The organism is Actinopolymorpha alba DSM 45243 (assembly GCF_000373925.1).
GTDB classification, from domain to species: Bacteria; Actinomycetota; Actinomycetes; order Propionibacteriales; family Actinopolymorphaceae; genus Actinopolymorpha; species Actinopolymorpha alba.
This window is the reverse complement of the sequence record NZ_KB892793.1, coordinates 1-41,207: the sequence shown is the minus strand read 5'-3', so window position 1 is coordinate 41,207 and position 41,207 is coordinate 1. Positions and strand designations below refer to the sequence as shown.

The window sequence follows — 41,207 nt, the reverse complement described above, 5'->3', positions numbered from 1 at the left end:
CAGGGTGGGTGTCGGCACAGCGGGTGCGACCACGACCACCACCTTGCGGGCTGCCCGTGTGAGGACTGCAAACCTGCCACCTACCCCCACCCGTTGGACCGGCCCGCACGTCAGGCCCGCAATAACGGAGCAACTGGTGAGGGCGACGCGGCCATGGGAGGCGGCGAACCCGGACGCGGTCCGGGTGGCGACGCTGACCGGGAACCAATCCCAGAGCAGGAGATCCCGGCCGCGTTCCGGTCCTGGAGAGCGGCGATCAAGGCGAAACTCCAGCTGAACGCGCCGATCACGACCCTGTTCGAGCTTGCGGAGCGGCCAGCGGAGCTTGGCGGGTTCGGACCCGTGCTCACCGAAGTAGCGCGGCGACTCATCGCGAACCATCTCGACAACCCCGACGCCATGTTCGCCATCGGTATCACCCACCCCGTCACCGGACAGCTGCTGAGCCTGCATCCGCTGTCCAAACGCTTCTTACGCGGACTTCCGGCAGAGTTCGTGCAGTCACTCAACCAACGCTGCACCTGGATGCTCTGTAGACGCCCAGCCATCAACTGCGACCTCGACCATACGAAGCCATACTCCGAGGGTGGTGAGACCTCCGTCGAAAACGTGGCACCACTGTGCCGACGCCACCACCGCGTGAAAACCGAAGGCGACTGGAAAGTCGAACAGACCAGCCCAGGCCACCTTCGATATACCGATCCGCACGGGCGGGAGTACCAGGTCGCCCCACCACGCCTCACCGATCCGGTAGAACCAGACGATCCGGACCCGCGGCCGTTCTAGCTGGACCCGGGAAGATACGAGACAAGCAAACAAGACAGCAGGCTCGAGAGCCCTTGAAAACAAGGGGTCTTGAGCCTGCCGGCATTATGGGCTGCGGTCGTAGCAGTGGGGTCCGTGCCAGGCCAGGGCGGCGCGGAGTTCACGTACCTCGCGGGAACGCCGGCGCCGCCAGCGTTCGTGCGCGACCGGGAAGAGCCGGAGACCCCCGTGATACGACCGGAAGGGGAGGACACGAAACGTCGTCACCGGCGTGGCACCGGCGGCCAACCAGATCACCAGCCAGGGCCGGGAACTGTCGTCGACCAACCGCGTCCGCGCGACGGCGGTCCACGGCACCTGCCATTGGTCGCGCCCCTTGACCACGGTGAGGCCGTACGCGTTGACCTCCAGCGTGAGGCGGGGGCGGAGGGAACGTAACAGCTGGGCGCTTCCGGTGACGACAAGCATGATGAACGTCGCGAGCGCCGCGGCCCGCACCATCGGGCGGGCGCCGGATTCCTCGGCGGCCACCGCGGCCGCCACCAGTGCGCCGGTCATGCTCAGAAGTCCCCACAGGAACGCCGCAGACGGGGAGTTACCGAATCGGACTCCGCCACCACCCGCCGTCACACCACCCGCCGTCACACCACCCGCCATCGGACCGTTGGGTGGTGGTGGGACCGGTGCGGCGGTCATCGCGGTGTAGACGCGGGTCGACGGCGGGGACGCTGTCATGCCCGGCGGCGCGTCGACCGGCACAGGACCGCTCGACGGTGACGAGTTGTGCGTGGACCCGCCGCCCTGAGCTGGGCTGCTCTGAGCTGGCCCGTCCTGAGCCGGCCCATTCGGAGCTGGCCCGTCCTGAGCGGTCATGCGTTCATGCAGTTCAGTGTGGTAGCGACTGACGAGCGTCTGGACGGGCGCGGGCAGCCAGTCAGGAGGCGCGGGCGAGCTGGCCTCGGCGATCCCGAACTCTCTCAGCAGGACCACAGGAGTGGGCCGCTGCCCCGGATCGCGGTCGAGACAGGCAATGATCGACTCACGCAACTCGGCGGGTACGCCGTCCAACTTCGGCTCGCCGTACATCGCGCGGTACATCAGCGCTGAGGTCTGGCCGTCTCCGAACGGCCCGCACCCGGTCGCGGCATAGACGAGAACGGCGCCCAGCGCGAACACGTCGCTGGCCGGGCCGACATGATCGCCAGTGATCTGCTCGGGGGAGAGGAAGCCGGGCGTTCCGAGGAACACGCCGGTCGCGGTGAGTTTCACGCGTTCGAGGGCCTGGGAGATCCCGAAGTCGATGAGGCGCGGGCCGTCGGCTCCAAGGAGTACGTTCGACGGCTTGATGTCGCGGTGCACCAGCCCGACGTGGTGGATCGCGGCGAGCGCCTCGGTCAGCCCAGCCGCCAGGCGGCGTACCGCAGCCTCGGGCAGCGGCCCGTGCTCGACCACCGCCTGGGCCAGGGTCGGCCCCGCGACGTACTCCGTCGCGAGCCAGGGCTCCGCGGCATCCGGCTCGGCGTCGACGACGGCGGCCGTCCAGAAGCCACCGACCCGCCGAGCCATCTCGACCTCGCGGCGGAAGCGTTCGCGAAACTCCGGATCGTCGGCGAGCTCGGGTCGGGCGACCTTCACCGCGACCGGCCGGCCGCCGGGCGAGGTGCCGAGATAGACGGTGCCCATCGCGCCAGTCCCGAGCCTGCTGTGTACGGCGTACACGCCAATCCGCCGCGGATCGCCCCCCTGTAGTGGCTGCACCGATCTCCTCTTCCTACCACCGCGCCAGGACCCGGGATTTCGGGCCGGCCTGGCCGCCGGGCCGGATGGCGGCCCCGCATTACCAGAAAGACACTAGTGCCGACGTCCTGGTTGCCCCGGTACGTTGCAGGAGACGTCGCCCAGCCCGACGGCTCAGCCGTACGGGAAGGGAGTTCAGGATGTCACCGACCTCGACGTCCAGAACGTACGCCACTGAAGGCGCCGCGCCGTTCCGTGACCACCCGGCGACGGTGACTACGGACCCCAGACCGCGGCCGCCGTCAAGAGGTTCCAGGCGGTGGCGCCTCTTACTGGTCTCGGCGGCTGTTGGCGACGATCGCGGCCACTGGCGGCAGCACCGCCGCGACGGCCGACATTGCCACCGCCGCCGGGACAGAGAAACGGCTCACCACGAGCCAGGCGAGGACGAACAGTCCGACGCAGACGCCCATGATGGTCAGATACAGGCCCTGGCGTCCCATCGTGGCCCGTCCGTTTCAGCCCGTCAGCTCAACCGGCTCGCGCCGTCTGCCGCAGGTAGCGATCGCACCAGTCCGCGGCGTGCAGGGCCACCTGTTCGAGGGTGCCTGGTTCCTCGAACAGATGCGTCGCTCCGGGCACGACCCGCAGCTCGTGCGGCGCGGAGAGCTGTTCCGCGGCCTGCTGGTTGAGGCGTAACACGTGGTGGTCAGCGCCTCCGACGATGAGAAGGGTGGGCGCGCGGACCCTGCGCAATGCCGTACCCGCGAGATCCGGGCGGCCACCCCGCGACACCACGGCCCGGACGCTCTCAGGACGCTCAGCCGCCGCGACCAGCGCACTCGCCGCTCCCGTGCTGGCGCCAAAGATCCCAAGTGGTAGGTCGCGGGTGCTTTCCCACTCTCTCAGCTGGTCCGCCGTGCTGATCAGGCGACGACTCAGCAGGCCGATGTCAAACCGCAGCTCGGCCGTGCGGTAGTCGCGTTCCTCCTCCTCGGCGGTCAGGAGATCCAGCAGCACGGTCGCGAACCCGCCGTCCTGCAGGGCCTTGGCGACCGCGCGGTTGCGGGGACTGTGGCGGGAGCTGCCCGAACCATGCGCGAAGAGCACGACGCCGTACGCCGGCTGGGGTACGACGAGATCACCGAGGAGGCGGACACCCTCGGCGGGAGCGCCTACCTCGACCGCGACCGGAACGCTCATGCGCGTCCTCGCTTCGCTGCGGGCGCGCACGAGGCACTCGAGGCGCTGTGTTGGATGATTCGCTCACTGCGCTCGCTCATGGCCATCACCCCGCTCGTTCCTTCGTACCTCACGTCGGCGCCGGCAATCCAGGGGGACAATGCCTTCCAATGCTCACAATCCCTGTCATACTCGCGCGCCGCACTCGCACCCCCGCCTGGCGATGGGGGGCTGATGGGCGTCGACTCCGTTGACCAACCACGACGAAGGTTCCTGATCGGCCGGACGACATCGTGCTGACCCCGGCCGCTACCGCTGATCCGGGCGCCGCGACTCGCCCACCCGGGGCCGGTGGTTCGTCCGCCCGGATTGCGGACTGACAACGGGTAGGATCACGCCGATGATTCGCATCCGTGGCGACGAGGACGCCGGCTACTTTGCCATGGTCACGTGCGACGAATGCCAGGCATGCATCGTGTTCCACCCCCACGATCATGGTCTCTGGGTGGGGTCGCAGCGGCAGGTACGCATCTACCTGACGGACCACGAGGGCTGGGTCTGGGACCATAGTTCTGGCGCGTTCTACTGCCCCGCGCACTTCCGCTGAACCGGCGCGGTCGCGTCAGGAGGGCTGCCCGGTTGGGTGACAACGATCCGGTCGAGGCCGTCGAGCACGAGCTCACGGTCCTGCTACGCCGTGCCCGCGCGACCTCGGGCTCCATCGCCCGGGAGGTCCATCCCGACATCGGCGCCGCGGCGTACGGCATCCTGACCCTGCTCCAGCAGACTGACGGCACGCGGATGACCGACGTCGCGTCGTACTTCGGCGTCGGCAAGCCGACGATCAGCCGCCAGGTGGGGTTACTTGAGCGTCTCGGCCTGGTCGAGCGTGCGGAGGACGCGGAGGACCGGCGTTCCGTCACCCTGCGGCTTACCGAGGAGGGCACGGCCCGGCTGAGTGCGGCGCAGGAGGCCCGGCGCGCGCAGTTCCGCGCGTTGCTCGACTCCTGGCCGCGCCGGGATCTGGAGGCCCTGGGCCGCCTGCTCCACCGGTTCAACGCCCTGCAGTTCTAGCAGGCAGGTGGGCCGACCTCTGATCGGGACTTCGGCGTCTTCAGGTCCGCTCGCGATATGAGACAAGTCGCCTGAGCCTGCCGGCTTGTCAAAACCGCGGCGCCGTCAAAGTTGATCAACGGTCCCGAATTCCGGCATCCACGCGGGGAGTGCCCGATCTGTGGACCGTTGATCAACTTCACCAAGCGGCCATTTGGGATTGTGAAGACGCTCTTGCCGAGGCGTGGTCATGAACCAGGCTGTCGACCAGTCCGGCCTGTGTGACAAACCCGCGACGCGCTCGAAAAAGATCGTGGTCTGGGCCGAGAGTTATTCACTGTGCGAGATCGCCTACCGAGGTTGCGATGACTTGGCGGAGAAGTGTCGGCATAGAAGCCGAGACACCTCCGCCAAGTCGGCTCCGCTACCTTCACGATGCCGCGACCTGTCCGGTGCCAGGGTTTTTGCAAAAGCCTCCTGCTGACCGCTCGGGCCTCGCCGCTGTCCCGCATCGCGTGCACCCGATGCGCCCAGATCTTGAGATAGCCGCCGCCGGCGATCGTCTCGCGCGCGAGGTGAACCCCCGCCGCCGTCCTGACAGGCCTATCGCGGAGACGACGCGGCCACCCGTTGCCCTGCGCCTCGGAGTGCTCGGCGCAGCGCGAATCCGGCCGCACAGTTGGTTGCTTAGGGCACCTAACCGAGATATGGTTGCCCAGGGCAACGATGGGCGGTGGGTTATGAACCGTGCTCAGCTCGAGGACCTGCTTCGGGCGATCAACGACGTCGTCCTTATTCGCAAGGACATCTCGCGGTTGGCGACCACGACCTGCCATGTCGCGGCCCTGGGTGTCCTGTCCGTCCTGAGCCGATCGGACGACATGCGGGTCGGCCAGCTCGCCGAGACCCTGCAGGTCGACATGTCGGTGGCCAGCCGGCAGCTGGCCCAGCTGGAGGCGCAGGGCTATGTCGGGCGCCGGCCGGATCCCGACGACGGGCGCGCGCACCTCGTGTTCCTCACCGAGGCGGGGCGGCATGAGCTCGACAACGTACGCGGCCACGTCGTACGCCACTTCGAAACCGCGCTGAGGGAGTGGACCGACGACGACCTCACCGTGCTCACCAAACAGCTTGACCGGCTCCGCGCCGATCTCGACCAGGCCCGTCGCGCCCGGCACACCCACGCCGGGCCGTCCGACCGAGGTCCGCACCGAACAGGAGTGAACGCCCTCTCATGACCACGCAGTCCGCGGTGGAAGATCCATCAGAAGTGGCAAGACCGGCAGAGGCGATGACGCACCGGCAGGTGCTGGAGGCGTTGTCCGGACTGCTGCTCGGCATGTTCGTCACCATCCTGTCGTCGACCGTCGTCTCGACCGCCCTGCCAAGGATCGTGAGCGAACTCGGCGGCTCCCAGTCCGCGTTCACCTGGGTCGTCACCGCGTCCCTGCTGTCGATGACGGTGAGTACGCCGATCTGGGGAAAGTTCGCCGACCTGTTCAGCCGCAAGCTGCTCGTGCAGGTGGCCCTCATCGTGTTCGTTGTCGGCTCGGCCCTGGCCGGACTCTCCCAGAGCACCGGGCCGCTGATCGCGTTCCGGGTGTTGCAGGGACTCGGCGCGGGCGGTCTCACCGCTCTCTCGCAGGTCATCCTCGCCGACATCATCAGTCCGCGTGAGCGAGGCCGCTACATGGGTTTCCTCGGCGCGGTCATGGCCGTCGGCACGGTCGCCGGCCCGTTCCTCGGCGGTGTGCTCACCGACTCCTCACTCGGATGGCGGTCGACGTTCTACGTGGGTGTGCCGTTCGCGGTGGTCGCGCTCGTGGTCCTGCAGAAGACGCTCCACCTGCCCCGCGTCCGGCGGAAGGTGAGCATCGACTACCTCGGTGCGCTCCTGCTGAGCGCGGGGGTCGCCGACCTGATGATCTGGGTGACGCTGGCCGGAAATCAGTTCGACTGGGCGTCCCGCACCACCGCGGTGATGGTGGGCGGGGGCGTCGTCCTGCTGATCCTCGCGGTCGTGGTGGAGGCCAGGGCCAAGGAACCGATCCTGCCGCTGTGGTTGTTCCGCAACCGCACCTTCGTCTTCGCGATCATCGCCAGCGTCGCGGTGGGTATCGCGATGTTCGGTACCTCGGTGTTCCTCAGCCAGTACATGCAGATCGCGCGCGGAAAGTCGCCCACCGAAACCGGCCTGATCAGCATCCCGATGGCCATCGGCAGCCTCCTCTCCGCCACCGTGGTCGGGCAGATCATCACCCGGACCGGCAGGTGGAAGCGGTGGATGGTGCTCGGCGGGCTGCTGCTCATCGCCGGGGCCGGGCTGATGGGGACGATCGACTACCAGACCAGTTTCATCCGGATCGGAGCCTTCCTCCTGCTGCTCGGCCTAGGCGTCGGCATGTGCATGCAGAACCTCGTCCTCGCCGTCCAGAACACCATCTCCATCAAGGAGATGGGCGCGGCCAGCTCCGCCGTCGCGTTCTTCCGCAGCATGGGTGGCGCGGTCGGCGTGTCCGTACTCGGTGCCGTCCTCGCCAGCCAGGTGGCGTCGTCCATCAGTGACGGTCTGGCGCGGCTCGGGATCAAGGCCCCGACCGGAAGCGACACCGTGCCCGAGGTGTCGAAGCTCCCGCCACCGGTCCGAACCGTCGTCGAGGCGGCGTACGGGCAGGGCGTCGCGGACATCTTCCTCGTCGCCACGCCGGTAGCTGTCGTCGCGTTGCTCGCCATCCTGTGCATCAAGGAGATCCCGCTCGGCACCAAGACCGGTATCGAGCAGCAGCTGGAGATGGCGAAGGCGGAGGTGCAGAGCCCGGCCGAGGACGTCGCCGTTGAGCCGGTTGTAGGCAACGGTAGGCCCAGGCCGACCAAGCTCACCCCGGACGAGAACCCCACCGTCGCCCTCGTCGGCGCCGCGCCCAACGGTCATCGGGTCCAGAGCGGAGCCCACCGGTTGGAAAGGGCGGTCGAGGCGGCGCTGCCCGCCATCGAAGGCGCGTCGGCGGCGCCGCTGGGGTACGGCGGAGGCGGTCCGGGCGCTCCGAGCGGCCGGCGGATCGGGGGTACGGTCCGGCGGCCCGACGGCAGTCCGGTCGGGAGCGCGGCGCTCACCCTCATCAACCTCGGCGGCCACCAGGTCGGCCGGACGTCCACAGACCGGGACGGTGCTTACGCGCTCACCGCTGACGCGGACGGGGCGTACGTGCTCATCACCTCGGCCGCTTCCTACCAGCCACAAGCCGCGACCGTCGTCATCAGCGACGAACCCGTCACCGTCGACGTCGTACTCACCGGTGTCAGCGGCCTGGTGGGCGAGGTGCGAGCAGCGGCCACGCACCTCCCGGTGGCCGGAGCGGTCGCGGTGCTGGCCGACTCCCGCGGTGAGGTCATCGCGTCCCAGGCCAGCAGCGCTGACGGGACCTATCGGTTCGACGACGTGGTGGCCAGCACCTACACACTCGCGGTACGCGCACAGGGCTTCCAGCCGGTGGCGCTGTCGGTGGCCGTGGCGGGGACCGGCGAGACCCGCCAGGATGTCGAACTCGTGGCCAAGGCGACCGTACGAGGAACGACGCGGACCCGTGACGGCGAGCCCGTCCCGGACGCCCGGGTCACCCTTCTCGACCTGGAAGGCAACGTCGTCCGCATGTCCTACACCGACCACGAGGGCGGGTACGCCTTCGCGGACCTGGACGCGGGGGACTACACGGTCGTCGCGACTGGTTACCCCGCCGTCGCCCGGGGGCTCAGCCTCTCCGGCGGAGAGGTGACCGCACACGACGTCGAGCTGTCCCACCCGGACATGTGAGCGGACGAGATATGCAGGAGCACGACCGGCGCGAGGGCGCCCTCACCGCCGACATCCGTACGACCGACCGCTGGCCGATCCCGCACGCGGTCGTCACGATCACCGATCTCCAGGGCAGACAGGTGACCCGCGCCGAGGCGAACGGCGACGGTCACGTCACCACCGATCCGCTGCCCCACGGCTCCTACACCGTGATCATCACCGCGGCCGGGCACACCCCGGCGGCGCGCGCGGCCACCATCACGCCGAGCGGGGCAGCGCTTGGGGTGGTCAGCCTGCCGCGGGTCAGTGGGACGCCGTTGCCACCGGCCGGCACCTGGGTGATCGACCCGGTGCACTCCAGCGTGGAGGCGACGGCGCGGCATCTTGGCATCGCCAGTGTCAAGGGGCGCTTCACGGAGTTCGGTGGGCGGATCCAGATTGCCAGACCGATCGAGGAATCCTCGGTACACGCGACCATCGCGGCGGAGAGTATCGAGACCGGCAACAAGATGCGGGACGACCACCTGCGTACCCCGGACTTCCTCGACGTCGTACGCCATCCCACGATCGAGTACCACGGCAACCGGTTGACGGCGACCGGCGACGACGCGTGGGCGCTTTCCGGCGAGCTCACCATGAACGGCGTGCGCCGCCCGGTCCGGCTGGACCTGCGGTACAGCGGAACGGGTGACGATCAGTTCGGCGGTGTCCGGGCCGGATTCCACGCGACGACCGAGCTGCGCCGGGAGGACTTCGCCATCAGCTACCACCAGCTGGTCCGCCTCGGTGTGGCCGCGGTCGGTGCCACCATCCGGGTCGAGCTCAACATCGAGGCCGTGCGGGGCGAGGAACTCCCTCAGCTGTGATCGGGAGCCGCGCCGGCAGTGCCCCGCGTACCCCGCCTGTCCAGTCCGCAACTGGTCACCCGCGGGGCGCGGTGACGGCCGTGGTGATCTGCCGTACGGAAGGACCTTCCCGATAGCGTCCCTACATCGATGAAGGACCGGCGTCGACGGCGGCGGCATCGATGGCGATCGCAGCAACGCAATCCGCAGGGAAGGTGTAGGGCGTGACTGGCTTTTCGGGCCTCGTGAACGGGCTGAGCGACCTGGTGAATCTCTCCAGCGCGGTGAGCCGTTCGATCAGTGCAGAGAACGTCACCGGCGAGAAGGGGCGCGGCGGTGCGGCGACCGAAGGTACGGGAGCGGGTGCAGCCCGCGACCTCGGCCTGGGATGGAAGGTCTCGCCGTCCATCCGTGTCGAGGCCGGTGAGACCGCGACCCTCGCGGGCATCGAGGGGTCTGGAGCCATCCAGCACATCTGGCTCACGACGCACGTGTCCAACTGGCGCCGGCTGCTCCTGCGCTTCTACTGGGACGACGACCCGCGCCCGGCGGTCGAGGTGCCGGTCGGTGACTTCTTCGGTCAGGGCTGGGGGAAGTTCGCCCAGCTGAGCTCGGTGCCGGTGGCTGTCAACCCGAACGGCGGCTTCAACTGCTACTGGGCGATGCCGTTCCGGCGGTCGGCCCGGATCACGCTGGAGAACCTCGCCGATGATGCGGTCATCGTCTACTACCAGGTCGACTACACACTGACCGAACTCGGCGAGGAGGTGGCGTACTTCCACTCCCAGTGGCGGCGGAGCAACCCGCTTCCGTCGGCGGAGGTGCACACGATCCTCGACGGTGTGGAAGGCGCCGGGCACTACGTCGGGACCTACCTCGCCTGGGGCGTCAACAGCACCGGCTGGTGGGGCGAGGGCGAGGTGAAGTTCTACCTCGACGGGGACAAGGAGTTCCCGACCATCTGTGGCACCGGTACGGAGGACTACTTCGGCGGCGCCTGGAACTTCGACGTACCCGGCCAGGGCTACACCGCCTTCTCGACGCCGTACCTCGGGCTGCACCAGATCATCCGGCCGGACGGGTTGTACGACAGCCAGCAGAGGTTCGGGATGTACCGCTGGCACGTGCAGGACCCGATCCGTTTCGCCTCCGACCTCAAGGTGACGGTGCAGGCGCTGGGTTGGCGCTCGGGTGGACGCTACCTCCCGCTGCAGGACGACATCGCCTCGACGGCGTTCTGGTACGGCCGCGAGACGTCCTACAACCGCCCGGCCACTCCGGACGCCGACGCCCTCGAAATCTGCTGAGTGGTCCTGCTCCTCTTCCAGGATTGTGGAGACTGCGAGGTGCTATAAGCCCCCGCAGTTCCCACGCTCTTTGTCATGCGGCGGTTTGCCGCGAACTCGATCCGCAACTCGGGCATGCCTTCACCTGGCCGCGCCAGCCGCGCTGGCGAAGGACGCGAGCTACCTGAGCGGCGACGGCGCAACTGTCCGCGAAGGTGTCGCTCCAGCCGTAGCGGAGGGTCCAGTACCCCGTTTCGGTGGAGTAGTTGTCGCGGCGTCGGTCGCGGAACGCGCCAGCGTCCACGTGACCGAGGCGGCCGTCGAGTTCGACGATCAGCCCGAACGCTTCGTACCGTACGTCGATCCACTTGCTGCCGGTGCTCGCGTACCGATGCCGTTGCCGATTGCCTTCGGGTAGGCCGTGGGCGCGCTCGACGAGGCGAAGGTATGCGAGTTCGAGTGGCGTTTCGGCACCCTGGGAGACGTCGACGAGCATCGCCTCGACCGGGCCGCGCCACCTGAACCTCGTGCGAGCGGCGAGAGAAGCACTGAGTCGCGGTGGTGTGGTTCGCCTGCGCTGGCAGGCGCGGGTGATCCAGCCGACCACGGATTCCAGCTGATCCGCCTCGTCCGCGAGGTCCAGGACAGTCTCCTCGACCCGCGTGCGGGACGGCTGCCGCGCCGGGTGTACCGCTTGGCCAAGGCGCCGGGAGCGACGAATCCGGAGGCCTGGGTGGCTTCGGACTCGGCGGGTGACCGGCACCGTGATGTGCACTGGCGTGCCCACATCCACCGGACTGTCTAACAATCCCCAGACTTCGGCCGCCGTCGCGTGACTGACGGCAGCGCCTTCTCCGGCGTAGAGCAGCGCCGCCCAGAGCTCGGTCGATCGCCGCAGTTGCCCGTCGTACGTCACGTAGACCCGTGGGAGCACCAGGCGCCAGCGACCAGCGTCGACCCTGGCCCTGACCTGGTCCTTGGAGAGTCCGGCCGCGTATGCCTGGTCCAGGGCGACGGCGCCGGCCTGCCTCTGAATCTGAGGACGAAGCGATTCCGGGAGCTGCTTGGACATCCCGGGACAGTGCCACGTCACGCGCCCGACGAGGCGGCGAGCCTGTGGACAGTCCTTGGCCTGTGGATGGCGCGACACAAACCGGGATCGTGGAGACTGCGAGGTGCTATAAGCCCCCGCAGTTTCCACGCTCTATGTCACCGCAGGGCCAGTGCCGACGTAGCTCAGGCGCGGCTGACCTCCACGGCGTTCACGTCCGCGCGCTCGGCGGCGGCGAGGGCCGCGGTGAAGTCCTCGGTCTCCTGCAGGTGCTCGTCCATCAGGGCGCCGGCGGCGCGGCGCGCCCGGCGGCGTACGGCGTTCATGATCTTGGTGTGGAACTCGATCGCGCGCTCGGCGAGCTCGGAGTTTTCCTCGACGGTACGCCGGCGGACGCTCCGCAGCGCCCCGTCGACAGAGTGAAAGAGCGTCAGCGCGAACGTGTTTCCGGCCGCGCGGAGCAGGGCGTCATGGAAGTCGACGTCGGCCGAGCTGAAGGCGTCGAGGTCCTGCCCGGCCCAGGCTTCCTTCATGGTCTCGACGGCCGCGGCCATGCGTTCGAGGTCGGCGTTGCTACGCCGCACGGCGGCCAGCTCGGCGATCCCGCGCTCGACGATGCGGCGCAGCTCGGTGAGCTCATGCGCGAGTTCGTACCCCGGCTCGAGCAGGGCCCGGGCGTTGAGCACGGTGCTGTCGAACGGCGCCCAGGTCGTGGGCGGGTTGACGAAGGTGCCGCGGCCCTGCTGGACCCGGAGCACCCCGCGCTGGCGGAGGTCCTTGATCGCTTCGCGGAGGGTCAGCCGGCTGACTCCGGCGCGTTCGGCGAGGACGGGTTCGGGAGGGAGCCGGCTGTCAGGTGGGTAGACACCCGCGACGATCTCCTCCAGCAGGCGTTCGGCCAGTTGGTCGGCCAGGCCGGACCGGCTGACCGCCGTGAGGTGGTCCGGTGTGAGCCGCGGACCGATGGCCCGCGTCTTCTGGTCGGTCATGTCCGCCAGCGCCTTCCCCAGTGTGGCCACCTCCGGACTGTCCGGTGGCCTAAACGAGAGCCCAAGACTATGGCAAGCGAGTGTGAACGGTCTGGCGGTGACCAGAAAGCGAGTACGATCGCCGCATCGAAACATCAGATGTCTTGGAGGGTGGCGTACCCATGGGCGCTCCGGCTCTTGCCGACCTGACGCTGCGGTTGCACGCGGATGACAACGTCGTGATCGCGATGCGCGACCTCGACCCCGGCACCTACGCGCTGCCGGCCGGCGGGACGCTGGACCTGACCGACGCGGTCCCGAGCGGGCACAAGGTCGCCGTCGCCCCCGTCGCCGAGGGGGAGCCGGTCCGCAAGTACGGCCAGGTCATCGGGTTCGCCAGCGAGTCCATCGCGCCGGGGCGGCACGTGCACACCCACAACACGGCGTTCCAGATGTTCGAGCGGGCGTACGACTTCGGCGTCGACGTACGCCCGACCGAGTTCGTCCCGGAGACCGCGCGGGCGACGTTCCAGGGCATCATCCGGCCCGAGGGCCGCCCCGCGACCCGCAACTACATCGGCATCCTCACCACCGTGAACTGCTCGGCGACGGCGGCCAAGCTGATCGCCGAACGGTTCAAGTACGACGGCCTCGAGGAGTTCCCGAACGTCGACGGCGTCGTCTCGCTCACCCACGACACCGGCTGCGGGATGGCGGGCCCCGGCAGCGAGGGATTCGAGGTGCTGCGCAGGACGCTCACGGGGTACGCCAACCACCCGAACTTCGCCGGCTTCCTCGTCCTCGGCCTCGGCTGCGAGGTCAACCAGGTCGCGTCCCTCGTCGAGCACTGGCAGATCCCAGCCCACAAGATCACCGTGCCGATGACGATCCAGGAACTCGGCGGCACCCGCAAGACGGTCGCCGAGGGCATCGCCCGGATCAAGGAGATGCTGCCGGACGTCAACAACGTCACCCGCCAGACCGTCTCCGCGAGCGAACTCATCCTCGCCATGGAGTGCGGCGGCTCCGACGGGTATTCCGGCATCACCGCCAACCCCGCACTCGGCGCCGCGGCCGACCTGCTCGTCGCGCACGGTGGCGCGGCGGTCTTCGGTGAGACCCCGGAGATCTACGGTGCCGAGCACCTGCTCGCGCGGCGCGCGGTGAGCCAGAAGGTAGGGGAGAAGCTGATCGAGCGGATCCGCTGGTGGGAGGACTACACCGCCAAGCACGGCGGCTCGATGGACAACAACCCCTCGCCCGGCAACAAGGCCGGCGGCCTCACCACGATCCTGGAGAAGTCGCTGGGCGCCGCGGCCAAGGGCGGCACGACCAACCTCGCCGACGTGGTGGAGTTCGCCCAGGAGATCACCGCCAAGGGCCTGGTCTTCATGGACACACCCGGCTACGACCCGGTGAACGCGACGGGCATGGTGGCCGGCGGGTCGCAGGTGCTGTGCTTCACGACGGGTCGCGGGTCGGCGTTCGGGTGCAAGCCGACGCCCTCGATCAAGCTCGCGACCAACACGCCCATGTACGAACGCATGACCGACGACATGGACCTCAACTGCGGTGTGGTCGCCGACGGCGGCGCCAGCGTCGCGGAGGTCGGACGGCAGATCTTCGACGAGGTGCTCGCGGTCGCGTCGGGCAAGCAGACCAAGAGCGAGGAACTCGGCTACGGCGACGAGGAGTTCGTGCCGTGGCAGCTCGGTGCGGTGATGTGAGTCGGAGCACGGTGAGCTGAGCCCGCGCGGGGAGGTTTCGGGATGACCGAGATGATCGAGCGACCTGGCCTGGGGCCCTTCGAGCGGGTCCGCGGGATGGCGCCGCGGGCGCCGTTCCCGAGACTCCTGCCGGTCCGCCAGAGGTATGACGTACCCACCGAGTCCGACGTGGCGGCGGCGACCCGGCGGGAGCTGGCCCCGCTCCAGGCCAGGATCCGGCCAGGGATGAGCGTCGCGGTGACCGCGGGCAGCCGTGGCATCCACGACCTCGCGATCGTCGTACGAGCGGCCTGTGACTGGCTGCGGGACGCGGGCGCCGCGCCGTTCGTCGTACCCGCGATGGGCTCGCACGGTGGCGCCACCGCGGAGGGGCAGCTGGCCGTTCTGGCGTCGTACGGCATCACCGAGGAGTCGATGGGCGTCCCGGTGCGGGCGACGATGGACACCGTGGTGCTCGGCCGGGTGGCCGACGGTCCGCAGGTCCACCTTGACGCCAACGCCGCGCAGGCCGACGGGATCCTGCTGGTCAACCGGATCAAGCCGCACACCGACTTCCACGGTGAGGTGGAGAGCGGCCTGGCCAAGATCGCCGCGATCGGGCTGGGAAAGCAGCGCGGGGCGGAAGGGATCCACCTGTACGGATCGGCCGGGCTCGCCCGCTGGATTCCGGCGGTGGCGCGGCACATCGTGGACACCGGCCGGGTCCTGGGTGGCCTCGGCATCGTGGAGAACGCCCACGAGCGCACCGCCCGGGTCGCGTTCGTGGAGCCGGACGGTATCGCCGGACCAGCCGAGACCGCCCTGCTCGCCGAGGCTGGCCGGCTGCTCGGGCGGCTGCCGTTCGACGACCTCGACGTCCTGGTGGTCGACGAGCTCGGCAAGGACAAGTCGGGCTCCGGCTTGGACACCAACGTCATCGGCCGGATGTGGATCCCCGGCGTACCCGAACCCCCGCGTCCCCAGATCACCACCATCACCGTGCACGCGATCAGCAAGGCGTCGTACGGCAACGCGGTCGGCGTGGGCCTGGCCGACTTCGTGCCGTTCCGCGTCCTGGAGGACATCGACCTGCACGCGGTGTACGTCAACGCGATGACGTCAGGCATCGGGGGTGTACGCCGGGCCAAGCTGCCGATCGCGCTGCCGACGGACCGGGACGCGGTGGCCGCCGCCATCCTCATGTGCGGGCGCCCCGACCTCGAGAACGTCCGGCTGGTCCGCGTCCACGACACCCTCGACACGGTTCACCTGCTGGTGGCGGAGAGCCTGCGGGCCGAGGTGGAGGCACAGCCGCAGCTGGAGATCATTGACGAGCCGGCGCCGTTCGCCTGTACCCCGGAGGGTGCACTGCCCGCCTGGCCGGACGCCCTCTGACTCTCCCGGCCGGCGCGCAGATCGGGCCCTCAGCGCGCGATGAGTTTCTGCGCACTTTGTCCTAAGTGCGATGTGCTGCGGTGTTCACTCAGGATTTGCCTCGCCCGTGAACCAGTCTGCTGGACCTTTCGTGTCTGGGAGCAGAAGGTTGACCCCGAACCCGCGACGGAAAAGGCAGCACATGCAGACATTCGAGCCACCCACCCCGAACGCCGCGCCCATTGAGAACGCCGTGTCCGAGAACGCCGCGTCCGCGCTGACCCGCCGGCGCGTGCTCGGATGCCTCGCCCTGGCCGGCGCCGCCGTACCCATCCTCGTCGCCTGCGGCGGAGGTGACGACACCACCAGCACCTCCGGCGACGACAGCGCCGCGACGCCGACAGAGCAGGAGTCCACGCCGGCGAAGGAGACTCCGAGCGCGGAGGAGACCACGCCGGAGTCCACCGCGGCAGCGGCCGTGCTCGCCAAGACCTCCGACATCCCGGTGGCGGGTGGCAAGGTCTTCCCCGACCAGAAGGTGGTCGTGACGCAGCCGGAGGCCGGGACGTTCAAGGCGTTCAGTGCGGTGTGTACGCACAAGGGAAACCTGGTCCGGAACGTGCAGAGCGGCACGATCATCTGCCCCTTCCACCAGAGCAGGTTCAGCGCCACCGACGGCAGTGTGCAGTCGGGGCCGGCCACGCGGCCGCTTCCCGCCGCGCAGATCAAGGTCGACGGCGACTCGATCACCCTCGCCTGAAGTCCAGCCGACGCCGCGGACACGTCTCTGAAGCGGGCGGAGTTGATCAATGGTGCGCGATTCGGACACCCGCCGCGGACCAGTGCCGGAATCGAGACCGTTGATCAACTCCGCTGCCGGCGGACGTATCACTCAAAGGTGCCCGAACCCGGCTCCGGTCGGCATGGGTGCGGCCCGCGCTGGGGGAGCCGTCGCCTAGGCTCAGAAAAGTGGCAGATCCCGCAACCTATCGGCCGGCGCCGGGCTCGGTTCCCGACGCGCCGGGGGTTTATCGATTCCTCGACGACCGCCGCCGGGTCATCTACGTCGGCAAGGCCAAGAGCCTGCGCTCCCGACTCGCGTCGTACTTCGCCGATCTCGCGGCCCTCCACCCGCGCACCCAGGCGATGGTGCAGACCGCGTCCAAGGTCGAGTGGACGGTCGTCAACACCGAGGTCGAGGCGCTGCAGCTGGAGTACACCTGGATCAAGGAATATGACCCGCGCTTCAACGTCAAGTACCGCGACGACAAGAGCTACCCCTGGCTCGCCGTCACGCTCAACGAGGAGTTCCCCCGGCTGCAGGTGATGCGCGGGGCGAAGAAGAAGGGCGTGAGGTACTTCGGTCCGTACTCCCACGCCTGGGCGATCCGCGAGACGCTCGACCTGCTGCTGCGGGTGTTCCCGGCCCGCACCTGCTCCAAGGGTGTGTTCAAGCGGGCCGGGCAGATCGGTCGACCGTGCCTGCTCGGCTACATCGGCAAGTGTTCCGCGCCCTGTGTCGGCCGGGTCTCGGAGGAGGAGCACCGCCGGATCGTCGAGGACTTCTGCGACTTCATGTCGGGCCACGCCGCGCCGTACCTCAAGCGGGTCGAGCGCCAGATGAAGGAGGCCGCCTCGCAGCTTGAGTTCGAGCGCGCCGCCAAGCTCCGCGACGACCTGAAGGCGCTCGAGCGGGCCCTGGAAAAGAACACCGTCGTCCTGCCTGACGGCACCGACGCCGACGTGATCGCGCTGTCCGAAGACCAGCTCGAGGTCGCCGTCCAGGTGTTCCACGTCCGCGGCGGCCGCATCCGTGGCCAGCGGGGATGGGTCGCCGACAAGACCGACGACGCGGGCACAGGGGAACTCGTCGAACGCCTCCTCACCCAGCTGTACGGCGCGGAGTCCGGTGAGGCGGTGCCGCGGGAGGTACTCGTCCCGGCCCTGCCGACCGAGAGTGCGGCCCTTGCCGACTGGTTGGCCGAACGCCGTGCCGCCCGGGTCGATCTGCGGGTGCCCCAGCGAGGTGACAAGAGGGCCTTGCTCGAGACGGTCGCCCGCAACGCCCACCAGGCGCTCGGCCTGCACAAGACCAAGCGGGCGAGCGACCTCACGACTCGGAGCCGTGCCCTGCAGGAGATCCAGGAGGCGCTCGGGCTCGACGAGGCGCCGCTGCGGATCGAGTGCTACGACGTCTCCAACCTCCAGGGGTCCAACGTCGTCGCGTCGATGGTGGTTTTCGAGGACGGTCTGCCCCGCAAGAGCGACTACCGCAGGTTCACCGTCAAGGCGCGGGGAAAGGCGATGAGCGGTGCGCTCATGGACGAGGAGGGGCCGCGCGGCTCCAGCGACGTGGCGGCCATCCACGAGGTCATCACCCGGAGGTTCCAGCGCTACCTCGACGAGCGGTCGGAGACCGGCGAAATCGCTGATGGCCCCGAGGCGGACAGTGCTGAGGCCGACGAACCCCACGGCGAAGCAGGCGCCGAGCAACCCGCTGCCGCCGCGACGGCCGGTGCCACCGCGCCCGCCGGCGTACCCGCCGGGATCGACCCTGAGACGGGTCGGCAGCGCAGGTTCGCCTACGCCCCGGGGCTTCTGGTCGTCGACGGTGGCCCGCCCCAGGTGGCGGCTACCCAGCGGGCGCTCGACGAACTCGGTATCGATGACATCCCCGTTGCGGGCCTCGCCAAGCGCCTTGAGGAAGTGTGGTTGCCGGGCCAGGAGGACCCCGTGATCATGCCGCGCACCAGCGAGGGGCTCTATCTCCTGCAGCGGGTCCGCGACGAGGCACACCGCTTCGCGATCACGTTCCACCGGCAGAAGCGCTCCAAGTCGATGGTCGAGAGCATTCTCGACGACGTGCCCGGGTTGGGGGAGACCCGGCGCAAGGCACTCCTGCGGAAGTTCGGGTCGTTGAAGCGGCTGCGGGCGGCGTCCGTCGAGGAGGTCGCGGAGGTGCCAGGGATCGGCACGCGCACCGCCGAGGCGGTGGTGGCGGCGTTGCATAAGCCGGGGGCCGCCCGGCCGGCGATCAACACCGCGACCGGCGAAATCCTCGACGACGACACCGCGATCGAGGGTGACAGCGCACCCAGCGGTGCGCCCGCGACCGACGACGACACCGCGACCGAAAGCTCACCAGAGGATCCGACACCCGACCCGCCGTCGGCGGAGATGGAGAACGCAGGCATCATGCCTTCTCTTGAACACACACGGGGAGTGAGTCATGGCAACGCCTCCACCTGAGCTCGTCCTTGTCTCCGGCATGTCCGGAGCGGGGCGGAGCGCCGCGGCCGACGTCCTCGAGGACCTCGGCTGGTTCGTCGTCGACAACCTGCCGCCCGAGCTGCTGCCGACGATCGTGAAGCTGGTCGGCGGTGGTGACCGGTCGGTGTCGCGGATCGCCGTCGTGGTCGACGTCCGGTCCGGTTCGTTCTTCGCCGCACTACAGGGGGCGCTGGAAGCGTTGCGGGCGCGCGAGGTGCGCCCGATGCTGCTGTTCCTCGAGGCGAGCGACGAGGTGCTCGTACGCCGCTACGAGAGCGTGCGGCGGCCGCACCCACTCCAGGGCGACGGGCGGGTCCTCGACGGAATCGCCCGGGAACGCGAGGCGTTGCGGGAGCTGCGGGGCGACGCCGACCTGGTCATCGACACGTCCAACCTCAACGTCCACCAGCTCGCCGCCAAGCTCGTCAACGCCTTCGGCGGTGCTGACGACCACGCGCTCCAGGCGACCATTGTGTCGTTCGGCTACAAGTACGGCATCCCCGTCGACGCCGATCTCGTCGTCGACTGCAGGTTCCTTCCCAACCCGTACTGGGAGCCGGAGCTGCGCGGGCAGACGGGTCTCGACCCCGACGTTCGCGACTACGTTCTCAAGCAGGACGATGCTTTGCCGTTCCTTGATCAGTACGAAAGTCTCGTTGGCCTGTTGGCACGGGGGTATCTACGAGAGGGTAAGCGTTTCGTGACGATCGCGGTCGGCTGTACCGGCGGAAAGCATCGGAGTGTGGCAATGGCAGAGGAACTCGGCTCGCGCCTGCGGTCTGACGGCATCGGCAATCTCGTCCTCCACCGTGACCTGGGCCGCGAATGACGGCGCGCATGAGAGGTCGCCTCGACGACGGGGCCTGTGCGTGAGTGCCCCGTACGCCGGTCCGCCGGATCCGAAGATCGTGGCCCTCGGCGGCGGGCATGGCCTGGCCGCCTCGCTCACCGCCCTGCGGAAGGTCACCGAGCAGCTCACAGCCGTCGTGACCGTGGCGGACGACGGTGGCTCGTCGGGACGCCTCCGTAAGGAGTTCGGCGTACTCCCACCGGGTGACCTGCGGCAGGCGCTGGCCGCGTTGTGCGGCGACGACGAGTGGGGACGCACCTGGGCCGAGGTGTTGCAGCACCGGTTCTCCAGGGACAGCGAGCTCGCCGGCCACGCGGTGGGCAACCTGCTGATCGTCGCGTTGTGGGAGCGGCTCGGCGAGCGAGCGAGCGGAGTGGGTAGCGAGGGACGAGTGGGCCGCGGAGGGAGCGAGGAGCCGAACGCGACCATAGGCACTGAGCGGCTCGGCGGGAACGGCCTGCATGTGGACGGCCTGGACTGGGTGGGCCGACTGTTGGGCGCGCGTGGTCGGGTACTCCCGATGTGCTCGGTGCCGTTGGAGATCACCGCGCAGGTGGAAGGGCTGGATCCGCTGGACCCGGCCGTGGTGCGGGTCGTACGCGGGCAGTCGAAGGTCGCGGCGACTACCGGACGGGTCCGCAGCGTGGCCCTCGAACCCCCGAACCCTCCGGCGTGCCCCGAGGCGGTCGAGGCGCTGCGGGCAGCCGACGGTGTGGTGCTGGGTCCCGGCTCGTGGTTCACGAGCGTGCTGGTCCACCTGCTGGTGCCGGAGTTGGCTGCCGCCCTGCACGAGACCCGGGCCCGCCGGGTGCTGACTCTCAACCTCGCGCCGCAGGCGGGGGAGACGCGGGGGTTCTCACCGGAGCGGCATCTGGAGGTGCTCGCAGCACACGCGCCTGACCTCCGGATCGATGTGGTGATTGCCGACGACGCGTTTGTCGCGGACCAGCCGGCGCTCGCCGCCGCGGCCGCGATGCTGGGCGCGGATCTGGTGGTGGCTGATGTTGCCCACGAGGACGGTTCCGCGCGCCACGACCCCGAACGCCTGGCCCAGGTCTACGCCAAAGTGCTAGATATGTAACTCTGTGTGGCCAAAATAGAGGAGTCAACCATCGCTGGCTCGACCCATTTGCCGAAAGGATTCCTTATGCGTGGCAGGATCAGGCCATGGCGATGACGGCTCAGGTCAAGGCAGAACTCACGGGTACGACAGTGACGAAGCCCTGCTGTCGCAAGGCAGAGGTGTCTTCGATGCTTCGGTTCGCTGGAGGGCTGCATATCGTCAGCGGGCGGATCGTCATCGAGGCCGAGCTTGATACGGGCGCGTCGGCGCGGCGACTACGCAGAGAGATCGCCGAGGTGTTCGGGCACAGTAGCGACGTCCTCGTGCTGGCGCCGGGTGGGTTGCGCAGGGCTAACCGCTTTGTGGTGCGGGTCGTCAAGGACGGCGAGGCGCTGGCCCGGCAGACCGGCCTGCTCGATGGGCGCGGTCGACCGGTGCGTGGTTTGCCCCCGCAGGTGGTGAACGGTTCGACCTGCGACGCGGTGGCGGCCTGGCGTGGTGCCTTCCTCGCGCACGGTTCGTTGACCGAGCCGGGCCGGTCGGCCTCGCTGGAGGTGACCTGCCCAGGCCCCGAAGCCGCGCTGGCGCTCGTCGGTGCGGCCCGCCGGATCGGCATCGCCGCCAAGGCGCGCGAGGTGCGCGGCATCGACCGGGTGGTGATCCGGGATGGCGACGCGATCGGCGCGCTGCTCACCCGCCTCGGCGCCCACGAGTGTCTGATGGCCTGGGAAGAACGCCGGATGCGTCGCGAGGTACGCGCGACCGCCAACCGGCTCGCGAACTTCGACGACGCCAACCTCCGGCGTTCGGCGCGGGCCGCGGTGGCGGCCGGCGCGCGGGTCCAGCGGGCCCTGGAGATCCTCGGCGAGGAGGTACCCGACCACCTGAAACTCGCCGGCAGCCTGCGGTTGGAGCATAAGCAGGCGAGCCTGGAAGAACTCGGCCAGATCCACGAACCGCCGCTCACCAAGGACGCGATCGCGGGCCGGATCCGGCGGCTGTTGGCGATGGCCGACAAACGGGCAGGTGACCTCGGGATTCCTGGTACGGAGGCGAGCCTCACTCCCGAGATGATGACCTCCTGACCTGCGCCGGAGGCGCGCGAGGGCGGGTCACGGTGAGGCGGAAGTGACCCGATAGTCTCGTTGAAGGCGCCGTGGGGTGGCCCTAGAGCGGCTGGTTCCAGACGGCCCGTCTCGGCGTACATGGAGGGGAAACGACGCCAGGCAATGACGCCGGGCCCCTGTCCGCACACGATAGATCAGCAACAACCCAATGCGAGGGAGCATCCTGTGACCATTCGGGTAGGAATCAACGGCTTCGGCCGGATCGGCCGCAACTTCTTCCGGGCGGTCCTCGCCCAGGGGGCGGACATCGAGGTCGTCGGCGTCAACGACCTCACCAGCAACGATGTGCTGGCACACATGCTGAAGTACGACTCAGTGCTCGGCCGGCTCGACGCCGAGGTCACGTACGACGACGAGTCGCTCACGGTCAACGGCAAGTCGTTCCGCGCGACCGCCGAGACCGACCCGGCGAACCTTCCGTGGAAGGAGCTCGGCGCCGACGTCGTCATCGAGTCGACCGGGCGGTTCACCAAGGCTGAGGACGCACGCAAGCACGTCGCGGCGGGCGCCAGGAAGGTCATCATCTCCGCCCCGGCGACCGGCGAAGACATCACGATCGTGCTCGGCGTCAACGATGACAAGTACGACCCCGCGCAGCACACGATCATCTCCAACGCGTCCTGCACCACCAACTGCGTGGCGCCGATGACCAAGGTGCTGCTCGACAACTTCGGGATCGTCAAGGGTCTGATGACGACGATCCACGCCTACACCACCGAGCAGCAGCTGCTCGACCAGATTGCCGTGACCCGCAAGGGTTCGGTCAACCTGCGCCGGGCCCGCGCCGCCGGCATCAACATCGTCCCGACCACGACGGGTGCGGCCAAGGCGACGAGCCTGGTCATCCCCGAGGTCAAGGGCAAGCTCGACGGCATGGCGTTCCGCGTCCCGGTGCCGACCGGCTCGGTGACCGACCTGGTGGTCGACCTCGAGCGTGAGACGACCAAGGAAGAGGTCAACGCCGCCTTCAAGGCGGCCGCGGAGGGCCCGCTCAAGGACATCCTCGTCTACACCTCGGACGAGATCGTCTCCTCCGACATCGTCAACACCGCGCCGAGCTGCACGCTTGACTCCTCGCTCACGATGGTCAACGGCAACCAGGTCAAGGTGGTCGGTTGGTACGACAACGAGTGGGGTTACTCCAACCGTCTCGTCGACCTCGCGGGCCTCGTGGGTCGGTCTCTGTGAGCCAGGGTGCCGTGACCCTTTCGACTATCGACGACCTGGGCGACCTGCGTGGCCGGCGGGTCCTGGTCCGTTCGGATCTGAACGTCCCGCTCGACGGGGCGACGATCACCGACGACGGCCGGATCCGCGCCAGCGTCCCGACGATCCGCGCTCTCACCGACAAGGGCGCGCGGGTCGTCGTGACCGCCCACCTCGGGCGTCCCAAGGGCGAGCCCGAGTCGCGGTACTCCCTCGCGCCCGTGGCAGCCCGGCTCGGTGAGCTGCTCGGCCAGCCGGTCGCGTTCGCGACCGACACGGTGGGGGAGAGCGCGCGGTCCACGGTGGACGGCCTCGCCGACGGCCAGGTAGCCCTGCTCGAGAACGTCCGCTTCGACTCGCGTGAGACCAGCAAGGACGACGCGGAGCGGGGGGCGTTCGCCGACGAGCTGGCGGCGTTCGCGGACGCGTTCGTGTCTGACGGGTTCGGCGCCGTCCACCGCAAGCACGCGAGCGTCTACGACGTCGCCAAGCGCCTGCCGCACGCGGCCGGTGGACTGGTCCTCGACGAGGTCGAGGTCTTGCGCAAGCTCACCGAGGCCCCCGACCGGCCGTACGCCGTCGTCCTCGGTGGCGCGAAGGTGTCCGACAAGCTCGGTGTGATCGACAACCTGCTCGCCAAGGCCGACCTGTTGCTGATCGGTGGCGGCATGGTCTTCACCTTCCTTGCCGCCCAGGGCTACGAGATCGGCAAGAGCCTGCTCGAGGCCGACCAGATCGAGACCGTCAAGGGTTACCTGACGCAGGCCGGCGACCGGATCGTTCTCCCCACCGACGTGGTGGCGGCGACCGCCGTGTCGGCCGACGCTGAACACGCCGTGGTGCCGGTCGACGCGATCCCCAAGGACCGGATGGGCGTCGACATCGGCCCGGAGTCGGCCCGGCTCTTCGCCGAGAAGCTCGCCGACGCGCACACGGTCTTCTGGAACGGCCCGATGGGCGTCTCAGAGATCCCGGCGTTCGCCGAGGGCACCCGTGCGGTCGCCGAAGCGCTTACCAAGATCGACGGCCTCTCGGTGGTCGGCGGTGGTGACTCCGCCGCGGCCGTGCGCGCGCTCGGCTTCGCCGAGGACGCGTTCGGACACATCTCGACCGGTGGTGGCGCGAGCCTTGAGTACCTCGAAGGCAAGACGCTCCCCGGCCTGGCCGTCCTGGAGGACTAGACAGTGGCAACGAAACAGTCCGCTGGTCGCACCGTCTTGATGGCGGGCAACTGGAAGATGAACCTCGACCACCGTGAGGCGGTCCATCTGGTCCAGAAGCTCGCGTGGACGCTGCAGGACAAGAAGCATGACTTCGGTGCTGTCGAGGTCGTGGTCCTGCCGCCGTTCACCGACATCCGGTCGGTGCAGACCCTGATCGATGGCGACAAGCTGCGGTTGAAGCACGGCGCGCAGGACCTCAGCCAGCATGACGGCGGCGCCTACACCGGCGACATCTCCGGTGCGATGCTCGCCAAGCTCAGCTGCGCGTACGTCCTCGCCGGGCACTCCGAACGCCGGCAGTACCACGCCGAGGACGACGCCCTGGTCAACGCCAAGGTGCAGGCGGCGTTCCGGCACGGACTCACACCGATCCTGTGCGTGGGTGAAGGGCTGGAGGTCCGCAGGGAGGGCCGTCACGTCGAGCACACGGTCGCTCAGGTGCAAGCCGCCCTTGACGGCGTGAAGCCCGAGCAGGTCGCGGAGATCGTGATCGCCTACGAACCCGTCTGGGCCATCGGCACCGGCGAGGTCGCGACTCCCGACGACGCGCAGGAAGTGTGCGCGGCGATCCGTGCGGCCGTGGCGGAGCGGTACGACGCTGACCTCGCGGGTGCCGTGCGGGTGCTCTACGGCGGGTCGGTGAAGGCGGCCAACGTCGCGGGCATCATGATGCAGGCCGACATTGACGGGTGCCTGGTGGGCGGATCGAGCCTGGACGCCGAGGAGTTCGGGGGAATCTGCCGCTACCAGGACATGCCGGTGCTGCCGAGCTAGGGCACGAGGGGCACGATGAGCCGGCTGCCGCGTCCTTATGTCGTGGCCAGCTGCGCCGTCTCCCTGGATGGGTTTCTCGACGACAGCAGCGCTGCTCGGCTGGTGCTGTCCAACGAGGCCGATCTCGACCGCGTCGACGAGGTTCGCGCCGGCTGTGATGCGATCCTCGTCGGCGCGGAGACTGTCCGCCGCGACAATCCGCGCCTGCTCGTGCGGTCGGACGTACGCCGTCAAGCCCGGGTTGCGGCCGGGCTCCCCGAAAATCCGGTGAAGGTCACCCTCACCACGTCCGGCGATCTCGACCCGGATCGGGCGTTCTTCACAGCCGGCGACGCCCCCAAGCTCGTCTACGCCGCGAGCGGCGCGGTGGCTGGGTTGCGGGAGCGGCTCGGTGAGGCCGCGACCGTGATCGACGCGGGCAGTGTGGTGGACCTGCCGACTGTGCTGGCCGACCTCGCTGCCCGGGGCGTTCGCCGCCTACTCGTCGAAGGCGGCGGGCGGGTTCACACGGCGTTCCTTGGCGCCGATCTCGTCGACGAACTCCAGTTGGTGGTGGCGCCGTTCCTGGTGGGGGACGAGCAGGCCCCACGCTGGGTCGGGACCGGCCCGTTCCCGCACGATCCCGGACGCCCGATGCGGCTGGTCGAGGTGCGCCAGCTGGGGGAGGTCGTGCTGCTGCGATACGCCCTCACCGCCGCGGATCGGTTCTGGTTGGGCGAGGCGATCGAGGAGTCCCGGCGGTGTCCGCGCTCGGAGACCGCGTACGCCGTGGGCGCGATCATTGTCGACCGGGACGGTCGGGAGATCGCGCGCGGCTACTCTCGCGAGTCCGACCCGCGGGTGCATGCGGAGGAAGCCGCGCTCGCCAAGGTCGATCTCGGGGATCCGCGCCTGCCCACCGCGACGATCTACTCCAGCCTCGAGCCGTGCAGCGTTCGCGCCTCACGGCCGCGGCCGTGCGCGGAGTTGATTCTCGACGCGGGCATCCGGCGGGTGGTGTTCGCCTGGCGGGAGCCGGACCTCTTCGTCGACTGTCGCGGCGCCGAGGTCCTCACCGGCGCCGGCGTCGACGTGGTGGAGCTTCCCGACCTCGCCCCGTTGGTGCGCGACGTGAACGCCCACCTGTTCGCCGGCCGCCGCGGTCGGCCTGACGACAGGTGAGGCGGAGCCGCTCAGGTCCGGAGTGACTTGGTGTCGGAGACGGCGCCCTGCTTTTTGGTCGTGAAGTTGTACGACGATGCGGCGAACTTGATCGCCATGTTCTCGGTGAAGTTCTTGTCGCAGACCGCCCACTTGCCGTAGCCGTAGTTGTTGTAACACTCGCCCCAGCGGTCACCGACCTTCCAGGACATGTACGGCGTGTAGCCGTCGCGCCTGATGTCCTTGACCCAGAGCTTGTCGCCGTACTCCTGGAAGCACACCTTGGCGCGGTAGGACTCGACACAGTCCCGGGCGCCGACCAGGGCCGGGTCGGGCGTACCGGCCTTGCCGTAGTTGTTTTCGTAGCCGGCTGCGGCAGGCCCGGCCGTGGCGACCATCCCGACGGCGGTCAGTGCGAGGCTGGTGATGGCGGCGGCGATCCGCTTACGCGATTTCATGGCTTCCCCTCGTTGTGTTCTCGATACGCACCGAGGGTCGCAACGCCTGCTAAACAAACGCTAACGCTGCGCTATAGCGGCGTGCTGGTCTGCCTTCCCGGTTTCGTTGGGCGGTCGCGTCATCGTCGGGAAAGCCGAATCCAGATAAGTATTGCTGGGTTGTCATAGGTTTCTCGGCTAAGAGACCGAGAAACCTATGACAACTTAGGTTCCACCCTGATTTGAAGTTTCGGCGGGAGGTAGGCGACGGTGGACGACGCGGAGGCGGGCCGGCCGAGGGACACGCTCGAGCCGGGGCGGGCTGGCGGGCCAGGAGACGCCGGCACCTCGGAGAAACCCCTCCCGCTCCTTGTGGAGCGGGAGGGGTCCGTCCTCCGGGTGACGTTCAACCGGCCTGCGCTGCGCAACTCGATGACCTGGGCGATGTACGACGGTCTGGCCGGGGCCTGCGAGCGAGCTGACAGCGAGCCTGGCATCCGGGTGATGGTGCTTGCGGGCGCCGGCGGCGAGGCGTTCGTCGCGGGAACCGACATCGCGCAGTTCGCGGCGTTCGCCGACGGGCAGGCGGGAGTGGCGTACGAACGCCGGGTCACCCGGTTGCTGGACCGGCTGTCCGGCGTACGCGTGCCAACGGTTGCGGTCGTGACCGGCTACTGCCTCGGCGCCGGTCTGGCGCTGGCGGCGGCCTGCGACCTGCGGATCGCCACCCGCGCGTCAACCTTCGGTGTCCCGATCGCCCGGACCGTCGGCAACTGCCTGTCAACCCGCACCTGCGCGCTGCTCGTCGATCTACTCGGGCCGGGCAGGTTCCTCGACCTGCTGCTGACCGCTCGGCTGATGGATGCCGACGAGGCGTTGACGGCCGGCTTCGTCAGCCAGGTCTGCGAGGACGAGGAACAGCTCGCGACCCGGCTGGCTGAGCTGGTCGAGCGACTCCTCGGCCATGCGCCCCTCACGATGTGGGCGGCGAAGGAATCCGTCCGCCGGTTACGCGACCGGGACCGTCCCGATGACACCGACGTCCTGCAGCGGGTCTACGACAGCGCCGACTTCCGGACCGGGGTACGCGCCTTCCTCGCGAAGGAACGCGCGACGTGGACCGGCCGCTGAGGCACCGTCAGGGCACCCGGGCGGTCCACTCGCGGGTGGCGAACTTCTCGCGGGCAAGGGTCTCGGAGTCCTCGCGTTCGGCGGCGGTGAGCGCGTGGTCGACGAGGCCGTAACGCTTGCGGAAATGCGCCACCATCCGCTCGATGATCTCCTCCCGGGGCAGTCCCGTCTGACGGCGCAACGGGTCCACGCGCTTCTTGGCGCTCGGTGTGCCCTTGTCGGAGAGCTTCTCCCGGCCGATCCGCAGCACCTCGACCATCTTGTCGGCGTCGATGTCGTACGCCATGGTCACGTGGTGCAGGACCGCACCGGTCGCCAGCCGCTTCTGGGCGGCGCCGCCGATCTTGCCGGCGTCAGAGGTGATGTCGTTGAGCGGTTGGTACCACGCCTTGATGCCGAGGTCCTCGTTCAGGGCGCCGAGCACCCAGTCGTCTAGGTAGGCGTACGACTCCGTGAACGACATGCCGTGGATCAGCGAGGTCGGCGCGTAGAGCGAGTACGTGATCGTGTTGCCGGGCTCGATGAACATCGCGCCGCCGCCGCTGATCCGGCGTACGACCGTGATGCCATGCCGCTCGGCACCCGCTGCGTCCACCTCGTTGCGTAGCGACTGGAAGCTGCCGATCACCACGCACGGAGCCGCCCACTCCCAGATCCGCAGGGTAGGCGGGCGCCGGCCGTCGGCGACCTCGCGAGCGAGCACCTCGTCGATGGCCATGTGCAGTGCCGGCTCCTGCGGGCCGTCGTGGATCAGGTGCCAGTCGTGGTCGAGCCAGTCGGTGGCGCGGGCGAGTGCCCGCCGGGCCGCGATGGCGACGGCCTGCGCGGAGAACCCCAGCATCACCACCTCCGGGCCGAGCGCCGCTTCGAGGGCCTGAGTGAGGCGCGGTGTGTCGGACGCGGCCGGCATGCCGGCCAGGGCGGCGTTCATGCGTTCGAGGGCGTCGTCGGGTTCGAGGAAGAAGTCGCCGCTGACCCGTACCTCGCGAAGCGTCTCCGCGTCGTCGACCTCGAGGTCGACCACCACCAGCTTGCCGCCAGGGACCTTGTACTCGCCGTGCACGTCGCACCTACCCGCTCTTTGTGCCGTTGCCATGTGTCGCCTCACCGATGCGGTGACGCCATCACAACACCCAGGCCGGGCAATCTCTTTCCGGCGCCCTCAGCCGGCTCAGGCGCGCTTCTTGTGCGGCGGGATGGCTCGCACGCGCTGGTGACTGCTGACCCCGGTTACCTCAGTATTCGGGCCGCTCGGGTACACCCGACCGTATCGAATACTGAGAAATGCCCCGCTACGAGACGGTCTTCAGCACGGCGTCCACGACCGCCCGCGCCTCGGCCTGAACCTGGGCGAGGTGTTCGGGCCCCTTGAACGATTCGGCGTAGATCTTGTAGACGTCCTCGGTCCCGGAGGGCCGGGCCGCGAACCACGCGCTCTTCGTGGTCACCTTCAGTCCGCCGATCGGAGCGCCGTTGCCGGGCGCGGCGGTGAGCTTCGCGGAGATCGGCTCACCCGCGAGTTCGGTCGCGGCCACCTGCTCCGGTGCCAGCCGGGCGAGGGCGGTCTTCTGGTCCCTGCTGGCCGGGGCGTCGACCCGGGCGTACGCCGGACTTCCGAAGCGGCCGGTGAGGTCGGCGTACCACTCACTCGGCGACCGCCCGGTCACCGCCTCGATCTCTGACGCGAGCAGGCACAGCAGGATGCCGTCCTTGTCGGTCGTCCAGACAGTGCCGTCCTTGCGAAGGAACGACGCGCCGGCGCTCTCCTCACCGCCGAAGGCGACGGACCCGTCCAGCAGTCCGGGTACGAACCATTTGAAGCCCACCGGCACCTCCACCAGCTGCCGGCCCAGATCGCGCGCGACCAGATCGATCATCGACGAGCTGACGAGCGTCTTGCCGATCGCGGCGTCCGCCGGCCAGCCGGTCCGGTTGCCGTAGAGGTAGGAGATCGCGACGGCGAGGTAGTGGTTGGGGTTCATCAGCCCGGCGTCCGGCGTCACGATGCCGTGCCGGTCGGAGTCGGCGTCGTTGCCGGTGGCGATCTGGTATTCCGCCCGCTTGTCGATGAGGGACGCCATCGCCTGCGGGGAGGAGCAGTCCATCCGGATCTTGCCGTCCCAGTCCAGCGTCATGAACCGCCAGGTCGGATCGACCAGCGGGTTGACGACCGTGAGGTCCAGGTCGTACCGCGTGCCGATCTCGCCCCAGTAGTCCACGCTCGCGCCGCCCAGCGGGTCGGCCCCGATCCGGATGCCGGCCTGCCGGATGGCGTCCAGGTCGAGTACCGACGGCAGGTCGGCGACGTACGCGTCGAGGAAGTCATAGCGTCCCGTCGTCTGGGCGGTCCGGGCGCGGGCCAGCGGGATCCGGCGTACCCCGTCCAGGTCGTCGGCAAGCAGCGCGTTGGCGCGGTCCTGGATCCACCGGGTCACGTCAGTGTCGGCGGGTCCGCCGTTCGGGGGGTTGTACTTGAATCCGCCGTCACTCGGGGGATTGTGCGAGGGCGTGACAACGACCCCGTCGGCGACGCTGGCGGTGCGGCGGCGGTTGTGGTTCAGGATCGCGTGCGAGAGCGCGGGGGTCGGGGTGTAGCCGTCCCGGCTGTCGACGAGCACAGTGACGGCGTTCGCGGCGAACACCTCCAGCGCCGACACCCAGGCCGGCTCGGAGAGCGCGTGCGTGTCCCGGGCGAGGAACAACGGGCCGTCGATGCCGTTCGCCTGGCGGTAGTCGACGATCGCCTGGCTCACCGCGACGATGTGGTCCTCGTTGAACGACAGAGTGAGGCTCGACCCGCGGTGCCCCGACGTACCAAACGACACCTGCTGTTCGGCGATCGCCGGATCCGGATGCTCGGCGTAGTAGGCGGTGACGAGGTGCGGGACGTCCACCAGGTCAGCCGGCTCCGCGGGCTTGCCGGCACGTGGGTGAAGACTCATCTGGTCGCCCTCTCGGATCGGCTGCGGGACGGGGTACGCAGGGCACCAGCCTGCCAGGTCCGCCGACTGAAACTGGATTGTCCGTCCCGGCGATGCTTCTCACTCCGCTGCGCCCTAACACCTCACCGGTTCGAACTTCGCGGTGGGCGCCCTCGGTGGGTCCCTTTTGTGGGATCTGTCAACTATGGACGGTGTGTAGCGGAATACCGCAGAATGAGCTGCATGCGTAGACGTGTCGTCGGTCTTTTGGCCCTGCTCGTTGGGCTAGTCGGCCTCGCTGGTCCGTCTCAAGCCGCCACAGATGCGACGTCGTTCGCGGCTCCAGCCGCGTTCGGCGAGGCGGCGGATCCTCCGTACGGCGATCCGATGTACCAGTTCCTGTTCGAGGGACGCATCTTCGACGGCTATGACACGCCGGACCGTGCCAAGGTGAACTATGCCGTGGCGTGGCTCAGGGTCACCGACTACACGGCCAAGGAATTGAGGATCTTCGACAAGGAACTGTACTCCCGGTTGGATCGCTACCGGGGCAAGTGGAACGAGGCGATCTATCGCAAGCTGCGCACGGCTGCCGAGATCAAGCGGGAGGATCGCGAACTTTTCGCCGAGCTCACAGAGCTCGGGATGAAGCCGGACGATGTGACCCTGCAGGTGGTCGCCAGGAGCGCTCGATACCGCGGTGAGGTAGTAGGCCATTCCGAGGAGCTCATTCTCCGGCGACTCGGAGAAATCGAGTACACGTTCAAGCGGCTGCATCAGGGCGCCACGCTTGCGCAGATCGAGAAGGAGCTGGAGAAAGGGCCTGACCTCCCGTCCGAGCGACTGATCGGCGGCGCTTCCGAACGAGAACCTTGCGATTACACGGGTGGACCCCGATGTGCTCGATACTCCAAGGGAATGAGGTCCTTGGTGCCTTACGGAACCGAGGAGGAGAAGAAGAAGGCGACGCCTCGCCTCCAAGCCTTCATTCGGCAACAGAACGAATGGCGGGCTCATAGCGTCGACGGACTGTTTGACCCGCCATCGACCGGGGGCTCAAAGCGAAAGGGTGGTGGTTCGACGGGGAATGGCGACGGCACGGCTGGGACGCGCGGCTCAAAATCGCCCCGACAAGCGGTGGCCGGAACCGCGATCGGTGCCCCTGGCGGTATCGACTTCCGCACCGTCGAGTTGCGGTATCTCTCGGCTTACCCAGGGGATCGACCTGGGTTCACCTATGGGCTCACCGCGCAACGAAGCTCTGGACAGGATGCTGCTGCCGGCCGGCAAAGTCTGCGTGAGGCTTCCGACTCGTTCTTCGTTTGGCTGGCTCTTGATCCATCGAAATTCTGGGTGAGCCTGAGTCCCAACGAGCCCGATAGGGTCGTCGACAAGCAGCTCGGCCGTACCGATGTCGGAAAGATCCTCCTCGAGGCCGATCTGCGGTTGAAGAAGCTCGACGCAGAGCTGCTCTATCGGGATACCAAGCTGGCAAGGGAGTTCTGGAAGCGGTTCCAGAGCTACAACGTTCGTGGATGCATAGGCCAGCGCCTATGGATAACCCCTGGAGAGGCGAAGGTCTACACCGAGGGGGACGAGCTTTACATCCTCGATGCCCCCTTGAAGGTGGAGGCAGAACCGATGGACATCGGCGATACCGGGAACCGCAGGCGTCTGGGATGCGCGCGTCAGGCGGAGGGCGTCGAGGCAAACGTCTCCGCGACATTTAACTCGCTCGTCCTTCCTCGGATCGTTCGAGAGGTCAACGAAGGCGCGGAATTCGCTGCCTTGCGGCGGATCTACCTCAGCCGGATCGCCGCCGAGTGGGTCCGCGAACGGACCGCGGTTCAGGAGACCGGGTTGGAATACCTCATCGACAGCGGTGACATCTCCAGCTGGACGTCAAAACGGCAGTGGTCTCCGAATGCCATCTTCGAGCGCTATGTGAGGGATTACGATAAGGCGGGGTTCTGTTTCAAGCGCCCTTCGACCTGCACCGAGGATGAGTTCTACCGCGCCAAGTCCGGGGGCGTCAACTTCGGCAGGGTCGTCGAGCGACACGTGAGTAGAGCCGAGTTCGAGGCAAAGTGGCCACAACTGGCGACCAGTCGGGCTTACCTGAAGGGCGCCAGCGTGTCCCAGCCGAATCCGGGCACCGAAGCCGCGCCCATCAAGCCGAAGACGCCGGAATCGTCGAGCCCTTGGGCGGCGCTCTCGGAGATCGCGGGATCCAACCGCGATCTGGGGATCGGGCTGATAGTCGTTGGCGTACTGGCCCTACTCGTCGGCTGGCGGATCCTCGACCGTCGGCGTCACACCCGGCCCCCATCAGCCGACGCATGACGGCTCACGGACTGCTTGACAGGCGATTCCTGTAGTTCCGTTGAACGGCCGATACGGTCGCGCAGGCCAAGGAGGGAGCTCATGAGTGGCAACTCCATCAGATGCCGGATCGACGTCCCAGGCCGGGACGTCCATCCTGCGAGATCGGCGCAACTGGATCGCCTTCGTGGTCGGATTGGTTGTCGTAGTGGCCGGAGTCGCCCTTGTGTGGCCGAAGAGCGGCCCGCCGGCCGCGCCGGAGGACTTCTGCTCGTTCATCGGCAGGGAGACGCTCGCCAAATACGTGCCGAATCCCGAGCTGAGCCATGAAAGAACCGCGCCTTCGTACACCATCTGCTCTGCTCGATCGTCGTCCCGTGACGTCATCCTCAGCATGTCTCTTTCGCGAGAGGAGAACCCTGTCGATGACCTCGCCGACATGTGCCGGCGGGAGAGGCTGAACTTCGAGGATGCCCATGTGATAACGCCCCCCGAAACGGCCGAGTTCGGTGATCGGATGTGCGGCATCGTCGACATCAATCAGTACCATCACGACGCTATGTTCTATGTCGTTCAGGGTGGTGACCTGATTTCCGTCCGGTACGTTGTTCGGGCGGAGCGCGGGAAGAACGCGTTGCCGCGCGCGTTGGAGTTGACGCGGCTGGTCTTCGCTAAGCTTCGATGACGGGAGAATCACCTATGACAACGCCAGCAGAGGCCGGCTCGCCGTCCCAGACCGGGGCTTCCCTCCTACGAGATCCACGCAAGTGGATCGCTATCGCTGCCGGGGTCGTCGTCATAGTCGCTGGAATCGTACTCGTGTGGCCGAAAGGTCAACCGGAGGAGGTACCAGACGACCTCTGCGCTGTTATCGGCGAGGAGACGCTCGCCAAGTATGTCCCGGACCCCAAGCTGCAACCCGACAAGATCGGGCCCGACCTCGCAGATTGTGATGCCGACTCACCCTCGGGTGACTTCAAACTTGACATCAGCCTCTCACGAGGCGAGGGTCGCGACGACGATTTTGCCGAAGCGTGCCAAGAACTGAAGTCGCGGGAGGATATGAAAGCGGAAGACCTGATAAAGCCATCCGAGACAACCGAGTTCGGCGATCAGCTGTGTGGCTGGATCTTCGCCGAACGCAGTAAGTCCGCAGTCGTCCGGCTCATGAACTACAGTTCCGTCCATGTCATTCACGGCGATGATCTGGTCTCCATCAGGTATGACGGTGGGACTGGAAGTAGGAGCTACCAGCTTCGGCGCACGCTGGACCTGACACGATCGGTCCTCGCGAACCTTGAATGACTGCCCAGTCAGCGTCCGTTGCGCCTGGTCCACCGTTTGGCGGGCTGTACGTGAAGCCTGCCAGGTCCGCCGGCTGAAACTGGGTTGTCCGGCGGAGCCGCCGCGACGGAGAATGCCGGCTCGTGACTGTTTCTTCACGCCTGACCCGTCGCCTTGCCGCGCTTCGGCCTGATCTCACCCCGCTGCGAACGTCCCGCGACTTCCGGTTGCTCTGGATCGCCGGCACGGTTTTCTATCTCGGCGGGATGGTGTCGTACGTCGCCCTCCCTTACCAGCTCTACCACCTCACCGGCTCGAACTTCGCGGTGGGCGCGCTCGGGTTGGTGCAGCTCATACCCCTCATCGCGTGCGGGTTGTACGGCGGCGCGCTGGCGGACCGGGTTGACCGGCGGAAGGTCCTCGTCGCGACCGGTGTGGCGCAGTCGGCCCTGACCGTCGTCCTGCTCGTCAACGCCGCCTTGCCGAAGCCATCCGTGTGGGTGATCTATGCGGTCGGCGCTCTGCTCACGGTCGCCCAGTCGCTGCAGCGGCCGAGCCGGGAGGCCCTGACCGCTCGGGTGGTCCGCCACGACCAGCTGCCGGCCGCGATCACGCTCTCCTCGATCGGGCTGCAGACCGGCATGCTCGCCGGTCCCGCGCTCGGCGGACTGATCCTCGCCAGCGGGGGAGCGGCCTGGGCGTACGCCATCGACGTCGCCGGGCTCGTGATCGCTACGGGGCTGTTCGTGGCGCTGCGGCCGTACCCTCCGCTGCAGGAGAGCGTGCAGTCGGGGTTCGCGGGCGCGGTCAGGGGAATCGCCGACGGACTGCGGTATGCCGTGGCGCGCAAGGACCTGCTCGGCACTTACGTCATCGACCTCACCGCGATGCTGCTGGCCATGCCGACGGTGCTGTTCCCGGCGTTCGCTGCGGGCGTCTTCCATGAGCCGGCGGCGCTGGGCCTGCTGTACTCCGCGGGCACGGTGGGTTCGCTGGTGGCGACCGCGACCAGCGGTTGGATCTCGCGGGTGCACCACCACGGTCGCGCGGTGGTCCTGGCTGCCGCGAGTTGGGGCGGTGCGGTGGTCCTCGCGGGGCTCTCGCCCTCACTCTGGCTCGCGGTCGTGGCGCTGGCGGTGGCGGGCGCCGCCGACATGATCAGCGGACTCTTCCGCAGCATCATCTGGAACCAAACCATCCCCGACGAGCGTCGCGGTCGCCTGGCCGGGATCGAGATGCTGTCGTACTCCATCGGGCCTCTGGGCGGTGAGGCGCGATCCGGGCTGGTCGCGGACGCCACCAGCGTGCGGACGTCCATCGTGAGCGGCGGGGTGTTGTGCGTCGTCGGGGTGGGGCTGGTCGCGACCTGGCTACGGGAGTTCTGGGGGTACGACGCCCGCACGGACGAGCATGCGGTGAGGGAGCGGGAACTCCGCGAAGCCCGGGCCGCCGCGGAGGCCACCCCGGACCCGGCGCCCTTGTCGCCGTAGCACCGGTATCGCGGTACTGCTGGTATCGCCGCAATGCCGGCCGCCTCGATCTGTTCTTGATCAATCTCGATCCTGCTGGTCGCCGGTGATAAGGCGGGAAGCTGGCGGCGCTGGTATCGACGTGCTGTCCGGCTTGCGGATGCGCGGTTCGACAAGCATCTAGCCGGAATGAGGCACTCCGATCCGGGTTCGACGTCGACGTAGGAGGACCGAGACTGATGGGCGCACGTGGCGTAGGTGGGAGGACGTCGAGACGTCTCTTGACGTCGATAAGGAGGCGGTGGCGCGGCGCGAGGCGCAGATGCTCGCCGAGGTTCACGCGTACGAGCTGGCCGAGATGCGCCGCAAGCAAGGGTTGACGCAGGAGGAGGTCGCCGCGGCGATGCGAGTCACCCAGTCCAGGGTGTCCCGGATCGAGCGCGGCGACCTCGACCGGTCTGAGGTGGCGACTCTGCGTGCCTACGTCGAAGCGCTCGGCGGCACACTCGAGATCGTCGCGGACTTCGGCGGCCAGCGGGTCATCGTCAGCTGAGTGGCGTCAGCTGGCGCTCGGTCCTCCTTGGAACGGGAAGAGCGGCCGCCACTCGCGCAGGTCCACGATGTCGTAGACGTCCTCAGAGGTGTAGGGGTCGTTGGCGAGGATCTCCCGCACCTCGGCCTCGTCCGCGACGTTGTAGAGGAGCAGGGCGCCGGTGTCGTCGGTCCATGGTCCGGAGGAGACCAACTTGCCGGCCGCGTGCAGAGATGTGAGGTATTCCCGATGGGCGGGCCGCACATCGAGGCGCCGATCGTTGTTCTTGAACGCGAGTACCACCGCAAAGATCGCCATAGCGGCAAGAGTAGCCATGCCGGGGGACGCCAGCCGCCGCGGTGTGTCGTAGTCTTGGTTCCTTGTAGCCGGTCGTTGCTGTTGTGAGATCTAAGGGGTTCATCGGAACGTGGTCACCGCACTGTCGATTCTGCTGATCCTCACGAGCCTCGTGCTCGTGCTGCTGGTCCTGCTCCACAAGGGCAGGGGAGGCGGCCTCTCCGACCTCTTTGGTGGTGGTGTGACCTCGAGCCTCGGGGGTTCGTCCATCGCCGAGCGCAACCTCGACCGCATCACGGTTGGTACGGGCATCATCTGGTTCGCCTGCATCGTGGCGCTCGGGTTGCTGCTCAAGTTCAGTTAGGTCCACTCATCGAGGGACGCGCGGCAGTCCTGCCGTGACGGACCCAGGGTCGCACTCGTTTATGTCGATGTGTTGACTTACTCTTTTCCATGTCCTGACTTCCCCTGATTCGTCGCCCGTCCGCCGTACATCACGAGGGAGATCTTTCCGTGGCAAGTGGCAGCGCCATTCGAGGCAGCCGGGTCGGTGCCGGTCCGATGGGAGAAGCCGAGCGAGGTGACACCGCGCCCCGCCAGAGGGTCACCTACTTCTGCGCTAACGGGCACGAGACCCGCCCGAGCTTCGCGCTCGACGCGCAGGTGCCCGACTCCTGGGACTGCCCTCGTTGTGGTCTTCCGGCCAGCGTCGACTCGGGCAACCCGCCGCCGGTCCCGAGGAACGAGCCGTACAAGACCCACTTGGCCTACGTCAAGGAACGCCGTACGGACGCCGAAGCCCAGCAGATCCTCGAAGAGGCCCTTCAGCAGCTTCGCGCCCGGGTTAGCCGCGGCGAGATCATTCTTTGACCGCTGGAGATCGCGCACTCCAGCCACTCGCCGTCGAGCCGGACGGCAGCAGACTCCTCTTGTTCACACGTGGACCAAAGGGGACGCTCGTTGAGCAGGCACGGCACATACCGTTGCCGCTCGCGCTGGTCGTCCTGTCCCGACCTCTACCGAACACCGCCATCCGGCCGAAGCATGTCGGCCTGAGCGGGGAGGCGCTGCCTGTAGGCGCGGTCTACGCCGCGTCTGAGTCCGTCGGGTCTGAGAGCCCTGGTGATCTGGATCCGCCGGGCGGTTCGATCGGCACGGCGGGAGACCGGGCGGTCACCTTCGAGCCGAGCGACGAGATCAGCGCGCTTCACTGGTCGCGGCCGGGAGAGCACCTGGACTGTCCCGCATCGACTCGTTGATCGCCACGCTGGTGATCGACCCCAGCCTGACCTGAACCCCCTTCGGGGCATTCCTTTCGCCTTTCCGTAGGCCCGGCCGAGGCCGGACAGGACGTCGTTCCTCGTGTTGTCGGCGTAACCGCCACGACGTACTGTCCTGGACATCTCTCCGGACATCCCATGTCCCACGTCCGATGTCATCCGTGCTGTCGCTCATCGGAAAGGAGCCCGTCCGTGGCCGTCACGAGGAAGCTGGCCGTAGCCGTGGCCTGCGTACTGCTGCTCGGCGCGGGAACGCTGCCCGCCCAGGCGGGGAGCGCACCCAGCGGACCGGCCAGCGCGGCGCCCGACACCTCGAACGACCCGACCACGCCGGCGTCTGGCGAGCCGATGTTCGACGAGCAGGTGCTCTTCCAGGCTGGTACCCAGGGCTACAACTGCTTCCGGATCCCGGCCATCGTCAGGGCGAAGGACGGCACCCTGCTCGCGTTTGCCGAGGGCCGGGTGAGTAGCTGCTCGGATACCGGAGACATCGACTTGGTCCTGAAGCGGTCGAGCGACGGTGGGCGGACGTGGGGCCCGCCGCAGGTGCTCATCGAAGGCAACGGCGACACCCGCGGCAATCCCGCACCGGTGGTCGACCGGGAGTCTGGTCGGGTTGCGTTGCTGTCGACGTACAACCCGGGTGGCAACCAGCACATCCGCCGGCCGTTCCTGCAGTACAGCGAGGACAACGGCGCCACGTGGACCAAGCCCCGCGACGTGACCGAGGACATCAGCCGGCCGGAGTGGGAGTGGTGGTACGGCACGGGGCCCGTCCACGGGATCCAACTCGAGCGGGGGCCGCACGCCGGGCGGCTCGTCGTACCGTCGTACTTCAATGAGGGCGACGGCAGTCAGGGTGGCGTCGTGCTGGTCCACAGCGACGACGGTGGACTGACCTGGCAGCGCGGGGCGATCGATCGACGGTCCAGCCAGACGATGATCCCGGGTGAGAACGCCATCGTCGAACTCGTTGACGGCCGGATCTACGACTCTGCCCGCGAGGGCGGGGTGGACCCGGAGCCGGGCAACCGCGCGTCCGCGGTCAGCGGTGACGGGGGAGAGACGTGGGACGCGCCGTTCGTGACCGATCCGTCGATCGTGATGCCAACTGTGCAGGGTTCGCTACTCCGCCTGCGAAGCGTGGACGGCGGTGACGATCACAACCGGATCCTGTTCGCCGCGCCGGCCCATCCGGCCGCGCGCGAGGTGATGACGGTGCGATCGTCGTACGACGAGGCCGCGTCGTGGGACACCTGGGAGCAGGGCAAAGTCATCCACTGGGGACCGTCCGCCTACTCCGACATGGTGGAGGTCGTCGATGGCGTGGTCGGATTGATGTACGAGGCCGGTGGATTCAGCCCGTACGAGTCGATCCGGTTCGCGCAGTTCAATGAGGCCTTCCTCGCGGCTCCGAACGGCGATCCACCGGGAATCCCACCACCGTCGGCTTCGGGACCCACCACGCCGGACCTGGCGGGGCGTGACAATCCGGCGTACGGTGCGGGGCGGCGCCGAGTTGGTGAAGGGCCGGTTTGGGAAGGCGCTCGACCTGGACGGCGGCGATGATCGGGTCGAGGTGCCGTTCACGCGGTCGCTGGACCTCGGCGCCGACGACTTCACCTGGTCGACGTGGATCCGCTACAACGCCACGACCGGCATGCACACGCTGATGTGGGCCTACCGGATGGGATCCGGCACAACCCCGCAGGTGTGGCTGCGTGCCGAACCCGGGAGTAGTCGGATTCGGGCGTTGCTTGGCACGGGGTTCGGCAGCGTGACACTGACCGCGCCGGCGGCGTACAACGACGGCGCCTGGCATCACGTGGCGTTGCGGCGCGCCGGCCGGCAGTTCGTCATGTGGGTGGACGGCCGGCAGGTCGCTTCTGGTGTCGGGCCACGTGGATCGGTGACCGAAGGCAAGGAGTTCGGGGTCAGCGGCATTCACCTGGGCCAGCGAGTTGATGGGACGGGGCGGTTCCGCGGCACGATCGACGAGGTGCGGATCTACCGACGCGCGCTGTCGGACGAGGAGATCAGGCTCTTGAGCACGTCCTCCGCTCCGGTCCATGGAGCGCTTGAGCTCCGCCTTCCGTTCGAGAAGATCACCAACGAGTGAGCTGCCCCGGACGATCTCCGCGGGTCGGGGGTGGCCGGGCTGCGCGCGGCCCTGACGGCGTACAAGCGGCTGAGGACGGCGGTGTCGGTACGTCTGAAGCGCCGCTCGCGGCTCACCACATGGAGGAGCAGGAACGCCGGGCGCTCAAGACCCCTTGTTTTCAAGGGCTCTTGAGCCTGTCGGCGTGTTTTCTTGTCCCGCGTCTTCCCGCGCCGGTTAGAACGGCGGCGGATCGGGATCGCTGGGTTCGACGGGGTCGGTGAGGCGTGGTGGGGTGACCTTGTACTGCCGGCTGTGGGGGTCGGTATATCGAAGGTGGCCTGGGCTGGTTTGTTCGACTTTCCAGTGGCCTTCGGTTTTGACGCGGTGGTGGCGTCGGCATAGTGGTGCCACGTTTTCGACGGAGGTCTCACCACCCTCGGAGTATGGCTTCGTATGGTCGAGGTCGCAGTTGATGGCTGGGCGTCTACAGAGCATCCAGGTGCAGCGTTGGTTGAGTGACTGCACGAACTCTGCCGGAAGTCCGCGTAAGAAGCGTTTGGACAGCGGATGCAGGCTCAGCAGCTGTCCGGTGACGGGGTGGGTGATACCGATGGCGAACATGGCGTCGGGGTTGTCGAGATGGTTCGCGATGAGTCGCCGCGCTACTTCGGTGAGCACGGGTCCGAACCCGCCAAGCTCCGCTGGCCGCTCCGCAAGCTCGAACAGGGTCGTGATCGGCGCGTTCAGCTGGAGTTTCGCCTTGATCGCCGCTCTCCAGGACCGGAACGCGGCCGGGATCTCCTGCTCTGGGATTGGTTCCCGGTCAGCGTCGCCACCCGGACCGCGTCCGGGTTCGCCGCCTCCCATGGCCGCGTCGCCCTCACCAGTTGCTCCGTTATTGCGGGCCTGACGTGCGGGCCGGTCCAACGGGTGGGGGTAGGTGGCAGGTTTGCAGTCCTCACACGGGCAGCCCGCAAGGTGGTGGTCGTGGTCGCACCCGCTGTGCCGACACCCACCCTG

39 protein-coding genes are annotated in these 41,207 nt (G+C 68.2%); 29 read left to right on the top strand and 10 right to left on the bottom strand.

Annotated elements, in window-relative coordinates; all coding sequences use genetic code 11:
- A partial coding sequence (locus B141_RS0131370; protein ID WP_237742854.1) for an HNH endonuclease occupies positions 1 to 786 on the top strand: 786 nt, incomplete at its 5' end.
- 84 nt (positions 787 to 870) lie between these two features.
- Here the strand turns inward: B141_RS0131370 and B141_RS43820 are convergent.
- From B141_RS43820 to B141_RS0131355, 3 genes are all read right to left on the bottom strand, one after another.
- Positions 871 to 2,523: a serine/threonine-protein kinase gene (locus B141_RS43820; protein WP_040422856.1), complete on the bottom strand. Its 1,653-nt coding sequence runs from the start codon at positions 2,521 to 2,523 to the stop codon at positions 871 to 873.
- Positions 2,524 to 2,831: 308 nt separating this feature from the next.
- Positions 2,832 to 3,005, bottom strand: a complete 174-nt coding sequence (locus B141_RS48135; RefSeq protein ID WP_020579154.1) for a DUF3099 domain-containing protein — start codon at positions 3,003 to 3,005, stop codon at positions 2,832 to 2,834.
- Between the two features lie 28 nt (positions 3,006 to 3,033).
- Positions 3,034 to 3,705 (bottom strand): dienelactone hydrolase family protein, encoded by a 672-nt coding sequence (locus B141_RS0131355; RefSeq protein ID WP_020579153.1) that lies wholly within the window; start codon positions 3,703 to 3,705, stop codon positions 3,034 to 3,036.
- Between the two features lie 379 nt (positions 3,706 to 4,084).
- Here B141_RS0131355 and B141_RS0131350 point away from each other — a divergent pair, with 379 nt between their 5' ends.
- The 6 genes from B141_RS0131350 (at position 4,085) to B141_RS0131325 (ending at position 10,682) form a co-directional block, all read left to right on the top strand.
- Positions 4,085 to 4,291 (top strand): hypothetical protein, encoded by a 207-nt coding sequence (locus tag B141_RS0131350; RefSeq protein WP_020579152.1) that lies wholly within the window; start codon positions 4,085 to 4,087, stop codon positions 4,289 to 4,291.
- Between the two features lie 32 nt (positions 4,292 to 4,323).
- Positions 4,324 to 4,758: a MarR family winged helix-turn-helix transcriptional regulator gene (locus B141_RS0131345; RefSeq protein WP_020579151.1), complete on the top strand. Its 435-nt coding sequence runs from the start codon at positions 4,324 to 4,326 to the stop codon at positions 4,756 to 4,758.
- A 719-nt stretch (positions 4,759 to 5,477) separates the two neighbouring features.
- The gene (locus B141_RS49875) at positions 5,478 to 5,975 is read left to right on the top strand and encodes a MarR family winged helix-turn-helix transcriptional regulator (protein WP_020579150.1); all 498 of its coding nucleotides are present in this window, start codon (positions 5,478 to 5,480) and stop codon (positions 5,973 to 5,975) included.
- The gene (locus tag B141_RS0131335; RefSeq protein WP_202805987.1) at positions 5,972 to 8,548 is read left to right on the top strand and encodes an MFS transporter; all 2,577 of its coding nucleotides are present in this window, start codon (positions 5,972 to 5,974) and stop codon (positions 8,546 to 8,548) included. Before B141_RS49875 ends, B141_RS0131335 begins: the two co-directional genes overlap by 4 nt.
- Before the next feature lie 11 nt (positions 8,549 to 8,559).
- Positions 8,560 to 9,396, top strand: coding sequence for a YceI family protein (locus B141_RS0131330; protein WP_020579148.1), 837 nt, complete (start codon positions 8,560 to 8,562; stop codon positions 9,394 to 9,396).
- Positions 9,397 to 9,599: 203 nt separating this feature from the next.
- Positions 9,600 to 10,682, top strand: coding sequence for a glycoside hydrolase family 172 protein (locus B141_RS0131325; RefSeq protein WP_020579147.1), 1,083 nt, complete (start codon positions 9,600 to 9,602; stop codon positions 10,680 to 10,682).
- Positions 10,683 to 10,755: 73 nt separating this feature from the next.
- Here B141_RS0131325 and B141_RS43810 read toward each other — a convergent pair whose 3' ends face one another.
- Complete coding sequence (locus tag B141_RS43810; RefSeq protein WP_020579146.1) at positions 10,756 to 11,733, bottom strand: hypothetical protein; 978 nt, start codon at positions 11,731 to 11,733, stop codon at positions 10,756 to 10,758.
- A 164-nt stretch (positions 11,734 to 11,897) separates the two neighbouring features.
- Positions 11,898 to 12,731, bottom strand: a complete 834-nt coding sequence (locus B141_RS0131315) for a FadR/GntR family transcriptional regulator (protein ID WP_020579145.1) — start codon at positions 12,729 to 12,731, stop codon at positions 11,898 to 11,900.
- A 131-nt stretch (positions 12,732 to 12,862) separates the two neighbouring features.
- On the opposite strand from B141_RS0131315, the gene B141_RS0131310 reads away from it, so the two are divergent.
- The 11 genes from B141_RS0131310 (at position 12,863) to B141_RS0131260 (ending at position 26,434) form a co-directional block, all read left to right on the top strand.
- Complete coding sequence (locus B141_RS0131310) at positions 12,863 to 14,407, top strand: UxaA family hydrolase (RefSeq protein WP_020579144.1); 1,545 nt, start codon at positions 12,863 to 12,865, stop codon at positions 14,405 to 14,407.
- Positions 14,408 to 14,449: 42 nt separating this feature from the next.
- Positions 14,450 to 15,781, top strand: coding sequence for a nickel pincer cofactor-dependent isomerase, group 22 (locus B141_RS0131305; protein WP_020579143.1), 1,332 nt, complete (start codon positions 14,450 to 14,452; stop codon positions 15,779 to 15,781).
- A 181-nt stretch (positions 15,782 to 15,962) separates the two neighbouring features.
- Positions 15,963 to 16,520: a Rieske (2Fe-2S) protein gene (locus B141_RS0131300; RefSeq protein ID WP_020579142.1), complete on the top strand. Its 558-nt coding sequence runs from the start codon at positions 15,963 to 15,965 to the stop codon at positions 16,518 to 16,520.
- Between the two features lie 209 nt (positions 16,521 to 16,729).
- The gene (uvrC, locus tag B141_RS0131295; RefSeq protein WP_020579141.1) at positions 16,730 to 19,009 is read left to right on the top strand and encodes an excinuclease ABC subunit UvrC; all 2,280 of its coding nucleotides are present in this window, start codon (positions 16,730 to 16,732) and stop codon (positions 19,007 to 19,009) included.
- Positions 18,990 to 19,859: an RNase adapter RapZ gene (rapZ, locus tag B141_RS0131290; RefSeq protein ID WP_020579140.1), complete on the top strand. Its 870-nt coding sequence runs from the start codon at positions 18,990 to 18,992 to the stop codon at positions 19,857 to 19,859. Before uvrC ends, rapZ begins: the two co-directional genes overlap by 20 nt.
- Before the next feature lie 40 nt (positions 19,860 to 19,899).
- A complete protein-coding gene (locus B141_RS0131285; protein WP_020579139.1) occupies positions 19,900 to 20,961 on the top strand; it encodes a gluconeogenesis factor YvcK family protein in 1,062 nt (353 codons plus the stop codon).
- 86 nt (positions 20,962 to 21,047) lie between these two features.
- Complete coding sequence (gene whiA / locus B141_RS0131280) at positions 21,048 to 22,028, top strand: DNA-binding protein WhiA (RefSeq protein ID WP_020579138.1); 981 nt, start codon at positions 21,048 to 21,050, stop codon at positions 22,026 to 22,028.
- Between the two features lie 207 nt (positions 22,029 to 22,235).
- The gene (gene gap / locus B141_RS0131275; protein ID WP_020579137.1) at positions 22,236 to 23,258 is read left to right on the top strand and encodes a type I glyceraldehyde-3-phosphate dehydrogenase; all 1,023 of its coding nucleotides are present in this window, start codon (positions 22,236 to 22,238) and stop codon (positions 23,256 to 23,258) included.
- A gap of 11 nt (positions 23,259 to 23,269) precedes the next feature.
- Complete coding sequence (locus B141_RS0131270; RefSeq protein ID WP_040422862.1) at positions 23,270 to 24,457, top strand: phosphoglycerate kinase; 1,188 nt, start codon at positions 23,270 to 23,272, stop codon at positions 24,455 to 24,457.
- A 39-nt stretch (positions 24,458 to 24,496) separates the two neighbouring features.
- Positions 24,497 to 25,273 carry a triose-phosphate isomerase gene (tpiA, locus tag B141_RS0131265; RefSeq protein WP_020579135.1) on the top strand — a complete coding sequence of 259 codons (777 nt, stop codon included), beginning with the start codon at positions 24,497 to 24,499 and terminating at the stop codon, positions 25,271 to 25,273.
- Between the two features lie 15 nt (positions 25,274 to 25,288).
- Positions 25,289 to 26,434 carry a dihydrofolate reductase family protein gene (locus B141_RS0131260; protein WP_020579134.1) on the top strand — a complete coding sequence of 382 codons (1,146 nt, stop codon included), beginning with the start codon at positions 25,289 to 25,291 and terminating at the stop codon, positions 26,432 to 26,434.
- Between the two features lie 11 nt (positions 26,435 to 26,445).
- Here B141_RS0131260 and B141_RS46430 read toward each other — a convergent pair whose 3' ends face one another.
- Positions 26,446 to 26,871, bottom strand: coding sequence for a hypothetical protein (locus tag B141_RS46430; protein ID WP_020579133.1), 426 nt, complete (start codon positions 26,869 to 26,871; stop codon positions 26,446 to 26,448).
- Positions 26,872 to 27,120: 249 nt separating this feature from the next.
- Between B141_RS46430 and B141_RS0131250 the strand changes: the two genes are divergently transcribed.
- On the top strand, positions 27,121 to 27,981 hold the full coding sequence (locus tag B141_RS0131250) for an enoyl-CoA hydratase (RefSeq protein WP_020579132.1): 861 nt from the start codon (positions 27,121 to 27,123) through the stop codon (positions 27,979 to 27,981).
- Positions 27,982 to 27,988: 7 nt separating this feature from the next.
- Here the strand turns inward: B141_RS0131250 and B141_RS0131245 are convergent, their stop codons facing one another.
- Positions 27,989 to 29,044: a lipoate-protein ligase LplAB gene (locus tag B141_RS0131245; RefSeq protein WP_020579131.1), complete on the bottom strand. Its 1,056-nt coding sequence runs from the start codon at positions 29,042 to 29,044 to the stop codon at positions 27,989 to 27,991.
- Positions 29,045 to 29,273: 229 nt separating this feature from the next.
- Positions 29,274 to 30,923, bottom strand: a complete 1,650-nt coding sequence (gene pgm, locus B141_RS0131240) for a phosphoglucomutase (alpha-D-glucose-1,6-bisphosphate-dependent) (protein WP_020579130.1) — start codon at positions 30,921 to 30,923, stop codon at positions 29,274 to 29,276.
- Positions 30,924 to 31,145: 222 nt separating this feature from the next.
- Here pgm and B141_RS0131235 point away from each other — a divergent pair, with 222 nt between their 5' ends.
- From B141_RS0131235 to B141_RS0131215, 5 genes are all read left to right on the top strand, one after another.
- Complete coding sequence (locus tag B141_RS0131235; protein ID WP_020579129.1) at positions 31,146 to 33,245, top strand: hypothetical protein; 2,100 nt, start codon at positions 31,146 to 31,148, stop codon at positions 33,243 to 33,245.
- An 85-nt stretch (positions 33,246 to 33,330) separates the two neighbouring features.
- Entirely contained in the window at positions 33,331 to 33,909 is a 579-nt protein-coding gene (locus B141_RS0131230) for a hypothetical protein (protein ID WP_020579128.1), read from the top strand.
- 14 nt (positions 33,910 to 33,923) lie between these two features.
- Positions 33,924 to 34,529: a hypothetical protein gene (locus B141_RS0131225; RefSeq protein WP_157181433.1), complete on the top strand. Its 606-nt coding sequence runs from the start codon at positions 33,924 to 33,926 to the stop codon at positions 34,527 to 34,529.
- Positions 34,530 to 34,651: 122 nt separating this feature from the next.
- Positions 34,652 to 35,998, top strand: coding sequence for an MFS transporter (locus B141_RS0131220; protein WP_020579126.1), 1,347 nt, complete (start codon positions 34,652 to 34,654; stop codon positions 35,996 to 35,998).
- 280 nt (positions 35,999 to 36,278) lie between these two features.
- Positions 36,279 to 36,530 (top strand): helix-turn-helix domain-containing protein, encoded by a 252-nt coding sequence (locus tag B141_RS0131215; RefSeq protein ID WP_020579125.1) that lies wholly within the window; start codon positions 36,279 to 36,281, stop codon positions 36,528 to 36,530.
- Between the two features lie 6 nt (positions 36,531 to 36,536).
- Here the strand turns inward: B141_RS0131215 and B141_RS0131210 are convergent, their stop codons facing one another.
- Positions 36,537 to 36,827: a YciI family protein gene (locus tag B141_RS0131210; protein WP_020579124.1), complete on the bottom strand. Its 291-nt coding sequence runs from the start codon at positions 36,825 to 36,827 to the stop codon at positions 36,537 to 36,539.
- 109 nt (positions 36,828 to 36,936) lie between these two features.
- On the opposite strand from B141_RS0131210, the gene secG reads away from it, so the two are divergent.
- The 5 genes from secG to B141_RS50975 all read left to right on the top strand — a co-directional run bounded on the left by secG (position 36,937) and on the right by B141_RS50975 (position 40,205).
- On the top strand, positions 36,937 to 37,170 hold the full coding sequence (gene secG, locus B141_RS0131205; RefSeq protein WP_020579123.1) for a preprotein translocase subunit SecG: 234 nt from the start codon (positions 36,937 to 36,939) through the stop codon (positions 37,168 to 37,170).
- Positions 37,171 to 37,319: 149 nt separating this feature from the next.
- Positions 37,320 to 37,676 carry an RNA polymerase-binding protein RbpA gene (locus tag B141_RS0131200; RefSeq protein ID WP_020579122.1) on the top strand — a complete coding sequence of 119 codons (357 nt, stop codon included), beginning with the start codon at positions 37,320 to 37,322 and terminating at the stop codon, positions 37,674 to 37,676.
- A complete protein-coding gene (locus B141_RS0131195) occupies positions 37,673 to 38,065 on the top strand; it encodes a hypothetical protein (RefSeq protein ID WP_020579121.1) in 393 nt (130 codons plus the stop codon). The genes B141_RS0131200 and B141_RS0131195 overlap by 4 nt, the downstream gene beginning before the upstream one ends.
- Before the next feature lie 213 nt (positions 38,066 to 38,278).
- Positions 38,279 to 39,655 carry a sialidase family protein gene (locus B141_RS43800; protein WP_202805986.1) on the top strand — a complete coding sequence of 459 codons (1,377 nt, stop codon included), beginning with the start codon at positions 38,279 to 38,281 and terminating at the stop codon, positions 39,653 to 39,655.
- Positions 39,609 to 40,205 carry a LamG domain-containing protein gene (locus B141_RS50975; protein ID WP_202805985.1) on the top strand — a complete coding sequence of 199 codons (597 nt, stop codon included), beginning with the start codon at positions 39,609 to 39,611 and terminating at the stop codon, positions 40,203 to 40,205. The genes B141_RS43800 and B141_RS50975 overlap by 47 nt, the downstream gene beginning before the upstream one ends.
- A 216-nt stretch (positions 40,206 to 40,421) precedes the next feature.
- Here B141_RS50975 and B141_RS0131185 read toward each other — a convergent pair.
- Positions 40,422 to 41,207: HNH endonuclease (locus B141_RS0131185; RefSeq protein WP_237742853.1), on the bottom strand; the 786-nt coding region annotated here is incomplete at its 5' end.

Excerpts from the sequence above, each read along its gene's own strand:
- B141_RS0131300 (WP_020579142.1), top strand. The coding sequence starts at position 15,963 with ATGCAGACATTCGAGCCACCCACCCCGAACGCCGCGCCCATTGAGAAC.
- B141_RS0131350 (WP_020579152.1), top strand. The coding sequence starts at position 4,085 with ATGATTCGCATCCGTGGCGACGAGGACGCCGGCTACTTTGCCATGGTC.
- tpiA (WP_020579135.1), top strand. The coding sequence starts at position 24,497 with ATGGCGGGCAACTGGAAGATGAACCTCGACCACCGTGAGGCGGTCCAT.
- B141_RS48135 (WP_020579154.1), bottom strand. The coding sequence starts at position 3,005 with ATGGGACGCCAGGGCCTGTATCTGACCATCATGGGCGTCTGCGTCGGA.
- B141_RS46430 (WP_020579133.1), bottom strand. The coding sequence starts at position 26,871 with ATGAAATCGCGTAAGCGGATCGCCGCCGCCATCACCAGCCTCGCACTG.
- B141_RS0131260 (WP_020579134.1), top strand. The coding sequence starts at position 25,289 with ATGAGCCGGCTGCCGCGTCCTTATGTCGTGGCCAGCTGCGCCGTCTCC.
- B141_RS0131355 (WP_020579153.1), bottom strand. The coding sequence starts at position 3,705 with ATGAGCGTTCCGGTCGCGGTCGAGGTAGGCGCTCCCGCCGAGGGTGTC.
- rapZ (WP_020579140.1), top strand. The coding sequence starts at position 18,990 with ATGGCAACGCCTCCACCTGAGCTCGTCCTTGTCTCCGGCATGTCCGGA.
- B141_RS49875 (WP_020579150.1), top strand. The coding sequence starts at position 5,478 with ATGAACCGTGCTCAGCTCGAGGACCTGCTTCGGGCGATCAACGACGTC.
- B141_RS0131310 (WP_020579144.1), top strand. The coding sequence starts at position 12,863 with ATGGGCGCTCCGGCTCTTGCCGACCTGACGCTGCGGTTGCACGCGGAT.
- B141_RS0131335 (WP_202805987.1), top strand. The coding sequence starts at position 5,972 with ATGACCACGCAGTCCGCGGTGGAAGATCCATCAGAAGTGGCAAGACCG.
- B141_RS0131225 (WP_157181433.1), top strand. The coding sequence starts at position 33,924 with ATGACAACGCCAGCAGAGGCCGGCTCGCCGTCCCAGACCGGGGCTTCC.
- B141_RS0131305 (WP_020579143.1), top strand. The coding sequence starts at position 14,450 with ATGACCGAGATGATCGAGCGACCTGGCCTGGGGCCCTTCGAGCGGGTC.
- pgm (WP_020579130.1), bottom strand. The coding sequence starts at position 30,923 with ATGAGTCTTCACCCACGTGCCGGCAAGCCCGCGGAGCCGGCTGACCTG.
- B141_RS43810 (WP_020579146.1), bottom strand. The coding sequence starts at position 11,733 with ATGTCCAAGCAGCTCCCGGAATCGCTTCGTCCTCAGATTCAGAGGCAG.
- B141_RS0131210 (WP_020579124.1), bottom strand. The coding sequence starts at position 36,827 with ATGGCGATCTTTGCGGTGGTACTCGCGTTCAAGAACAACGATCGGCGC.
- B141_RS0131330 (WP_020579148.1), top strand. The coding sequence starts at position 8,560 with ATGCAGGAGCACGACCGGCGCGAGGGCGCCCTCACCGCCGACATCCGT.
- whiA (WP_020579138.1), top strand. The coding sequence starts at position 21,048 with ATGGCGATGACGGCTCAGGTCAAGGCAGAACTCACGGGTACGACAGTG.
- B141_RS0131235 (WP_020579129.1), top strand. The coding sequence starts at position 31,146 with ATGCGTAGACGTGTCGTCGGTCTTTTGGCCCTGCTCGTTGGGCTAGTC.